General features: G+C 52.1%; 44 protein-coding genes and 1 pseudogene (1 of these 45 running past the window's edge). 33 read left to right on the forward strand and 12 right to left on the reverse strand.

What is annotated here, in order from left to right:
* From GC101_RS16440 to GC101_RS16475, 8 genes are all read left to right on the forward strand, one after another.
* The coding region (locus GC101_RS16440; RefSeq protein WP_484549362.1) for a CdiA C-terminal domain-containing protein at window positions 1-951 on the forward strand (951 nt) is incomplete at its 5' end.
* Window positions 952-956: 5 nt separating this feature from the next.
* Window positions 957-1,424, forward strand: a complete 468-nt coding sequence (locus tag GC101_RS16445; RefSeq protein WP_171718114.1) for a hypothetical protein — start codon at window positions 957-959, stop codon at window positions 1,422-1,424.
* A gap of 109 nt (window positions 1,425-1,533) precedes the next feature.
* Entirely contained in the window at window positions 1,534-2,163 is a 630-nt protein-coding gene (locus GC101_RS16450; protein WP_171718115.1) for a hypothetical protein, read from the forward strand.
* A gap of 115 nt (window positions 2,164-2,278) precedes the next feature.
* Entirely contained in the window at window positions 2,279-2,746 is a 468-nt protein-coding gene (locus tag GC101_RS16455) for a DUF6985 domain-containing protein (protein ID WP_171718116.1), read from the forward strand.
* A gap of 105 nt (window positions 2,747-2,851) precedes the next feature.
* Entirely contained in the window at window positions 2,852-3,280 is a 429-nt protein-coding gene (locus tag GC101_RS16460; RefSeq protein ID WP_042138877.1) for a MarR family winged helix-turn-helix transcriptional regulator, read from the forward strand.
* 124 nt (window positions 3,281-3,404) lie between these two features.
* Complete coding sequence (locus GC101_RS16465; protein ID WP_171718117.1) at window positions 3,405-4,883, forward strand: MDR family MFS transporter; 1,479 nt, start codon at window positions 3,405-3,407, stop codon at window positions 4,881-4,883.
* A 187-nt stretch (window positions 4,884-5,070) separates the two neighbouring features.
* Window positions 5,071-6,372 carry a GntP family permease gene (locus GC101_RS16470; protein ID WP_171718118.1) on the forward strand — a complete coding sequence of 434 codons (1,302 nt, stop codon included), beginning with the start codon at window positions 5,071-5,073 and terminating at the stop codon, window positions 6,370-6,372.
* Between the two features lie 27 nt (window positions 6,373-6,399).
* On the forward strand, window positions 6,400-7,542 hold the full coding sequence (locus GC101_RS16475; RefSeq protein ID WP_171718119.1) for a glycerate kinase family protein: 1,143 nt from the start codon (window positions 6,400-6,402) through the stop codon (window positions 7,540-7,542).
* 622 nt (window positions 7,543-8,164) lie between these two features.
* On the opposite strand, the gene GC101_RS16480 is transcribed toward GC101_RS16475, so the two are convergent.
* Window positions 8,165-9,193: a CdaR family transcriptional regulator gene (locus tag GC101_RS16480; protein ID WP_171718120.1), complete on the reverse strand. Its 1,029-nt coding sequence runs from the start codon at window positions 9,191-9,193 to the stop codon at window positions 8,165-8,167.
* Between the two features lie 194 nt (window positions 9,194-9,387).
* Entirely contained in the window at window positions 9,388-10,323 is a 936-nt protein-coding gene (locus GC101_RS16485) for a dihydrodipicolinate synthase family protein (RefSeq protein WP_246354369.1), read from the reverse strand.
* 95 nt (window positions 10,324-10,418) lie between these two features.
* On the opposite strand from GC101_RS16485, the gene GC101_RS16490 reads away from it, so the two are divergent.
* From GC101_RS16490 to GC101_RS16515, 6 genes are all read left to right on the forward strand, one after another.
* The gene (locus tag GC101_RS16490; protein WP_171718121.1) at window positions 10,419-11,177 is read left to right on the forward strand and encodes an IclR family transcriptional regulator; all 759 of its coding nucleotides are present in this window, start codon (window positions 10,419-10,421) and stop codon (window positions 11,175-11,177) included.
* A gap of 65 nt (window positions 11,178-11,242) precedes the next feature.
* A complete protein-coding gene (locus GC101_RS16495) occupies window positions 11,243-13,210 on the forward strand; it encodes a YjhG/YagF family D-xylonate dehydratase (protein WP_171718195.1) in 1,968 nt (655 codons plus the stop codon).
* Window positions 13,207-14,793, forward strand: coding sequence for a glycoside hydrolase family 43 protein (locus tag GC101_RS16500; RefSeq protein ID WP_171718122.1), 1,587 nt, complete (start codon window positions 13,207-13,209; stop codon window positions 14,791-14,793). Before GC101_RS16495 ends, GC101_RS16500 begins: the two co-directional genes overlap by 4 nt.
* Window positions 14,794-14,970: 177 nt before the next feature.
* Window positions 14,971-15,768: a MerR family transcriptional regulator gene (locus GC101_RS16505; protein ID WP_171718123.1), complete on the forward strand. Its 798-nt coding sequence runs from the start codon at window positions 14,971-14,973 to the stop codon at window positions 15,766-15,768.
* Window positions 15,769-15,962: 194 nt separating this feature from the next.
* The gene (locus GC101_RS16510) at window positions 15,963-16,448 is read left to right on the forward strand and encodes a GNAT family N-acetyltransferase (protein ID WP_171718124.1); all 486 of its coding nucleotides are present in this window, start codon (window positions 15,963-15,965) and stop codon (window positions 16,446-16,448) included.
* A complete protein-coding gene (locus tag GC101_RS16515) occupies window positions 16,426-17,433 on the forward strand; it encodes an alpha/beta hydrolase family protein (protein ID WP_171718125.1) in 1,008 nt (335 codons plus the stop codon). The genes GC101_RS16510 and GC101_RS16515 overlap by 23 nt, the downstream gene beginning before the upstream one ends.
* A gap of 108 nt (window positions 17,434-17,541) precedes the next feature.
* On the opposite strand, the gene GC101_RS16520 is transcribed toward GC101_RS16515, so the two are convergent.
* Window positions 17,542-19,158: a mannitol dehydrogenase family protein gene (locus GC101_RS16520; protein WP_171718126.1), complete on the reverse strand. Its 1,617-nt coding sequence runs from the start codon at window positions 19,156-19,158 to the stop codon at window positions 17,542-17,544.
* Window positions 19,159-20,235, reverse strand: a complete 1,077-nt coding sequence (gene uxuA / locus GC101_RS16525; RefSeq protein ID WP_039304050.1) for a mannonate dehydratase — start codon at window positions 20,233-20,235, stop codon at window positions 19,159-19,161.
* Between the two features lie 244 nt (window positions 20,236-20,479).
* Here uxuA and GC101_RS16530 point away from each other — a divergent pair, with 244 nt between their 5' ends.
* The gene (locus GC101_RS16530) at window positions 20,480-21,112 is read left to right on the forward strand and encodes a GntR family transcriptional regulator (RefSeq protein WP_246354370.1); all 633 of its coding nucleotides are present in this window, start codon (window positions 20,480-20,482) and stop codon (window positions 21,110-21,112) included.
* 82 nt (window positions 21,113-21,194) lie between these two features.
* On the opposite strand, the gene GC101_RS16535 is transcribed toward GC101_RS16530, so the two are convergent.
* The gene (locus GC101_RS16535; protein ID WP_171718128.1) at window positions 21,195-22,100 is read right to left on the reverse strand and encodes an AraC family transcriptional regulator; all 906 of its coding nucleotides are present in this window, start codon (window positions 22,098-22,100) and stop codon (window positions 21,195-21,197) included.
* Window positions 22,101-22,392: 292 nt separating this feature from the next.
* On the opposite strand from GC101_RS16535, the gene GC101_RS16540 reads away from it, so the two are divergent.
* The 4 genes from GC101_RS16540 (at window position 22,393) to GC101_RS16555 (ending at window position 30,867) form a co-directional block, all read left to right on the forward strand.
* A complete protein-coding gene (locus GC101_RS16540) occupies window positions 22,393-24,477 on the forward strand; it encodes an alpha-glucuronidase family glycosyl hydrolase (RefSeq protein WP_171718129.1) in 2,085 nt (694 codons plus the stop codon).
* A 36-nt stretch (window positions 24,478-24,513) separates the two neighbouring features.
* Window positions 24,514-25,308, forward strand: coding sequence for a Nif3-like dinuclear metal center hexameric protein (locus GC101_RS16545; protein ID WP_171718130.1), 795 nt, complete (start codon window positions 24,514-24,516; stop codon window positions 25,306-25,308).
* 403 nt (window positions 25,309-25,711) lie between these two features.
* A complete protein-coding gene (locus tag GC101_RS16550) occupies window positions 25,712-27,322 on the forward strand; it encodes an extracellular solute-binding protein (RefSeq protein WP_171718131.1) in 1,611 nt (536 codons plus the stop codon).
* Window positions 27,323-27,375: 53 nt separating this feature from the next.
* The gene (locus GC101_RS16555; RefSeq protein ID WP_171718132.1) at window positions 27,376-30,867 is read left to right on the forward strand and encodes a glycoside hydrolase family 2 TIM barrel-domain containing protein; all 3,492 of its coding nucleotides are present in this window, start codon (window positions 27,376-27,378) and stop codon (window positions 30,865-30,867) included.
* 56 nt (window positions 30,868-30,923) lie between these two features.
* Here GC101_RS16555 and GC101_RS16560 read toward each other — a convergent pair whose 3' ends face one another.
* Window positions 30,924-32,249, reverse strand: a complete 1,326-nt coding sequence (locus GC101_RS16560) for a sugar phosphate nucleotidyltransferase (protein WP_171718133.1) — start codon at window positions 32,247-32,249, stop codon at window positions 30,924-30,926.
* 14 nt (window positions 32,250-32,263) lie between these two features.
* Window positions 32,264-33,079 (reverse strand): DUF6492 family protein, encoded by an 816-nt coding sequence (locus GC101_RS16565; protein WP_171718134.1) that lies wholly within the window; start codon window positions 33,077-33,079, stop codon window positions 32,264-32,266.
* Window positions 33,080-33,291: 212 nt separating this feature from the next.
* On the opposite strand from GC101_RS16565, the gene GC101_RS16570 reads away from it, so the two are divergent.
* Entirely contained in the window at window positions 33,292-34,047 is a 756-nt protein-coding gene (locus tag GC101_RS16570; RefSeq protein WP_171718135.1) for a YheC/YheD family protein, read from the forward strand.
* A 54-nt stretch (window positions 34,048-34,101) separates the two neighbouring features.
* On the opposite strand, the gene GC101_RS16575 is transcribed toward GC101_RS16570, so the two are convergent.
* A complete protein-coding gene (locus GC101_RS16575) occupies window positions 34,102-34,680 on the reverse strand; it encodes a TetR/AcrR family transcriptional regulator (protein ID WP_171718136.1) in 579 nt (192 codons plus the stop codon).
* Between the two features lie 90 nt (window positions 34,681-34,770).
* Window positions 34,771-35,604 (reverse strand): SDR family oxidoreductase, encoded by an 834-nt coding sequence (locus GC101_RS16580; protein ID WP_171718137.1) that lies wholly within the window; start codon window positions 35,602-35,604, stop codon window positions 34,771-34,773.
* Between the two features lie 371 nt (window positions 35,605-35,975).
* On the opposite strand from GC101_RS16580, the gene GC101_RS16585 reads away from it, so the two are divergent.
* The 9 genes and pseudogenes from GC101_RS16585 (at window position 35,976) to GC101_RS16630 (ending at window position 47,224) form a co-directional block, all read left to right on the forward strand.
* Window positions 35,976-36,407, forward strand: a complete 432-nt coding sequence (locus GC101_RS16585; RefSeq protein ID WP_197074262.1) for a MarR family winged helix-turn-helix transcriptional regulator — start codon at window positions 35,976-35,978, stop codon at window positions 36,405-36,407.
* A 44-nt stretch (window positions 36,408-36,451) separates the two neighbouring features.
* Complete coding sequence (locus tag GC101_RS16590) at window positions 36,452-37,840, forward strand: MATE family efflux transporter (RefSeq protein ID WP_171718138.1); 1,389 nt, start codon at window positions 36,452-36,454, stop codon at window positions 37,838-37,840.
* Between the two features lie 1,416 nt (window positions 37,841-39,256).
* A pseudogene (gene fabZ / locus GC101_RS36170) lies at window positions 39,257-39,770 on the forward strand (3-hydroxyacyl-ACP dehydratase FabZ).
* 111 nt (window positions 39,771-39,881) lie between these two features.
* Entirely contained in the window at window positions 39,882-40,901 is a 1,020-nt protein-coding gene (locus GC101_RS16605) for a LacI family DNA-binding transcriptional regulator (protein ID WP_171718141.1), read from the forward strand.
* Window positions 40,902-41,084: 183 nt separating this feature from the next.
* Window positions 41,085-42,065 carry an ABC transporter permease gene (locus tag GC101_RS16610; RefSeq protein ID WP_343049728.1) on the forward strand — a complete coding sequence of 327 codons (981 nt, stop codon included), beginning with the start codon at window positions 41,085-41,087 and terminating at the stop codon, window positions 42,063-42,065.
* A gap of 15 nt (window positions 42,066-42,080) precedes the next feature.
* Window positions 42,081-42,968 (forward strand): ABC transporter permease subunit, encoded by an 888-nt coding sequence (locus GC101_RS16615; protein WP_171718142.1) that lies wholly within the window; start codon window positions 42,081-42,083, stop codon window positions 42,966-42,968.
* A gap of 66 nt (window positions 42,969-43,034) precedes the next feature.
* Window positions 43,035-44,675: a type 2 periplasmic-binding domain-containing protein gene (locus tag GC101_RS16620; protein ID WP_171718143.1), complete on the forward strand. Its 1,641-nt coding sequence runs from the start codon at window positions 43,035-43,037 to the stop codon at window positions 44,673-44,675.
* A gap of 61 nt (window positions 44,676-44,736) precedes the next feature.
* Window positions 44,737-46,086 carry a glycoside hydrolase family 30 protein gene (locus GC101_RS16625; protein WP_171718144.1) on the forward strand — a complete coding sequence of 450 codons (1,350 nt, stop codon included), beginning with the start codon at window positions 44,737-44,739 and terminating at the stop codon, window positions 46,084-46,086.
* 145 nt (window positions 46,087-46,231) lie between these two features.
* On the forward strand, window positions 46,232-47,224 hold the full coding sequence (locus GC101_RS16630; protein WP_171718145.1) for a Gfo/Idh/MocA family oxidoreductase: 993 nt from the start codon (window positions 46,232-46,234) through the stop codon (window positions 47,222-47,224).
* Between the two features lie 98 nt (window positions 47,225-47,322).
* Here GC101_RS16630 and GC101_RS16635 read toward each other — a convergent pair whose 3' ends face one another.
* The 3 genes from GC101_RS16635 to GC101_RS16645 all read right to left on the reverse strand — a co-directional run bounded on the left by GC101_RS16635 (window position 47,323) and on the right by GC101_RS16645 (window position 52,247).
* Window positions 47,323-48,339: an ABC transporter substrate-binding protein gene (locus tag GC101_RS16635; protein ID WP_171718146.1), complete on the reverse strand. Its 1,017-nt coding sequence runs from the start codon at window positions 48,337-48,339 to the stop codon at window positions 47,323-47,325.
* 561 nt (window positions 48,340-48,900) lie between these two features.
* The gene (locus GC101_RS16640) at window positions 48,901-50,511 is read right to left on the reverse strand and encodes a response regulator (protein ID WP_171718147.1); all 1,611 of its coding nucleotides are present in this window, start codon (window positions 50,509-50,511) and stop codon (window positions 48,901-48,903) included.
* A complete protein-coding gene (locus GC101_RS16645; RefSeq protein WP_171718148.1) occupies window positions 50,508-52,247 on the reverse strand; it encodes a sensor histidine kinase in 1,740 nt (579 codons plus the stop codon). Before GC101_RS16645 ends, GC101_RS16640 begins: the two co-directional genes overlap by 4 nt.
* A gap of 318 nt (window positions 52,248-52,565) precedes the next feature.
* Between GC101_RS16645 and GC101_RS16650 the strand changes: the two genes are divergently transcribed.
* From GC101_RS16650 to GC101_RS16665, 4 genes are all read left to right on the forward strand, one after another.
* Window positions 52,566-54,173, forward strand: coding sequence for an extracellular solute-binding protein (locus GC101_RS16650; RefSeq protein WP_171718149.1), 1,608 nt, complete (start codon window positions 52,566-52,568; stop codon window positions 54,171-54,173).
* Window positions 54,174-54,222: 49 nt separating this feature from the next.
* Window positions 54,223-54,849 carry a LacI family DNA-binding transcriptional regulator gene (locus GC101_RS16655; RefSeq protein WP_171718150.1) on the forward strand — a complete coding sequence of 209 codons (627 nt, stop codon included), beginning with the start codon at window positions 54,223-54,225 and terminating at the stop codon, window positions 54,847-54,849.
* Window positions 54,850-54,866: 17 nt separating this feature from the next.
* Window positions 54,867-56,150 carry an alpha-amylase family glycosyl hydrolase gene (locus tag GC101_RS16660; RefSeq protein ID WP_171718151.1) on the forward strand — a complete coding sequence of 428 codons (1,284 nt, stop codon included), beginning with the start codon at window positions 54,867-54,869 and terminating at the stop codon, window positions 56,148-56,150.
* An 874-nt stretch (window positions 56,151-57,024) separates the two neighbouring features.
* Window positions 57,025-57,671, forward strand: partial view of an ABC transporter permease gene (locus tag GC101_RS16665; RefSeq protein WP_042238062.1) — the 5' portion only. Its footprint extends 277 nt past the window's final position; only the first 647 of its 924 coding nucleotides appear in the window; the start codon lies at window positions 57,025-57,027; the stop codon falls past the right edge of the window.

Below are 57,671 nucleotides of genomic sequence, written 5' to 3' on the forward strand. Positions count from 1 at the left end.
GAGGTCGTCATGGGTGTGGCGGATACGGCTACGTTTGCCTTCAACCTTGTGGTTCACCCGGTCAAAACAACAACGGAAATGAAGAATCAAGCGTTGTATATCATGGAGCATCCGGAAGTACTGGTGGAAGCGGCCAAGATGGCGTATCATAATTTTGACGAAGGAACGCCGGAAGAGAAGGCAGCGATGCTGGGATCGGTAGCGTCCATCCTGGTTCCGGGACTGCAGGTCACCAAAATCGGAAAAGTAGGTAAAGTGATCGGCGGGGTGGAAGACGTCGTCAGTCAAGCAGCGAAAGATGCTCTGAAAGGGATCAAGCAGAAGCTCCCGGATCTGGGTCCGGTATTACAGACGCCGGAAGGGCTGGCCTTCAAGGCAGGTGAGATACCCGATACCCCAGCGTTGCCGAAGACATCCGTGCAGCAGCAATATATTGATGCGATGGATGAAATGGGTGGTGGCGGGAGTAGGATTGAGGGGCCGGGTGAAGTTTCAAAGCTTAAACTTACAGAACCTTCTTTATTCAAGGGTAGCAAACCTAAAGGGAAGTATGGTGAAGGCGACTCCCATGGAATCAAAAAACAAAATGAAACAGCCGATGTATTGGCTGATAATGCCTATGACATTGAAATGTTAGATGAAATTGATGGTGGAAATGGCCATGGCATTGCTGAGGGATCGAATCCGGACTTTCTAATCGAAGGAAATGTATTTGATTGTTATGCTCCAAAACCAGATGGAAAGATACAAAGTATAATTAAAGAAATAGCAGGAAAGACAAAGAAACAATCTGGAAGAATTGTTTTGAACTTAGACAACTTTCCAAATGAAAAAGTTACCGAAATTATCGAAACAATCTTAAGAAAAGCAAATCCGGATGGAGATTTAAAAAGACTAGAAGAATTAATTTTAGTGAAGAATGGACAAATTACAAGGGTATTTGGAGGTTAGAAGTGATGGATTGTACATTATACTTGGTCTCAAATTTGGATAAAGAAACACTTAAAAGAACAATCTATGACATAGTTTGCGATGCAGTTGAAGGTAAAGTGACAAACTACGAAAATTTTTCTCGTCTTAGCTGTAAATACTTCACACTTGATATTGAATTAGAAGATATTAATAGTATTGATTTTTTAAGAGAAGAATATGGAATGGAAATTAATGTGGAGATTGGGATTCAATTATTCGGGAAATTATTTTCTGAAGGATTAGAAGTGTTGTTTGAAATTTTTGGTAATATGGTGATTGCTTTTAATCCTAACATGGTGTTTGTAGAAAATGGTACAGATCAAATATTCAGAAAAGAAGATGCTACTGTAATCATAAATTCAAAGTTAGATCAATATCAGCAAAAGTATCTATCAGATAAGATGATCACTTTACTACGACTTCCATATTTTTTTCAGGAGTTACCGAATTAAAGACGGAGGCTGGGATATACCCGATACCCCAGCCTTGCCAAAGACATCCGTGCAGCAGCAATATATTGATGCGGTGGATGAAGACTTTAATATAAAGGGAGTAAGATAAATGAGGGTAAGTCTTAAAGAGAGCTCAGAGAAAAAAGAGAACCTATCAATGAATAATAAGTATATAGTATATTCTGTTGAAACTAGTAAAAACGGTGAGGAAATTTATAGAATAGAAAATGATGCTAATCAAGTTGTTCCTTACCCAAGCGCATTATTCGAGAGTGTTTCTGATAAAGTTAATTCTGATTGGATATTATGGAACAAGCCTAATAATAGTTCAGCATTATTACCCAGACAATTTGCTTATCTAAGTTTTTGGGAGGACTATTATAATGACGAGTTAAAAGCTATAACAATATTTAATTCGGTCAAGGAACAGCTAATAAGTGAAGAGCTAGAAGAGAATGAAGTGCGTGAGGTTTTTGAAAATGAGGATGAAGAAAAGATAATATTCATTCTTAATGGTCTTATTAAGACCGAGGACAACAGATTTGTTAATCAAGTAATACGGTATATAAAATCAAAATTGGAAGAAGGTCTAAGAGAAGATAATACTGCAATCCTTGCTTTTCGTTACCTGAGTCAATTCAATGATAGTGAAGTAGAAAACTATTTCCTTTATTATTTAATGAACATTGAGCTGGGAAATGACCAGTTAACTGAAATAGTAAGTAAGTATTTTGAATAAATAACAAATCGTTTCCTAGTATCATGCTTGCTAAAGTGTTATGCATAATAGGTCAATTATGGTCGGATTCTACCATAGTTGATCTATTTTTAGTTATCGGAGGAGATTTCTTAGATTGAAAATTAATGATACAGTTTTTAGTGAACTTGAATTTGATTATGTTTGGGGCAAGGATACTACAATTGAGATTTTCGGAGGGGAAGTCAATATTTCTTTGATAGTAGATGGTGATGAAGATGGCGAATTTAGTGAAAAACAGTATGCTTCATATAATACTTTGAAAGAAAATTGGGGGGCTTTTCAACAAAGCATTCTGAAACCAATTTTAGACTATTACAAACCGAAGCGATCTGAACTTGGGTATGACGTTTCATATAATGAAAAGTACCCTTTAATTGAATCAAATGATAAACTTCTCGAAAGTATCATGCTAGTTGGAATTTTTGTACCATCTGCAAGACGATTTGAAGGCAGATATATTGGACTGACATTTGACTGTACATGGGATCAGGAGAATGGCCTGGGACTTCGTTTATTGGATGAAGCTGTAATTGATGTTGGATATCAGGATGTTGTTATTTAGCAGCAAAGTAATCGGAATGGGGAGCATCTATATTTTTTGACGGCGCTACCTCTCCTGCTTATAATGAACAAATATAATGCAGCAACAACGACGGGAGACGCGGGAATGGAGCAATATACGGAAGACATAGGGTATATCATGTGGAGAGTCACGAACAATTGGCAAAAATTAATGAAAGCTGAGCTGCGGGAGGTGGATCTGACACATGTCCAGTTTGCGCTGCTGCGGTCCTGCCATGCACTGAATGAGCGGGAAAGCGCGTCCGGTGTGACGCAGATTCAGATTGCCCACAATTCTGATATCGATCCGATGATGGCTTCAGAAGTGCTGAGAACACTGGAGAAAAAAGGGTATATCAGCCGTGTGCCGCATCCGCAGGATACCAGAGCCAAGCTGATCTCACTGACCGAATCCGGTGTAGCTGTAATGGAACGTGCCAGCCGGATAGTTATGAGCGCGGACCAGATGTTTTTCTCCAAGCTGGGGCCGGATATGCATGATTTCATTGCCCGATTAAAGATGCTGTCGACATAGATCTGGAATGAATTTGCCAAAAGAAAGGTTAAAGAAAAACCTTGACTCCATTTAATAAGTGAACATATAATAATCGGACATATAAATAATATGGATAGGCAATTCGAGAGGAGAACGTTAGTACATGAATGAGGCATCACAAATCAAGGTGAAATACAAGGTAATCCCTGTGCTCGTAGCGCTATTACTGGGGGGATTCATCGGTCTGTTAAGTGAGACCATGATGAACGTGGCCCTGCCGGTGCTTATGGCGGAGTGGAATCTTTCCGCTTCAACCGCACAATGGATCACCACAGGTTACATTCTGGTCATCAGCATCATTATGCCGGTCTCAGCCTTACTGCTGCAGTGGTTCACAACTAGAAAATTATTCGTGACTGCCATCAGCTTATTTATGCTCGGAACCTTGGCCGCAGGACTTGCCCCGGGCTTTGGGATGCTGCTTATCGGGCGTTTGGTTCAGGCAGCGGGTACCGCAATCTTGATGCCGGTCATCTTCAATACGATCCTGACTATTATTCCACCCGCCAAACGCGGGGCGGCTATGGGTATGGTAGGTCTCGTGATGATGGTAGCTCCGGCGCTTGGACCTACCGTGTCCGGGCTGATCATCGACAAGCTGGATTGGCACTGGATGTTCTGGGTGCTGGTTCCTTTCCTGGTGATCGACTTTATTATCGGGCTGCTTAATATTGAGAATGTGGCAACGATCACCAAACCGAAGATTGATATTTTGTCGCTTGTCCTGTCCACCATCGCCTTTGGAGGTATCGTATACGGGCTTAGTGTTGTGGGCGAAGGAGACGGAGGCTGGGGCAGTCCGAAGGTTATTGCCTGCCTTGTTATCGGACTTGCAGCACTCTTACTGTTTATCTTGCGCCAGCTCTCGATGAAGCAGCCGATCATGAATCTGCGGGCGTTCAAATATCCGATGTTCACAGCAGGTACGTTGTTTATTGTTATCGGGTTCCTGACGATTTTCGCTACATCGTATTTGCTGCCGATCTTTATGCAGGGCTCACTGAGATTGTCAGCACTGTATGCCGGACTGCTCATGCTTCCCGCAGGGCTGGTCAATGCCATACTGTCCCCTATTATCGGACGGAGCTTTGATAAAGTCGGCCCCCGGGTACTGGTTATTCCGGGTATGATTATTCTGTCCGCTGCCATGTGGATGTTCACCAGCGTTGACGTAAATACTCCAGTCTACATGATCATTCTTATGCACTGCTGCATGACAGTAGGTCTGGCGCTTACCCTGATGCCGGCGCAGACGAACGGGCTCAATCAGCTGCCACGGGAACTGCATCCGCACGGTACAGCCATCATGAATACCCTGCAGCAGTTAGCCAGTGCAGTCGGAACAGCTCTGATTGTAAGTGTGATGACTGCCGGCCAAAGTACCTACATCAGTACTCATTTGGATACCGCAGCAGCGGATATGGGAGCACTAAGTCTGGCGGCAGGCGTGCATAATGCGTTCATTCTGGCGGCAGTCATCACGCTGATTGGTGTGATTGCCGGGTTCTTCGTGAGACGGAGTATCGTTCACAGCCATGCTGCACCACAGCCGGATATGCCAAGACGACAGACGGCTTCCTAATATTCGAGAGTTAATAAGGGGATTTCCGGCATTTGCCGGAGGTCCTCTTTTAACAATGGAGTACAAATATAGCGGGTTTCTATTGGTCACTTGCACAATGCATTTCGTCCGATCATCAATATTCTTTTGCTGCCCTAAGACCTTATAATGAGAGCGTGTTCAACAAGTACTTAGGGGGATATTCGAAATGGAAGGATTAATCATTGATTGGTACGGAGCACTGGCAGGACTGGCAATTGCCATTATTCTGATCCTTAGAAAATTGAATCCGGTATACGCACTGTTCCTGGGAGCCATTGTAGGTGCTCTTATTGGTGGAGCCAATCTGGAACAGACGGTAAGCGTTCTTGTAAGCGGTACACAAAGTGTAATGGGCACGGTTCTGCGGGTGCTGGCCGCCGGTGTTCTGGCTGGTGTCATGATGGAATCGGGTGCAGCTGAAGCAATAGCCCAGGCTATTGTGAGAAAGTTCGGCGGAAGCAAGGCGATACTCGCCCTCGCATTGGCAACGATGGTCATTACGGCCATGGGGGTTTTCATTCCGGTAGCGGTATTAATTGTGGCTCCAATTGCTCTATCGGTGGGTAACAAGATGGGGATTTCCAAGGTAGCGTTGCTGCTGGCACTGTCGGGCGGAGGGAAGGCCGGGAATATTATCTCCCCGAATCCGAATACCATCGCAGCCGCACGGGGCTTCGACCTGGATTTAAGCCATGTGATGCTGGCGGGTCTGATCCCGGCCGTCTGTGGATTGATTGTAACCGTTATCCTTGCCTCATTGCTGAAGAAAAAAGGTATAATGGTTACCACTGAAGAAGCTGCTAACGGTACCGACACTGCGAATACAGCTACTTATCCGCCGCTCAGCCGAGCGATTGTCGCTCCTCTGGTTGCGATTGTCCTGCTGATGATTAATCCAATCGGTTCGATCTCCGGGATCGAAGCACTGGCCAGACTCAAAGTGGATGCGCTTTATATTCTGCCGCTGGCCGGAATTATCGGTATGCTGGCGATGGGGCAGGGGAACAAGGTTCTGCAGTATACTTCCTCCGGTCTCAGTAAAATGACTGCCACCGTCCTGATCCTGATCGGGGCAGGCGGAATTGCCGGCTTGATATCTGCTTCGGATTTATCGAATCAGGTGGTTCATCTCATTGAGCTGTCCGGTATCTCCGGCACGTTCCTGGCGCCGATCTCCGGTATTCTGATGGCAGCGGCAACCGCGTCCACTTCGACTGGGGTTATTGTGGCGACCGGCTCCTTCGGACAGGCCATTCTGGATATGGGCACGGCTCCGCTGGCGGCAGCCGTTATGGTCCATACCGGAGCGACGGTCATCGACTCGCTGCCGCAGGGCACCTACTTCCACGTTACTGCTGACAGTATGAAGATGACGATCAAGCAGCGTATGGGGCTGATTCCTTACGAAGCGCTTGTCGGCGGAACGATGACGATTGTGGCTACGCTGGTTTACGGATTTTTATTCTAATATCAATATCATATACGGGGTGTGGAAATGAGAGAGAAAACCTTTGTACTGGCACCGGATTCTTTTAAGGAGAGTATGACTGCGAAGGAAGTCTGTCTTGCGATGGAGAGCGGACTGCGGAAGATTTATCCGGAAGCGGCTTATATCCATGTTCCCATGGCAGACGGCGGAGAGGGGACGGTACAGTCTCTTGTCGATGCTTCCGGCGGGGAGATTCATTATAAAAAAGTCGTGGGGCCTCTGGGACAGCCGGTTACAGCGAAATACGGAATTCTTGGCGACGGAGAGACTGCGGCGATCGAAATGGCTTCTGCCAGCGGCATTCAGCTGGTGGACAAGGCAGACCGGAATCCGCTGATCACAACGACTTACGGTACAGGCGAACTGATTCTGGAATGTCTGGAACAGGGAATCCACAAAATTATTATCGGCATCGGCGGGAGTGCGACCAATGACGGCGGCGCAGGCATGGCTGAGGCGCTGGGTGCAAGATTCATCGATGAGGCGGGGGAGTTGCTGCCGCGCGGCGGCGGCAGTCTGGGTCGGCTGAGCAGCGTCGACATCAGCTCGCTTGATGCAAGACTGCAGCAGGTTCAGCTGATTGTGGCCTGTGATGTGACGAATCCGCTCTGCGGCGATCATGGGGCATCAGCGGTATTCGGCCCGCAAAAAGGCGCTACACCTGAAATGGTGCAGCAGCTTGATGCCAATCTCGCTCATTATGCGGCGGTGGTGAAGCAGCAGCTTGGCAAGGATGTGCGGGATCTTCCCGGTGCCGGTGCGGCCGGCGGTCTGGGGGCAGGCCTTATGATCTTTACACAGGCCACACTCCAGAAGGGGATCGAGATCGTGATTGAATACACGGGTCTTGCGCGGAAGCTGGCGGATGCGGACTTCGTATTTACCGGTGAAGGCGGAATCGATTTCCAGACCAAATTCGGCAAAACACCGTATGGCGTAGCCCGTACCGCAAAGGCCAACGGCAAGAAGGTGATTGCCCTGGCCGGTTACATCGGCGAAGGAATTGAAACGCTGTATGCAGAAGGCATCGATGCCATCTTCGGCATAGTCCCGGGTGCTTCCAGCCTGGAGCAGCTGCTGGCTGAAGGCCCGGCCAATGTCGAGCGGACTTGTGAGAATATTGCGAGGTTGCTGAAGCTTAGCGAATAGTGGAGCTGGGGGATTAGTGTAGCTAGGTGAATAGTGAAGCTGGGTGAATAATGTAGCTAGGTGAACAGTTGAGTTGGGAGAATAGTGGAGCTGGGGGATTAGTGTAGCTGAGTGAATAGTTAAGCTGGGCGAATAGCTGAGTTGAATTGGATTGAGTTGAATTGAGTCTGATTGAATAGCCCCTGGGATAATTCCCAGGGGCTATTAGTTTTGTATAGGGGAGAGTAATCTTAGGCAGAGGTGAAATCCTGCACGAAATACAACATTCTCCCCATGATATCGGGTCTAATCACAGATTGTTGTATTTCATACAACAATCGTTACGAAACCGCCTGAAATTATGATTCCGAGTTGTATTATGTACAACATTTGGAAACGCGAGGCAGTAATTCAACGCACGGTACGCCCCCGCCCGCGCAATCCGCCCGCCTGCACCCGCATCCCCGCCCGAGCCCCCGCCGACACACCCGCCCGCCCTCTCGCACCCCGCCGACGCACCCGCACCCCGCCGACGGACCCGACCGCCTGCCCGCACTCGCACACCCTCCCGCGCACACCCTCACGCACCCGCACCCTCACCCGCACGCACCCTCGCCAGGACATAACAACACGAGAAGACGCTCTACTTATAGAGCGCCAGCAGTTCATACGTAAGCTCGAAGAGCTGCAGCAGATTCCTCGGGTCTTTGCCGGTAATACTCTCGATCCGCTTCAGGCGGTATTGCAGAGTATTGCGGTGAATGTTGAGATGATCGGCCGTTTGCGAGACGCTGCAGTTATGGTTGACGAAGCTTCTGAGCGTCTCCAGCAGATCGGCGGTATCCTCCAGCTTGATCGCCCTGCCGGGTTTGTCCGACAGCTTCGCATGGCTGAGCTTCACCAGAAATTCAGCTTCTTCGAAGGTAATGGCTTGTGAAGCAGGCTTCAGCGCAAGCAGTATACCCAAGGCCGATTTGGCCTGGCGGTACCCTTCGGCAATGCTCGCTTCCAGTCTGCCGGAGGCCAGCAGCAGGAGCGGCTGGTTATGCAGCAGCTCTGTAATCAGCGGGCTGCAGTCGGGACGGTTCTGGATCAGCAGCAGCCAGGTATCTTCATCCAGCTGGAAGGACGGGTAACGCAGCAGGAGCTTGGCAGCATCTTTTTCCGGATTGAAATGCTTGAGATAGAGTACCGTAGTCTTCAGCAGCAGATCAATATTGTAGGCAGCAGCTTCTTTTCTTAATTTCTGGGAGTACGCTCCCTGATGGGCGAGCAGCATTTCCAGCATAGCCTTCTTGCGGTTTGCCTCATTCGCGAGATTCTCCAGCGTGTTCCGCTGTTCGATGAGCAGGGATACCGTGGTTCTTACGATGTTGCAAAAAGGCCGGACCTCCTCAGGGCTTCCGGAAATCCCGATCACACCAACGCGGGTGTTGCCGATGACAATCGGTTCGTTGGTCCCTTTTTTCTCATACAGACCATCCTCCAGCACCTCGACCATTTGTCCGGTGGACAAGGCCTTGACTGCCCCCTGGTGAACGGTGCCGACCCGTTCTTTCTTTCCGCTGCCGACAATAATTCCCTGATGATTCATGATGTTGATGTTATAAGGAATATCCATCATCATTTTGTCTACAATTTCCTGCGCCTGCTTCTCGGATAGCTGAAACAACCGGAATTCCCCCCTTCGCCGTGCCCGGATGGCTGCCTAGGCAGCCTCAGTCTCTTCTATTGTGCATCTGAACAAAAGTATAGAGCATTCCGCACGGAGAATAAAGACTGAACCAGTGTGCCGGATCTAAGGGGGCGGCCAAGCGGTCCGGGCAGAGTAGCGCAGCCGCGTTTTTGGGTTATGCGGACTATGGACTAGATAGAGACTTGGGAGATTCCCGCCCGGCTAAAAATCTCTTTCAAAGTAACCTCCTTGTCTGCGTTCCAGGGATTTGCGGGTGCAAGACAGAAGGTGGACACCGGCACACCAGCCAGACGAATGGCTTCTTTTATTGAAGGAATGAAAGGATCATCGATACTATACAGCGGAGGGATCTCTATGATTCTCCGGTGAAACTCAAGCACCTCTGCCATATCATTCTTCAGGAAGCTGCTGAGTAACCCGAGCATCAGCTGCGGTGCGAAGTTGGCACTGGCGGCAATCGCCCCGTCTCCACCGGCAGCAAGCGTAGGCAGCAGATATTCATCGAAACCGCAAAATACCGAGAAGTCCGGTTTAACCGCCTTCACCTGCATAATCATCTGCCGGATATGGCTGAGCTGGTCTACAGTTTCCTTAATTCCAGTTACATTTGTATATTTGGCGGCAAGGCGGCTGACGAAGGCCGGACTCAGATCCTGGCCAGTCAGCGCCGGGAAGTTGTACAGCATCAGCGGCACATCAACGGCTTCCAGAATAGAGGCATAATGCGAGAATAAAGCCTCCTCGCTAAGCTTGTAATAATAAGGATTAATGACAACGACGCCTGTCGCCCCTTGCTCCACAGCATGCCTGCTAAGGCGGAGGGTCTCTGCTGTCGTATTGCTGCCGGTGCCAATCCATACGGGAAGACGGCCATTCGTGTATTTAACGCATACCTCAGCGATTTCCTCGCGCTGTTCGGTGCTGAACAGGCTGAATTCTCCGGCTGTCCCGAGGAAAAAGAGTCCCTGAACCCCTTGCCGGATCAGGCTGTCGATTAGCAGCTTCATTCCGCTAGGGTCGAATTTTCCGGATTGATCCAGAATCGTCGGAACCGGGGGAATGATGCCTGTATGATGCGGTCTCATGGTCATGTTAGAAATTTTCATTTTATTCCGCCTCCAGGTTTGTTATTATAAACATAAGATTATTATAGTGAACTAAGAGTGCTTAATCAATTGATTTATGAGAGGGGAATGAAGGTTTGGACCGGAAATATTGGGTTCCAGCTTTAGAACGGGCCGATCTGATTCTTACGGCAATCTCCAGGAAGCCCGGAGAACATAAGATGACCGACCTGTGCGATGAAACGGGCATTAACAAAAGCTCCATGTTCTCGCTGCTGCGTACAATGGAAACCCTGCAATGGGTGGTGAAGGATGACAGGGAGGCTTACGCGCTGGGGGCTGGGGTTTCCTACTATAATACGGTTTACAACGAATCGCTTAAGCAGAATACGAATCTGGTGGAGCGCTTCCTGGCAGGCTCTGCACAGAGCGTCAGGGTAATCGGGGAAACCTTTCAGTTATCGGTTCTTGACCGGGATGAGATTATCTATCTGGCCAAGCAGGAAGGTCCCTCCCTTGTGAGGCTGGAGTCCAGTCCCGGGATGCGGTTCCCGGCGCATGCGACCGCCATGGGCAAGATGATGCTTGCACTGCTGCCGGACGGCGAGCTCATAAGACGTTATTCCGGCAAAACCTTAACTGCGGTTACGTCTCACACGTTGACGGATTGGGCGGAATTCACGGCTGCATTGGCTGAGATTCGCGAGGCCGGTTACGCAGTGGACCGGGAAGAAATTATTCAGGGCATCAGCTGCGTGGCTGCGCCGATTCTGGATGCTGCGGGAAATGCCGTTGCCGCTGTAAGCACCACGATGCTGCAGCATGCTTTTGCCGATAAACAGGAGGCTGCGGTCAGGGAAGTGATAGAGCTGGCGAGGAAACTATCCTTGTGTTAATGGTCGGGGCAAGTTCATCCTGAAGGAGAGAAGGGTTAAGTGTGGAGCTGACTTTGCATGAGATTATGAAGGAAGCCATAGATGATACTGTTCCTGTACATACCGCTGCGGAAGGGCCTGCAGGCAAGCTTCCGATTACAAGTGAGGTGCTGCGAAATGCCCCAAGCGGGGAAATCTTCGGAATGACCCAGAATGCGGGAATGGGCTGGAATCCGCTGCAACTGAACAGGCCGCAATATCTGATTCTCGGCACGATGGGCGGAATCCTGCGGGAGGACGGCAGTCCGCTTGCGCTCGGATACCATACCGGACACTGGGAAATCGGTGTGATGATGGAAGAAATCGCTGAGGAGCTCACCGCCAATCATGGGATTCCGTTTGCCGGTTATGTCAGTGATCCCTGTGACGGGCGCTCCCAGGGGACCACGGGCATGTTCGATTCTCTTCCTTACCGGAATGATGCGGCCGTGGTTCTGCGGCGGCTGATTCGTTCCCTGCCTACCCGCAAAGGAGTTCTGGGCGTAGCCACCTGCGATAAAGGTCTGCCCGCCATGATGCTGGCACTGGCCGGAATGCGGCATCAGCTTCCGGGGATTATCGTGCCTGGCGGCGTTACACTGCCGCCGGTTAACGGCGAGGATGCCGGCAAGGTGCAGAGCATCGGAGCACGGTTCAGCAATGGTGAACTTTCGCTCGAGGATGCAGCCGATCTGGGCTGCCGGGCCTGCGCTACTCCAGGAGGCGGCTGTCAATTCCTCGGCACGGCCGCAACGGCCCAGGTGATTGCTGAAGCACTGGGCATGTCGCTGCCTCATTCGGCTCTGTCACCATCGGGGCAGCCGGTCTGGAAGAATATCGGCCGCCAGTCGGCCCGCGCGCTTCAGCATATGGAGCATAGCGGAATAGTGATGAGTGATATTCTTACAGATCGGGCCATTAAGAACGCGATGGTGCTGCATGCCGCGTTCGGAGGCTCCACGAATCTGCTGCTGCATCTGCCGGCCGTTGCCCATGCCGCCGGGCTGAAGATTCCTTCCGTTGATGACTGGAACGAGGTGAACCGCCAGGTTCCCCGGCTGGTCAGTGTGCTTCCGAACGGACCGGTGCCGCATCCGACGATCCGCGTGTTCCTGGCAGGAGGTGTTCCGGAAGTCATGCTGCATTTACGGCGGCTGGGGCTGATTGACGAATCCGTATTGACCGTGACAGGGCGGACGCTGGGCGAGAATCTGGACTGGTGGGAGACCTCGCAGAGACGGGCGGACATGCGGCGGAGACTGCAGGAAGCGGATGGCATTGACCCGGATTCTGTGATCATGAGCCCGGAAGAGGCCAAGCGGCAGGGGATGGCTTCCACGATGACGTTCCCCACAGGGAATCTCTGCCCCGAAGGTGCAGTCATCAAATCGGCAGCGATTGACCCTTCCGTCTTGGACAGCGAAGGAGTCTACAGGCATACGGGGAGAGTGAAGGTGTTCACTGCCGAGAAGGATGCGATCCGTAGCATCAAGAACGGTAAGGTGCAGGCCGGGGATATTCTGGCCATCATCGGCCGGGGGCCCAGCGGAACAGGGATGGAAGAGACCTACCAGCTGACATCCGCGCTCAAGCATCTGCCTTACGGCAAATATGTCACGCTGATCACGGATGCCCGGTTCTCGGGGGTATCCACGGGAGCCTGTATTGGTCATATGGGACCGGAAGCGCTGGCCGGCGGTCCTCTGGGCAAATTACGGGATAATGACTGGGTAGAAGTGCTGATCGATACCGTGAAGCTGGAAGGGAGCGTGAATCTGGTCGGGGAAAGCGGAGAAGGCGGACAGCCGCTGTCGAAGGAAGCGGGAACGGAGCTTCTGAACGCAAGGACTCCGCATCCGGGCCTTGCCGTTGATCCGGGCCTGCCGGATGATACCCGGCTATGGGCCGCACTGCAGGCGGCAAGCGGAGGGACCTGGCAGGGCTGTGTCTACGATACGGATAGAATTATTGCCTTACTGGAAGCAGGACGGCAAGCACTGGGGGAGACAAGATGAGCACAACACTGATTCACAATCCGATTCTACGCGGGTTTCATCCGGACCCGTCCATCTGCCGGGCGGGAGAAGACTATTATATTGCCACCTCCACCTTCGAGTGGTTTCCCGGCGTACGGATTCATCATTCCCGCGATCTCGTGAACTGGCGGCCGCTTACGTATGCACTAACCCGCAAGTCGCAGCTGAATATGGAAGGTGATCCGGATTCCGGAGGCGTGTGGGCACCTTGCCTGACTTATGATGATGGACTCTTTTATCTGATCTATACCGATGTCAAAAGCAGACAGGGTGCCTTCAAGGATACGCCTAACTATCTGGTGACTGCCGGGAATATCGAAGGTCCCTGGTCTGAACCTGTATACCTGAACAGCAGCGGCTTCGACCCTTCGCTGTTCCATGACGATGACGGGCGCAAATGGCTGGTTAATATGCTGTGGGATCACCGGACCGGCAATAACAGCTTCGCCGGGATTGTGCTGCAGGAATATTCCGCAACTGAGCAGCGGCTGACCGGTCCGGTCATTCCCATCTACAAGGGAACCGAGCTGAAGCTTACGGAAGGGCCGCATCTGTACCGGAAGGACGGCTGGTATTATCTCATCACAGCTGAGGGCGGTACACAGTATAATCATGCGGTGACGGTGGCCCGGTCGAAGCAGATTGAAGGTCCGTATGAGACAGCTCCGAATCATCCGCTGCTGACCTCTGCCGGAAACCGTGAACTGGAGCTGCAGAAGGCGGGACATGCCAGTCTTGTACACACGCATACAGACGAATGGTATATGGTGCATCTGTGCGGCCGTCCCGTGAAAGACCATTACTGCAATCTCGGCCGGGAGACAGCGATTCAGCGCTGCGTATTCACGGAGGACGGCTGGCTTGCCCTGGCCGGAGGCGGAAACGCCCCGGCGCTTACTGTGCCGGGTCCGGACATTCCGGAGCATCCATTCTCCGCTCCGGCTCCCCGTGATGATTTCGATGTCCCGCAGCTGGATGTCCGCTGGAGCACCCTGCGTGTGCCTGCTGAGGAAGCGTGGCTCTCGCTACAGGAGCGCCCCGGATATTTGCGCCTCCGGGGCAGAGAATCCATGAGCTCCATGCACCGCCAGAGTCTGGTTGCCCTGCGCCAGCAGGCCTTCAGCTGCAGCGCCGAAACCGCCATTGAATTCGAGCCGCAGCACTTCCAGCAGATGGCCGGATTAATTGTCTATTATGATACGAAGGATTACCTCTACTTGCGGATCACTCATGATGAGACCCTCGGGAAATGCGTGGGCATCATCCGCTCCCGGGACGGGGTCTATGAGGATAACCTGACTGCGGATGTCCCGCTGCCGCCGGGAGCAAGCGTAGCATTAAAGGTAGTGATCGACCGGGAATTCGCCCAATTCTACTACCGGGCCGGCGAGTCTGACTGGGAGAAGATCGGCGGGGCACTGGAAATCTATCATCTGTCCGATGATTTCCCGGCCTATATCCGGTTTACCGGCACATTTATCGGAATGTGTGTGCAGGATTTGAGCGGAACGCTGCGTGCGGCGGATTTTGATTATTTTGAGTACCGGGAGTTTGAGGTGTAAAGCGTTTTTTATGCGGGTTGAACAAGAGAATGTCAGGCGTCACAAGCAGAGGGGTGTACATCAAGTGCATCACTCTTTTTGTGCCGTCTTTTTACGTTTCAGATAAAGCCATTGACCTTAGGTCTGGCCTAAGGTATATCATTGAAGCCATAAGCAGGGAAGTGAGGAGGATGACTGGTGGGGGCGGAAATTACAATTGGCGAGTTGGCCGAGCTTATGCAGGTGTCGGTTCATCAGATCCGTTATTTCGAGGAAAAAGGGGTGCTTCTCCCTTCCTATACGGATACGAACCAGTATCGCAAGTATGGCATAGACCAGATCTATCAGCTCTCGCAAATTATACTGCTGCGCAAGCTGGGTATGCCTGTGCAGGCGGTCAAGGAATGTATGGCGGAATCCGGACAACAGGTAATGGAAGAGAAGCTGCACCGCTCGCTGGTAGAGATCGGTGGAGAGATTGCCCGGCTGCAGCTGCTGGAGCAGTTCATTCTGAAGGTTCTGCAGGAGCAGGGCGATTTCCAAATGGAGAAACAGAGCTGCCAGGTGAAGATGCGGGAAGCAATGCCGCTGCAGAAGTGGTTTGAAATGGATTCGGCAGCAACTCTTGATGCGAGAACACTGGCGGAGCAGTCTGTACGAGTGAACGCCTTGTCCGAAACGGATATTCATTATATTTACGACCGTACGAATACTGTGTCATTGTATACGGCTGTAGAGCCCGGCGGAGAAGTAGGGCGGGTCTTGCCGGCGGGAGAATATCTCTCTTGCCGGCTACAGGTAACAGATGAATCCGTGCTTAAGGAAGAGATCGGACAATTCAGCCGCTATGCTGAGCAAGAATATGGTGAACTTCCGGGTCCCCTTGTTCTCATCGAGAAATCCTACCTCTCCTTATTCAGCAGAGACAAGCTACATTACGAAATTTTGCTCTGCATTGAATCTGGGGACGCTACAGGAGGTGCTGATGCAAGGTGACGAACACTTCGATTGCTACAACGGTTACGATTGCAGACATGCAGCCTGGGTATAACCGCGAGGTCAGCCGGATCATTGTCCATGGATTCCAGGGCTAGTTTACTGCGCGAACCAAGATTGAGCCGGATGGGCTTGCTTGGTTTTTCGAGCAGCTGCTGGGCTATACGGCGGAAGGTCCGTACACGAAGCGGGTGGTGGCGCTGCAAGGGGAGACCGTGGTCGGTACCCTTAGCCTGAAGTGGCACAAGAACTCTGTAAGTATCACCGGAAAGGCGGCTGAATCCGCCAAGCTTTCTGTATGGAAGCAAATTTCAGGGATTGGCACAAGAAATACACTGCTGCTGCTGGCCACGCTCTATGGCTTGAACTATGACCCATTGCCGGGAGAATGTTATATCGCAGATCTTGCGGTTCATCCTGAACATCAGGGGACAGGTGTAGGCCGGCTGCTGGTTCGCTGGGCACATCAATTTATGGAGAAGCATCCGTTGTTATTAGGTTTGAGCCTGCATGTCTCCGAACACAACAGGGCTGCCAAGCGTTTGTATGAACGGCTCGGATTCAGCACCCAAGCGGAAGAGTATAGCCTGTTAAGCAAGTTTCTGTCCGGTGAAGTGAAGTGGGAGTATATGATCTGCAGGCAATATGGAGGTTCATATGAACAAGAAAATCGCAATTAGCTTAATCATCGTGTTAGGTATACTGCTTGGTGCGGGTTTTTATATTGTGCGTCAGAATACTTTTGAAATGTTAGAGCAGTCCATTGAGATTCCCACCCCGCAGGGCAAATTAACGGGGACACTGACGCTCCCCAAGAACGCCGCAGGCGGATTGGGTTTAATATTATTCATCCATGGCGACGGACCGGTAGATGCTTCCCATAATGACGGATACAAACCGCTCTGGGAACGGCTCGCCTCCCTGGGTTATGCCTCTCTGTCGCTTAACAAAAGAGGGATCAACGGCTCCGCCGGCAACTGGCTTGAGCAGAGTATCGGAGACCGGGTGGAGGAAGCAAGTCAGGCCCTGGCCTGGGCCAGAACACAGACGTTCGTGGATAGCGGGCGGATTGGTGTATGGGGAGCTAGCCAAGCGGGTTGGGTGATTCCGATACTTGCGGCACAAGAAACGCTCGCCTTCAGCATTCTGGTCTCTCCTGCCATCAATTGGCTGCAGCAGGGAGCGTATAACACCCGGCAGCAAATGAAGAAGGACGGTTATACCGACGAGGGAATTAAGCGCCAGATCACCTATGAGCAGCAAGTGAACGGGCTTCTGCTACGTGGGGCCGATTACGAAGAATATACTCAATTGACTCATCCGAAGGAGAAAATGTCCGCAGAACGCTGGTCTTTTGTCCGCCGGAACTTTCAAGCCGATGCTGCAAATGATCTGCAGAACTTCAAATCCCCGGTACTTCTGCTGCTTGGCGAAGAGGACTTGAATGTAGATGTGGAACAAACGGAGTCCGTGTACCGTGAGAACATCAGCCCTGCCTCACTGCTCACGGTTAAGCTGTTCCCGGACACCGAGCACTCTATGCTACGGGTCCAAACGGCTGATTCTGCACTGCGTGCATTGATGATCAGTCTCTTTACCCCGCGGAAGATTACGGTTGATGGTTATATGGAGCAGATTGAACTGTTTCTGAGTAAACAGGGTTGAAATGTTTGAGCGAGATTCGAGGCTGTGGACGAATAAACAGACCGGGAGCATGCTCCCGGTCTGTCTCTATGCTACCTCATATCTCATCTGCCAATGACTATGATCAGATCAGCCGACATACTTCTCCAGCGTAGCCCTTACGGCACCGGTTCCCGCCAGCATCTCAGTGAACATCCCCTGGATGACTTCGCCGAGTCCGATGGCGTACAGATCAACGCCGAAGATGGCTTGATCCTCGAGAACCGCCCGCACCTTGGCTGCTTGCTCTGCATTCGCGCCCAGCGTGATTCCTTCCAGCCGGGTCTGCAAAGCTTCCAGTAGAGGGTCAGGACTCAGTGCGAATACGCCGCCTTCATCGTTCACGCCAAGCAGATACCGGCACCAGGCCGCAATCGCCAGCGGAATGGCGGTCAGCTGCGCCGGATCGAGCTCCTCGCGGCGGATGTACGACTTGATCGTCTCACCGAAGCGGATGCCGACCTTCTGCGAAGTATCGGTAGCGATCCGCTGCGGGGTATCTGGAATGAACGGATTGGCGAACCGTTCCTGCAGCACTTCGTCGAGGAATTGCTTCGGACTGAGAATGCCCGGGTCTACCACAACCGGCAGACCTTCTTTGTAGCCAATGATCTCCACAAGCTTCCGCAATGTGGCGTCCTTCATCTCATCGGCAATCAGTGTATAACCCAGCAGACAGCCGGTTACAGCCAGCGCTGTATGCAGCGGGTTGAGGCAAGTGGTTACCTTCATAGTCTCCACATTGTTGACCGTATCACGGTCGGTGAAGATTACACCGGCTTCTTCCAGCGCCGGGCGGCCGTTGGTGAATTTGTCTTCAATCACCAGATACTCGCTGATCTCGGCATTGACGAACGGTGCAGTGTACGTATTCTTGGAGGTGACGATCACATCCATGCCGCCGATTCCCTGCTCCAGCAGCGCAGCCTGCACCGATTCGGACGGGCGCGGCGTGATTTTGTCTATCATGGACAGCGGGAAGGTAATCTTCTGCTCATCCTCAAGATAAGCTACGAAGCCTTCTTCCACATGGCCTTTGGCCGCCCATTCCTTGGCGATCGTAACCATGCCGTTCTTCAGCTTGTCGCCGTTATGCGAGCAGTTGTCCATGCTGACGAAGGTCATCGGGTACTGTCCCTTCAGATAACGCTTGTAAGCGAAGGAAGCGACGATGCTCATCGCATGGACCGGCTGATCCGGACCGCCGGCGATATCCTTCTCGACGATACCCAGATACTGGCCGTTCGGACCGGTGAGGGAATAGCCTTTTTCCGTAATCGTGAAGCTGGCCATCTGCAGGCTGGGATTCTCGAACACTGCGGTCAGGCGGTTGTAATCCGCTTCGCGGGTCTTATCCGCTGTGAGGCCTTCCACGATGCTGCTGACGATTCTCTTCTGGAAGTCGCCGCGCGCATTCATCAGTACCAATAGAGTCAGATTATCATAAGGCTTGTAGACCTTGTCGATCATCTCGAAGTCGAAGGTCTCGGCAGCGATGATGCCGGTATCTGCCTTGCCGCTGTCGAGCAGCTTCTGGTGGGCATTGGCCACGAAGCCTCTGAAGATATTTCCGGCGCCAAAGTGAATCCACTCGGGCTTATCCAGTGTATTCTGTGCTACCGCTGCGAAATCGAACTGCGGCAGCTCTACACCTGCGGCTTCCCAGGCTTCACGTTCCGCAATGCTGCTTCTGGTGAGGCTCAGCATTTATTTCGCCCCCTTGGCATTCTCCAGGCTGTCCCATACGCCCAGCAGATACATAATGCCCATCGCTCTGTCATACAGGCCATAACCCGGACGGCAGTTTTTCTCTTCGCCCCAGAGATGTCTGCCGTGGTCCGGACGCACATAGCCGGTGTATCCGTTCTCGTGGTAAGCTTTGACAACCTCAGCCACATCCACGCTGCCATCTTGCCCCCGGTGGGATACTTCAATGAAGTCTCCGTTCTCGAATACCTTCACATTGCGGATATGGGCGAAATAAATCCGGTCATGGAATTCGCGGATCATCGCCGGAAGGTCATTCTGCGGATTGGTTCCAAGCGAACCTGTGCAGAAGGTAAGGCCGTTATACGGGCTGTCGACCATGTCCAGGAAACGGCGGATGGAATCGCGGCTGCGGATGATGCGCGGCAGTCCGAAGATCGGCCAGGCCGGATCGTCAGGGTGAATGGCCATTTTGATATCCACTTCTTCACACACCGGAATAATGCGCTCCAGGAAATACTTGAGGTTGTCGAACAGGATATCCTCGGTAACATCGGCGTAAGCCGCGAACAGATCGTCCAGCTTCTCCAGCCGCTCCGGCTCCCAGCCCGGCATTGTGAATTCACCGGCACCCTTGAGAATCCGGTCCACCATTTCACGCGGATTATCCGTAATGGCAGCCTTTTCATAAAAGAGTGCATTCGATCCGTCCGGCAGCTCCTTGTACAGCTCAGTACGGGTCCAGTCGAACACTGGCATGAAGTTGTAGCAGATGACCTTAACGCCGACCTTGGCCAGCTTGCGGATGGTATCGATATAGATGTCAATGTATTTGTCGCGGGACGGCAGCCCGATCTTGATATCATCATGAACGTTAACGCTCTCGACAACCGCTGTGCTGAAGCCTTTGGCTGTAATCTGATCGGCAACCTTCTGGATTTCTTCCATTTCCCATACTTCACCCGCTACCTTGTGATGCAGCGACCAGACGATGCCCATTACCCCCGGAATTTGACGTACATGGTCAAGGGTAATATTGTCGTTGCCCTCGCCGTACCATCTCCAAGTCATATTCATTGTCATTTCCTCCTTGGTATTAAACATAAATACAAATAAAGTCATTCTGAAGCCTTGTGACAATTGACCTTACGGATAAAACGTTTTGTGATATGATCATCTTGTATACAAGTTAGGATTCGTATTGATCATAGAATAAGCTTTATGCTTTGTCAATGAAATTCCTATCTGTTTTCTATATAATGAGTGGAGAAGAATATCGTACAGAAAGTTGGTCCATTCCATGACTTCCAAGAAAGAAATAATGTCGTATCTGAAACAGGAAATCCTCTCGCTTGCGCTGAAGCCCGGGTCGATGATCAGTGAGACCGCGCTTTCCGAACGCTTCCAGCTGTCGCGGACGCCGATCCGGGATGTGCTGAAGCAATTGTCCCTGGAGCAGTACGTTGACATCTATCCCAAAAAAGGCAATCTGGTCTCGTACATAGATCTGGAGTCGGTGGAGCAGGTAATCTATCTCCGCAATGTGCTGGAGAAGGAAATTATGAAGTCGCTGGCCGGTAATATTCCGCTGAAGGGGCTGCATGAGCTGAGGGGTAACCTTGCGCAGCAGCAGCAATGCATTGAGCAGGCCGAGGGGGCCGGGCTTTTCCTGCAGCTGGATGATCAATTTCACCGCACCATGTTCGGCCTGGCCGGGCGCGAATTCCTGTGGGGAGTGCTGCAGCAGTTCAATGTGCATTACATCCGCTACCGGAAGCTGCATATGCTGAAGGACGAGAAGCTGGCTACAATTCAGCAGGAGCATCAGCAGCTGCTGGATTATATTGTGCAGGGGGACACTACGGGAATCGATGAGCTGCTGCATCATCATCTGCGGGCGGATATTGATTCGATGAACTTTCAGGAGCACTTCGCCACTTATATCAAGAAATAAATCCGTATTCTGGACCGCCTGGCAGATGCCAAATATCCCTGCACTCATGTGACATGAAGGCAGGGATATTTGGCATGGAGGCCTATTGTCCGGACTCGCGGTATTCGCGCGGTGAGGTGCCGTGCCAGCGCTTGAACTGCCGGCTGAAATGGGCAATATCGCGGTAGCCGAGAATGCCTGATATCCGGCTGACGGACAGGCTGGGATCATCCAGCAGGACCTTGGCTTCATGGAGCATCTGTTCGGACAGAAACTCCCGGGGCGAGATGCCGAACACCTGGCGGAACACCCGGTAGCAGTGTGAGGCGCTGATCCCGAGCTCCGAGGCAATATCATCAATACCGTAATGGCTGTCATAGGGCAGCTCCAGCTTGAATTGCTGGTAGACCAGCCCCTGAAGGCGGCTGCGGATCTGGTGGGCCAGCTCAATCTTCTCATAGGTGGCAGGGGAAGACAGATCAGCTTCAATAGAGAAGGCTTCCCACAGCTGGGCGAACAGATCGAAGACGGCGGACTGCAGCCTCATGCGCTGTGACATGGTGATGTCCCCCGAGATAGAGCCTGAAATATCCACCAATTTGGAGAGGATGGGCCCTAGCTTATGGGCAATATTGCTTGCGGAAGGGAAGAGTACGTGATTCAGGCGGCTGAGCAAGGAGATCAGAAGCTTGTCGTCGATATCAAAATGAATGCAGAAATACGTAAAAGCCTGGCCGTTTCCGCTGCGGCTGGCATGAGAATCTCCCGGCCGGAGCAACACTAAGTCTCCGGCACGCTGGATATAGCTGCGGTTATTAACGGTAAACAGCTGCTCCCCTTCCAGCACATAGTTGAATTCATATTGCGGATGGGCGTGCAGCGGATAATCCCATTCCCCGCTGACCTTGCGCAGATGCATGCCAAACAGGTTAAGCGTGGTTTTCACATCCGGGATGATCGTTTCACTAAGGCATTGTCCCAGAACAGGCGGTAAAAAAGCGGAAACCATTAGATTCTCCCCCTGACGCTTGCGTTAGAATTAATGAGTGTATTCATTTTATGCGGTCCATTATCCCGTTTTTAGTATAGCTGAAACCTGCTTGATTTGGGTAAATAATTGCTTGATTTGACAATGTTCCCGTCCGGCGGCTGCGTGGTAGGATGAACCTGAACAGGAACTAGTATACAAGATGGGCGCAGAAGCCCGGGCTTCACCGGCTGTGTTAATATCCGTGGCTCAGCGACACTTGCCCGGTCATACGCCCGCTAAGCATGAATAATACACTGGAGGAGATGTTGGCATGAGACAACAACAGGACAATCAGACTGCCGCAGTAGCCGGCAGCGGATACGACGCCTGGTTAAGCTACCCGAAGCTGCCGCAAGGCAATCTATATACGCAATATGTGAAATGGTGCGGAGCCGTATCCGTGACGGAAGAGCAGGAGACGGTGCAAGCCGCGCTGCGTGAATGGCAGAGAGGGATTGCCTCGATGCTGGACATTGAGGCAGGGGCTTCACCGGCTGCGGACGGATTCAGTGTGGCATTCGGCACCTTTAACGGCGGCAATCCGCGGGTCGAAGCCATATTTGACGAAGCAGCCGGACGGGCGGTGGGACCGGAAGGGTTCGCGATCCGCACCAGCCTGACCCATAAGTGTATTGCCGTAGGAGCTGCCTCACCGGCAGGTGTGCTGTATGGTGTCTTCCACCTCCTGCGCCTGATCGGAAGTCTGAAGGACATTGAGCATCTGGATGAAACCGTGAATCCGGTGAACGCGCTGCGCATGATTAACCATTGGGATAATTTCGACGGCAGTGTAGAGCGGGGATATTCGGGGAGATCCTTCCTCTATGGGAATAACCGCTTCACGGATGATCTTAACAGAATTACCGATTACGCACGGCTGATGTCCACCGCAGGCATCAATGCCATTGCGATCAATAACGTGAACGTTCATGCGCTGGAAACTTTGTTTATCTCCACCTACCTGCCTGATGTTGCCCGGATCGCTGATGTATTCAGAACGTACGGCATCCGCCTGTTCCTGAGCGTGAACTTCGCCGGTCCGATGCATGAAGGGGAAGTGGGAACCGCAGATCCGCTGGATGCCGGAGTCCGGGAGTGGTGGAAGACGAAAGCGGCTGAAATCTATACGGTGATTCCCGATTTCGGCGGATTCGTGGTCAAGGCCGATTCAGAGAACCGGCCAGGCCCGTTCACCTACGGGCGGGATCATGCCGATGGCGCCAATATGCTGGCGGAGGCGCTGGAGCCGTTCGGCGGCATCGTCATCTGGCGCTGCTTCGTGTACAACTGCAAGCAGGACTGGCGTGACCGCAAGACAGACCGGGCGAGAGCAGCCTATGATCATTTCAAGCCGCTTGACGGTAAGTTCCATGATAACGTAATTCTGCAGATCAAGAACGGCCCGATGGATTTCCAGGTCAGAGAGCCGGTATCTCCGCTGTTCGGGGCGCTTGAACAGACCAATCAGGTGATTGAATTTCAAATTGCCCAGGAGTATACCGGACAGCAGCGTCATGTCTGTTACCTGGTTCCGCAGTGGAAAGAGATTATGGAATTTGACACGCTGGCCCAAGGTGGAACCGCTCCGGTGAAGCATATCGTCGACGGCTCGCTATGGGGCAACCGTTACAGCGGTGTGGCTGCAGTATCCAATGTGGGCAATGACCGGAATTGGACCGGGCATCTGCTGGCCCAGGCGAATCTTTACGGATTCGGGCGGCTGGCCTGGAACCCGGAGCTTAGCGCGGAAGAAATTGCTGCGGAGTGGATCGCCCTGACGTTTGGTACAGACGCTGCGGTTGCCGGCGTAATCAGCCGGATTTTACTGGATTCCTGGGAGATTTACGAATCCTATACGGCACCGCTTGGCGTGGGCTGGATGATTAATCCCGAGCATCACTACGGCCCTAATGTGGACGGCTATGAATATTCACAATGGGGTACCTACCATTATGCCGATCATCAGGGAATCGGTGTAGACCGGACTGTGGCCACAGGCACCGGCTACAGCGCCCAGTATATGGGCAGCAATGCGCAGCGATATGATTCGCTGGAAGAATGTCCGGATGAGCTGCTGCTGTTCTTCCATCATGTGCCGTATACCCATGTGCTGCATTCCGGCAAAACTGTGATTCAGCATATCTATGACACCCATTTTGAAGGTGCGGAACGTGCTGCCGGGCTGCTGGCTGCCTGGAGCGGATTGAAGGGCAGGATCGCAGAGGGGCTGTATGTGCAGGTAGAGGAACGTCTGCGGGGACAGGCTGCGCATGCCAAGGAGTGGCGCGACCAGATCAATACTTACTTTTACCGCAAGAGCGGCATAGAAGATTCCGGAGCACGCAAGATTTATTGAGAGTTAATAGGGAACTATTAGGAGGGGCAGGTTCTCATGACGCTCACTTTCGGACAGGTTATCGGACATTTAACAGCAGGCATCCGCAAGCCGGATGGAACGGTAGACAGGCTGGAGCCGGGAGCTCCAGAGTCGGAAGTGCAGGGTATTGTGACCGCCTTCTCGGCTTCACAATATGTAATTGAGCAGGCGGCCTTGCTTGGCGCGAATCTGATCATTACGCATGAAGGTGTTTATTACAGCCATCAGGATAACCGGGAGGGGCTGGAGAATGATCCTGTCTACCGGCAGAAATCTGAACTGGTCGCCAGCACCGGTGTAGGTATCTACCGCTTCCATGATTATGTGCACCGCTATACACCGGACGGGATCATAGAAGGGCTGCTGCGGGAGCTGGAATGGGAGCCGTATGTCGAACGGCATCTGCCCCATGTCTCTGTTCTCTCGGTCCCTGCTGCGTCAGTTTCAGAGATTGCCGGATATTTGAAGCAGCAGCTGCATATCCCCTATGTCCGCGCAGCAGGCAATTTATCCGCTGTATGCAGCAGAGTGGGCGTGCTGGTTGGCTACAGAGGCGGTGGTGCAGCTACCATTCCCCTATTTGAGCAGGAGTCACTTGATCTGATTATCGCCGGTGAAGGCCCGGAGTGGGAGACCCCGGAATATATCCGGGATGCCGTCCGGCAGGGCCGAAGCCGGGCATTAATTATGCTGGGCCATGCGGAGAGTGAAGCGCCGGGGATGAAGCTGCTGGCGCAGCGGCTGGCCTTGCAGTTTCCGGATGTGCCGGTGCATTACATTCAGGAACAGCCCGTTTATCAGATTGTATAATTAACGGAACCTCTTTGAAGGTATGAAGACCAAGGGACAATGGCTGTCCCTTCAGGACTCCTGCCGGCAAGGGGGTTTTGAACGTTCAGCTGGAACATCCCGCCGGATTGCGCTGGACAGCGGCATTGTATGCAGACTGCCGGTCTGGTTCATATTGCGGATTGCCCCCCGGGCGCAACTATCATATAGTGGAATTCTATATGAGGTTAGGCAGTGCAGAAGATGAAGCGCCATCTGGATAGCCAATTTCACGACAGGAGGATAGAATCAGGCTTATTCTATTCTCCTTTTGCGTTTTTAACCATTGATTCCGCATTTTGAATATTGTTTGTATACAAGATTCAGCTTACATTGTAGAGGCATCAAGCCATCAACTACACCTATAACGGAGGTCGTACCAGTGATGAATTCATCCAGATCCAATAAGCTGCATAAACCGCTTATCGTTGTGTTAGGTCTCACATTGCTTGCTGCAGGCTGCAGCAGCTCCAAGAAGGATAATTATGAAAGCGCTTCTGTCACTCCTGCCGGAAATGCCCCGGCTTCCAATGAAGCCGCGGCAGCTTTCACTTATCCGATGACGGGCGGCATAGAGCTGACTTATATGAATGAACAGCTGGGAGGTACGCCGGAACGGCTGCCGGTCGATGACGAATATGAGAAGCGGACAGGAATCGCAATCAGACAGCTGGGCGGAACACCGATGACCGACCAGAAGTTCAGTCTGCTGCTGGCCTCGGGCGAGCTGCCGGATATCTTCCTCAATACCTGGCTGCAATACCCGGGCGGACCTGATAAAGCCGTGGAGCAGGGTTACATTCTGAAGCTCAATGATCTGATCGATCAATATGCGCCCAACTTGAAGAAGACCCTTCAGGAGAACCCGGATATCGACAAAATGATCAAAACCGATGACGGTACGTATTACGCCTTCCCGTTCATCCGCTCGGAGATCGGCCGGGTCTACGGGGGGCCGATTATCCGCAAGGATTGGCTCGATGAGCTGAATCTCGGCATCCCGGAAACGATTGAGGAGTGGCATACCGTACTGACTGCTTTTAAAAACAAGAAAAATGCAGCCTCACCCGTAACCTTCCGTACGATATTCCTGGGAGAGCGGACTGGAGGGTTCGCCGGAGCGTTCGGTGTGATGGGTAACTTCTACGTTAACGACGGCAAAGTAGTCTATGGCTATCTGGAGCCTGGCTACAAGGAATACCTCAATACCATGAGCCGGTGGTACAAAGAAGGGCTGATTGACAAGGATTTCGCTTCGATTGACGGCGCTACCGTTGACAAGAAAATGACCTCGAATGTAAGCGGAGCAACGATCGGCTGGCAGTACTATATTGAGAAATATAACTCAGCCGTGCAGGAATCGGACCCGGAAGCCGATTTTGTAGCCGCTCCATACCCGTCTGCGGTCAAAGGCGGCCTTCCTGAGTTCGGCCAGCTGGATAATGCCTATGCGGGGACAAGCTCGGCAGCCATCTCAGCCACAACCAAAAATGTCGAAGCCGCTATGCGCTGGCTGGATTATGCTTTTACCGAAGAAGGCAGCAAGCTGAATACCTATGGGATTGAAGGCATTACCTATACGCTGGAAAACGGCAAGCCCGTCTATACCGATCTTGTGGTTAAGAATCCCGAAGGCCTCGGCAGCGACCAGGTCATGTCCAAGTATTCGCACGGCACCAACTTCCCGATGATTCAGCAGGACAACAATCTGCCGGCGAAATATCCGGCAACCACAGAATCTATCGGCATCTGGAAACAGACCAATCATGAGAGCCACCTGCTGCCTCCGGTAACGCCAACCGCCGAAGAAGCGGATGAAATGAGCAGCATTATGAACGACATCAATGCTTTTGTGAAAGATATTGAGCTCAAGATCATTCTGGGCACCGATTCCGTAGACAATTACGATAACTATGTGCAGCAGATGAGGGACCTGGGCATCGGGCGCGCGCTGGAAATTCAACAAGCGGCCTATGAACGTTACCTGAACCGTTAGACGATGCTCATATTTCCAGGCTTATACTACCAAACCTTTAGGAGGAATTATCCATGAGTCAAAAAAGGAAACTCAGCAATGGCTGGCAGTTCAGCAAGCAGCCGCTTCATTCGGAGCTTGCCGAGGTGGCCGCAGGTGCAGACTGGATGACGGTTACGCTGCCGCATGACTGGCTGATCTATGATACCCGCAATCTCTACGAGAACGGGGAGGGCTGGTACCGCACCAGCCTTACGTTCGAAGAAGTACCTGCAGATGAGCATGTGTCCTTGCGTTTCGAGGGAGTGTATATGAACTCGACGCTGTACGTGAACGGACAGGTGGCGGGGGAGTGGAAATACGGATACTCCACCTTTGAATTCGATATCACCCCGTACGTGATAGCGGGAGACAATGAAGTCTATATGCGTGTGATCCACGAATCGCCCAATTCCCGCTGGTACTCCGGCGCCGGAATTTACCGGCCGGTCTGGCTGAAGACAATGTCGAAGACGCATATGGCTGCTGACGGAATTTATATTGCGGCCAGAGCAGCGGCGGAGGGTGGAGCCTGGACTGTAGATGTGGATGTGGAGCTGCATACTGCTGAAGCTGGGGCGTCAGGCAGGGAGCTGAAGCTGCGGCATAGCATTCTGGATGCGCTAGGAACAGTAATTGCCGCAGGAACCTCTGAGGTGCCTGTGCTGCAGGGCGGTTCAGCCGTACATAACCACAGCCGCCTGACGGTTGATCACCCGTTGCTATGGGATATTACCAGTCCCCATCTCTATTCTCTGCAATCTGAACTGCTGGCAGACGATGAGGTCATTGAAGTGGAGAAGGAGAGCTTCGGGTTCCGGACGATGGAGCTGGACAGTGACAAGGGCTTCTTCCTCAACGGCCGTCATGTCAAAATATACGGAGTCTGCCAGCATCACGACCTCGGTGCTCTGGGTGCTGCTGTGAACAAGGCGGCGCTGCGCCGCCAGTTCGTCCTGCTGCAGGAAATGGGCGTCAATGCCATCCGCACCGCGCATAATATGCCAGCTGTGGAGCTTATGGAGCTGGCCGATGAAATGGGGCTGCTGATCGTGTCGGAAGCCTTCGATATGTGGGAGCGCAGCAAGACGCCTTATGACTATGCACGGTTCTATCCGGAGTGGTGGAAGCGCGACATTGCCAGCTGGGTGCGGCGGGACCGCAACCGGCCAAGCCTGCTGATGTGGAGCATCGGCAACGAGATTTATGATACCCACGCTGACAGCCGCGGCCAGGAGCTCACCCGGGAGCTGCAGGAGGAAGTGCTGGTCCATGATCCGCGCGGCAATGCTTTTGTTACCATTGGCTCGAACTATATGCCCTGGGAGAATGCGCAGAAATGCGCCGATATCGTCAAGGTGGCAGGCTACAACTATGCGGAGAAATATTATGAGCAGCATCACCGGGAACATCCGGACTGGATAATCTACGGCAGTGAGACCTGCTCGACAGTACAGAGCCGGGGAGTCTATCATTTCCCGCTGGCTCAATCTGTTCTGGCCGATGATGATCAGCAGTGCTCTTCTCTGGGGAACAGCTCGACCAGCTGGGGTGCCAAAAGCACGGAGGCCTGCATCACCGCAGACCGGGATGCTTCCTTCTCGCTGGGACAGTTTCTCTGGACGGGCTTTGACTATATCGGGGAACCGACTCCTTATCACACCAAGAACTCATACTTCGGGCAGCTGGATACCGCCGGTTTCCCTAAGGATTCCTATTATATCTATCAGGCAGAATGGACGGATTACCGCACGCATCCGATGATTCATATCTTTCCTTACTGGGATTTCTCGCAGGGCCAGCTGATTGATGTACGGGTCTGCTCGAATGCTCCGCGCATTGAGCTGTTCATGAATGAAGTGTCGCAGGGCAGCGTGGACATCGATCATGTCCACGGACATAAGCTGCTTGGAGAATGGCAGCTGCCTTACGCGGACGGTGTCCTGCGTGCAGCTGCTTATGATGAGCAGGGGAATGTAATCGCCACGGAGCAGATTTCCTCCTTCGGGGATGCAGCTTCGCTGGTGTTAACTCCAGACAAGCAGGAGATTGCCGCAGACGGTACGGACCTTATCTTCGTAACGGTCAGCACGCTGGATCCGTCGGGGCGTCCGGTAGCGAATGCCAATAACCGGGTTCACCTCAGTGTTGAGGGCCCGGGACGGCTGATCGGTCTGGATAACGGGGACAGCACGGACTATGATTCCTACAAAGGCGTAAGCCGCCGCCTGTTCAGCGGTAAGCTGCTGGCAGTGATTGCCGGTACATTGGAGCCCGGAACGATTACGCTGCGTGCGGCTTCGGCGGATCTGGCTTCGGCTGAGCTTACGCTGCGGTCGGTGCTTCCCGCACCGGGAACGATTGCTGAAGATGAGCTGTATCTGTATGCGCATAACCCGCTGGAGGCAGAGGCGGCATCCGGTAATCCGGAGAGCGGCAAGGAAGAGGAGATCCCGGTCCGTAAGCTGGAGATGATCTGCCCTGAGGGTAATATTCTGACGCCGGCGCAGCCGTCACTTCCGGTCCGGGTGAAGCTGCATCCGCAGGGTGCCGCCTGGCAGGATGTCCTTTGGCGGATCACCAACGCCGCCGGAATTGATGCCAATATTGCCACCATTGAGACCAGCGGGCATGAAGCCGTAATCACGGCTTTGGGTGATGGCGATGTATACATCCGCTGCGGGACAGCCAATGGCGCAGACGGCATCCGGCTCTATTCACAGATGGAATTCAAGCTTACAGGGCTTGGCCAGGCTTATCTGAATCCGTATGAATTTGTCTCCTCGGGATTCAACAGCAGCCATAGCCGGAATCTGACCAACGGCAATGAACGCGGTGTAGCTACAGCCCGGGAAGGGGAGAGCTGGATCTGCTTCGAACGGATTGACTTTGGGGATGATGGGGCCGATGAGATCGTTCTGCCAATCTTCTCGCTGGATGATCAGGAATTCCCGATTGAGATATGGGAAGGCATTCCCGGAGAGAATGGTGCCGAATTACTCACCACAGTCACTTACCAGAAGCCGTCCCGCTGGAATGTGTACCAGGAAGCAAGCTATACGCTGCCCAAAAGGCTGACAGGCATCACTTCACTGTCCTTCATCCTGCGGAAGAAGATTCATCTGAAGGGCTTCTCGTTTGTCCGCAGGCACAAGGCGTATGAGCGTCTGGCTGCACAGGCCAACAGTGCCGTTTACGGGGATGCCTTCACCATAACGGAGGATGCCATTGAAGGGATCGGCAACAATGTCTCGCTTATATTTGCCGGGATGGACTTTGGCGGGACGGAATGCTCACGGGTTGTCATCTGCGGACGCTCAACGCTTGCGAACAATACGCTGCAGATCCTGTTCAGCGGTCCCGGCGGCGAATCCAAGCAGCTGATTGAATTTGCCGGGAGCGGCAGCTATACGGAGCGTGAATTCATTCTGGAGCCGCCGGTAAGCGGCAGCCAGACGGTCACCTTCCTGTTCCTGCCGGGCAGCCGGTTTGACTTCAAGTGGTTCCAGTTTCTGCTGTCCGTATAGCAATCAGGGATATCCCAAACAGCCACCATCTGGCGTTTGAGATATCCCTTTTTCTATCAGCTGCCATATATCCGCCCGTCATCGCCTGCTTCACTGATCCGTACCTCAATAAGCTTCATTGTGCTGACAGCCCTGACCGCATGCCGGTCTCCACGGGCTATAGTGAATATTCCGCCTGCCGATGCTGCGGCTGCGGCTCCGTTCACCGTGACCTCACCGTGACCCGATACAATCATCCATGTCTTGGCAGAATGCTTACAGTCCATTTCCGGGATGTCATGCTCCGGCAGCAGTCTTAATATCATCGTAAGTACAAGGCGGGTGCCATTTGCTGCCTGGTCCAGAAGGGTATAGCTGCCCCAGCCGGCCTCACCGTACCTCGGCTCCTGAACAGAATGCTCTTGCAGGATATCCTTGATCATGTTTGCTTCCTTCCTGGCTGCAACCAGGATGCCTTCGGGGCTCGCTATGGCGACTATGCCGGGTACACCGATTACATGCAGCGGCACCTTCAGCTCATTGACGATATGGGTATCCCGGCATTCCCCCCATAGGCCTCCTTCGCCAGTCAACGGAGAGTCCAGCCGGGCAGCCAGCGTATCCCAGCTTCCCAGATCAGACCATTCCCCCTTATGCCGTACAACGACTGCTTTGGTGCTGTGCTCCGCCACTTCCTTGTCGAAGCTGCGGACCGGAAGTCCGGCATATTGCACAGCAAATGCCGCATGATCAGCGGGCAGCCCCATCCTCTGCAGATGCGACAGCAGGAAGCTTAGCCGAAACGCGAATACCCCGCAGTTCCATAAAGCCTGCTCCTCTATCAGCTCCCGGGCTTTGGCGATATCCGGCTTCTCTGCAAAAGAGAGCACCTGAGCATACGCCTCCGTGCCTCCTTGTGCCGGGACAATATAGCCGTATTGATCCGAAGGATAGGCAGGCTGGGTCCCAAGCAGGAGGAGCTCTGCCTGTGAGGATGCCAGAATATCCGGAAATTGAGGAAACAGCCGGAAGAAGTCTTCGTCCGCATACATATCAGCCGGAGCCACGCAGATGATGTCCTCCGGTCTAGCCTTTCCTGCGGAGTACAAATGCAGGGCACCATAGGCGGCTGCCGTAAATGTGCCGCGCTTGTGAGGCTCCCCGATTACCGGAAATTTGTTTCCGGTATAGCGGCGGGTAATGGCCAGCTGCTCCTGATGCGCAACGAACAGCACGGATTCGTCAAGTCCCGCTTGAGCGAGCTGGCGGCATACGCGTCCGATCATGGACTCCGTGCCCCCGTCAGGTGCAGGAAGCAGCGGCAGGAACATCTTGGAACGGAGGCTGCCGGAGAGGGGCCATAGCCGCATACCGGAGCCCCCGCTTAGAAGAATAGTATGCAAGGCGGTCTGCCTCCTTAAGGTTTGGGCGGAGTGGAATATCCCTTGCGCTGATGGAAGGACAGCGAACGGTACGTACGGGCATACTTCTGAAGCTGCGCTTTGCCCAGGGAAGCCGCCGGAGTCTTCAGAGCTTTATTGTTGGCGTTCCTGAGCAGCACAGCGGCGCTGTTCCTGCTGTACACATAATTGGCATAGGTTTCGAATTCGGAGAAGCCGAACTGCTTCGTTTTGTCGATGGAGCGGAGAATGGCGGCATGCCAGGGCATCCCGTGCCGGGCTTCAATAGTTCTTTTGAGACTGGCCAGCTTCGCGGACTCGAACAGCATATAGTGTGTAACAAAAGACTTAGGGGAAGGAGCGGCGGCGCCGAGCAGCTTCCGGTAGGTGCGGAAATATTCCGGCTGGCTCCAGCTGCGGCAATAAAAGATACTTTTCCCGCCGGAACGGAAACGATGGGGGCGAATCAGCACCGTATCCGCATCAACCACCAGGAAGAATCTCTCGCGGCAAATATGATCCCCGTTCATCTTAAGCAGCTGCTGGTACAGCCAGCCGGATCGGTTCCAGCGGGAAGAGGAGTAGCGGATAGCTTTCTTAGTAAACGGCAGAACGGTAGTTTCATCGACAAAGACACAATTTTTGCGGGAGCACAGCCCTCTGATCTTGCTGCTGTTCGGCGAGACAATATAAATATGGCTGATAGGGTGGCGGACGGAGCGGCGGAGACTGTCGATCACATGGGGGAGGGTGGCAAGATCCTTTTCAATAGCCGGGATCAGAACATCGATTGGAGGGCCGTTTTTCGTTACATTTTCCGAAGCTGCTGACATGGATTCATCTCCGTACCTATATTGACACTTGAGCGTCTGCACTAGGGTATGCCTGCGGATTAACGGTTGACAGGGCAATGATCCTGCTGAAAGTTTATCTTCCCATAGGGGGCAGATGCTTTATTCAAATACGCCTTCTTCCGCATAGAATGCAGCGACTATGCAAATCAAGGGAGGATGGAAGCTCCCTTCCCGGACAGGAGAGTGCATGCGTGACAGCCAAGCAGGTTCAGTCAGGTCAGAGCAAATGGTACAAGACCCAATTGTTGCTTAAGAACCAAACCATTACCCCCTTCATCCCGGATACCCGGAGGTTTACCAGACGCAATCTGGAGCAGATGATTCACAGCTATGGAATGATTTATGTCAAGCCGGAACGGGGAACCTATGGCAATGGAGTGATCCGCGCTGAGCGGGGGGAACGGCAGGGGTATACGTACCAGTATGAGGAAACGCGGCGCCATTTCGATACGTTTGAAGCTTTTCATAAAAGTCTGGCGAAGAAGATCGGCAGAAGGAGCTATCTGGTTCAAAAAGGTATCCATCTGCTGAAGCAGGGCGGGCGCCGTTTCGACATCCGGGTGATGGTGCAGCTCAGCCCCAAGGGCGTCTGGGAGGCTACCGGGATCATTGGCAGGCTGGGGCATCCGCGCAAAATAGTAACCAATTACCACAGCGGCGGCAAACCGACCGCAGTGGAGCAGTTGCTCTCTACCCATCTGTCGGCCCACCAGCTCGCGCAACTGAAGGGAGAACTGAACCGTCTGGGCACACGCATCGCGGTTCAAATGCAGAAGACCTATCCGCGCCACCGGCAATTCGGTGTAGACATCGGCCTTGACCGGACGCTCAAGCCATGGATTATTGAAGTGAACATGAATCCTGACCCGTATATTTTTAATCAGCTTAAGGATAAATCCATGTACCGCAGAGTGATGAGGTACCGGCGTTTTAGCCTGAAGCCATAGAGCATACAAAAAAAGGCCTGCCAACGTGCAAGGCCTTTCTTTTGTAATCATTTTTTATAGGCTTACGCTTTGCCAGCAGGAGTCAATCAGACCTTCGATCTCCTCGTCCTTAAGGTCCAGATAATGGTTCAGTGCGCTTTTCACGACATAGACGATGGAGCCGTAATGCATCTGCACCATGAACTTGGGGTCCATAGCGGTAAACAGCTTCTGTTCGACGGCTTCGGCGTAGAGCTTCTCCAGCGGATGACACCAGCCGCCTTCATAGGCCGCTTGCTTGACTTCATCATAGATATAGGGCGAGAACGAATACTGTTCGATAAATTGAAAGCCCTGCGGATACTCCAGTGACAGGGTGATCAGATTCCTCCAGGCCCGCTCCAGACGGGTGCGCAGAGGTTCACCGGTATATATGCCGTCAAGCACCTTATGCCCGTTAAAAGTAACGATACCCCTATACAGCTCATTGATGATTGCTTCTTTACTCTCAAAATAATGATAGATGCTTCCGGTAGAAATCCCGGATTTCCTGGCAATCAGCGACATGGAAGTCGCCTGAAGCTCCTTCTCAATAATCAGACCCAGCGTCGTTTCCAGAACGGCCTGCTGAACCTTATTATAATTGTCGAACATAAACCCGCCTCCAATCGAACATTCATTCTAATGTAAGGCAAGAGGTTCCGGCTTGTCAAGGCACGTAGGGGGCGGCATTATGACTGCGTTTTAGCGGTTATTCTGCGCCATGGTCTCCAGGTACTCTTCAATCGGCACGGAATTACGCAACACCATTAAGCTGTTCCCTGTATCGCCGATCACCGTCCGGAATTTGCTGCTTACCCCGGTGGCCAGGTCTGCTATCGCATCTACAATTACTTGCGGGTCATCCAGCTGGCTGTTGTCGCGGTTTCCCATAAGCGCACTCAGTTTCTCCATCATCTCATCGTACACTGTAATCTTCTCATCTTTGTTCCAGATGATATTATTCGTGAAGTTATTGCCGGAAGAACCGCCTTGCTCGATCAGCCTCAGCTCAATATTCAGCGGCTTCAGCTCGTAGTACAACCCTTCAGTTAATCCTTCCAGCGCGAACTTGGACATGTTGTAGAGAGAGCCGAGCGGCACCGCAGTGGTCACACCCATGAAGGAGCTGATGTTGATGAACATCCCGCCGCCATTGGCCCGGAAGTGAGGCAGGAAGCGGCGGATCACATTGATCGGTCCCCGGGTATTGACAGCGAATTGCCAATCGATATCCTTCTCAGCCGCCAGCTCCAGCGGTCCATAGGTGCCCATTCCTGCGTTGTTAACAACAACATCTATCTTGCCAAAAGCGTCTATAGCCGCATCCACAGCCGAACTCACCTGGTCCGGATTTGTAACATCCAGCTTGAACAGCCTGATATTGTCGTACTGGCGCAGCTCCTGCCCGTTCTCCGGTGTACGCATAGTGGCCGCCACATTCCAGCCCATTTTGGCGAAATGAATCGCCGTTAGCTTTCCGAGTCCCGAACTGGTACCTGTGATGAAAATCGTTTGAGCTGCTGTGTTAGTAGACATGAATATTCCCTCCTAATTTTAGATCGAACGATCATTCTAGTGTGTGATAAAAAAATACCATCCATTAGAATGATCATTCTAGGGACATTATTATCCTTTCGGCGGGGATTGTCAAGGGCAAGTATATATGCTGTTTGTTTGGATTCCGTTTAAACTCAGTTTACATTTCCTAAGTACATTAGGTCTGCAGCAGGGATCAAGGCTATGCCGAAAGGAGGAGAGGCTTAGGTCTGCTTCGGTATCCAGTTAGCTAGAAGATATCCAGATAATTAGAAGATGTCCAGATAGTTAGAACATTGACAGTTAGAATTCTATCTACTATGCTTGCTATATTACTTAGAATTCTATCTAATTGACAAGGGGACATGAAGATGACCGAACCTATTTTGCATACACCATATTCAGATTTGATCCGTGAGATTGGCTTGAAGCTTAAGAGCTCTGCCGATGCCCGGCTGAACGAGCTGGGACTGAATTCCGCGCAAGGCCGGATGATCGGATATATCTATGAGAATCAGGACAAAGGCGTAATCCAGAAGGATCTGGCGGAGCAGTTCAAGCGGCGCGGGGCCAGCATCACCAGCATGCTCCAGGGCCTGGAGAAGAAAGGCTATATCGCCCGCGTCACCCATGAGAAGGATGAGCGTCAGAAGAAGCTGACCGTATTGGAGAAGGGAGTTATCCTGGTCGAGGAGTTCAACCTGATGTTCTCGGATGTTGAAGCCGGTATTACCCGGCAGCTCAGCAAAGAGGAGGCATCAACCCTATTGTCGCTGCTGTCCAAAGTTAATCAAAGCTTGTAATGGAATGAATTGGATTATGAAAGTACACGTTTGGAGGAATGAATATGAACAAGGAAGTATCCAACCAATATTACCTGGAATCCGCTCCAATGAAAAAGGCGATATTCCATTTGTCGGTTCCCATGATGATCGGCATGTCAGTCGGAACGGTCTACAATGTGATCAACGCGTATTTCATCGGCCTGCTGCATAATACGGGGATGCTGACGGCGATCACGCTGGGCTTGCCGATTTTTACCGTCCTGATGGCCTTCGGCAATGTGTTCGGAGTGGGGGGCGGAACCTTCGTCACCCGGCTGGCCGGGGAGAAGAATACGGAGAAGGGAAAGCGGATCGCCGGATATACCTTCTATGCAAGCATCATCGCCGGGATCGTTATCGCCCTGCTGGCACTGCTGGCGATTAATCCGCTCACCCGCCTGCTCGGTGCGGATGCGGCAACCTTCGATTACACGAAGACCTATGCCCTGACGATGTTCGCCGGCGGTTTCGCGATTGTGCTTAACTTTGCGCTCGAACAGTTGGTCCGCGCGGAGGGGGCGTCGAAGGAGTCGATGTATGGTATTTTTATCAGCACGGCGCTCAGCCTGATCTTTGACCCGCTGTTTATCTTGATTCTGGGCTGGCATGTAGCCGGAGCGGCGCTGGCCATGTGCCTCGCTAACCTCGGTTCGGCACTCTATTATCTCTATTATCTGGAGAAACGGAGTGAGAATCTCAGGGGGTTCCTGAAGCATTTCAGAATATCCCTGCAGGATAAGCTGGAGATCTATAAAGTCGGCATCACGGAGCTGCTGCAATGCGCTTTTCTGATTGTGACGACACTGCTGCTTAATAACTATTCCATTCAGTATGGTGATAATGTGGTAGCCGGGTTCGGGGTGGCGCTGAGAATTGTGCAGATTCCCGAGTTCCTGTCGATGGGACTGTTCCTGGGCCTGATCCCGCTCTTCGCCTTTAACTATGCCAGCAGGAACAGAGCCAGACTTACCTCAAGTATTAAGTATGCTTTTGGCTATATCGCCAGCATTGCGGTGGTATTTGTCAGTCTGGTCTATGTGTTCCGGGGACCTATCCTGCATTTGTTCTCCAATGATAACTCGGTGATCAGCATGGGGATTTACATCCTGGCAGCCATGCTCATCTCCGCGCTGTTCAATGGTTTCACCGGTCTGTTCATGAGCATTTTCCAGGCTACAGGCCAAGGCGCACAGGCGGGAATTATGGCAGTTACGCAAGGCGTGCTCTATATCCCGGTGATTATCGTGCTGCATCATTTCTTCGGCCTGCATGGCGTGATCTGGTCCATGACCGTTACCGAGGTGACCACCAGTCTCCTGGGTGTTATCCTGTTCCTAGGCTTCAACCGGAAGCTGAGAAACATGGCTAGTGTAGATGATCCGGAGGGGGCTGCGCCGGTGGCGTCGGTGTGACGCCCTGAAGCACTGGGGACTTTAAGCTCAGAAGCCCTGAAGCCCTGAGTAAATTACTTAGATTTCTTTAAAAACCTTGAATCTATATAGGGTAAACTTAGAATCTGAATTGCTGCATGGACGAACTTCTTGCTCTGCAGGAGGGTCGTCCATCGGCTGATCAACATTCTTAAGTTTAACTTATATCCAAGGTTTTTTGGTGTTTAGGAAATTATGCAGTGTATTCACGGGACCCCCGAAGGAGGCTTGGAGAGGTAAATGAGGGGCAAAAGTGCCCCTGATTCCGGTGGAGGTGGGCCTGGAGTAGGGAATGAGGGGCAAAAGTGCCCCTGATTCTGGTAGAAGTGGGCCTGGAGGGGGAAATGAGGGGCAAAAGTGCCCCTGGTTCCGGTGGAGGTAGGCCTGTAGAGGTAAATTAGGGGCAAAAGTGCCCCTGATTCCGGTAGAAGTGGACGTGGAGAGGTAAATTAGGGGCAAAAGTGCCCCTGATTCCGGTAGAAGGGGGCCTGGAGGGGGAAATTAGGGGCAAAAGTGCCCCTGGTTCCGGAGGAAGTAGGCTTGTAGAGGTAAATGAGGGGTAAAAGTGCCCCTGATTCCGGCAGAAGTGGGCTTGGAGAGGTAAATGAGGGGCAAAAGTGCCCCTGATTCTGGTGGAAGTGGGCGTGGAGAGGTAAATGAGGGGCAAAAGTGCCCTTGGTTCCGGTGGAGGTGGGGCGCAGATGAAAAATATTGGGATAAATCCCACTAATTACGCCGAAAGTAGGCAGAATGAGGGAAATAGAGGGATAAATCCCATTAAATACGCCAAAAGTAGGCGGGATGAATGAAATTAGAGGGATAAATCCCATTAAATACGCCAAAAGTAGGCGGGATGAGTGAAATTAGAGGGATAAATCCCTTTAATTCTGCTGCAAGTGGGCTAGTGAGTGGAACGAAGGGGGACCGCGTCTCTCAATACGCCTCATCATCGCCTGCAACTATAACACGCCGTCTACACTCACCTCCCAACTCGTGCTTGCCCGCACCCCGCCAGTCACCGGCACCCAGCGCCCCCGCCCGCACCCCGCCAGTTACCGGCACCCACCGCCCCCGCCCGCATCCCGCCAGTTACCGGCACCCACTGCCCCCGCCCGCACCCCGCCAGTCACCGGCACCCAGCGCCCCCGTCCGCACCACCGCCAGTTACCGGCAACATCGCCCCCGCCCGCACCACCGCCGGTCACCGGCACCCACGCCCACGCTCGCACCCCGCCAGCCACTGGCACCCACCGCCCACGCCCGAACTACCGCCAGTCCTCCGCAACATACTTCACCCCGGTTACTTGCCGCCCGCATCCGCCCGCCCAACTCCTGCATAGCTAAATCCAGCTGCTTTATAGTAAAATGAGATAAATTTAATCACAGAGGAGTTACTGTATGCTGGACGTCAATGAAATTCAGGCGCGGATTCCCCACCGTTATCCGTTTCTGCTGGTAGACCGGATCACCGAGCTTGAAGAAGGCAAGCGGGCGGTCGGGATTAAAAATGTGAGTATAAACGAACCTATTTTTAATTAGGGATTTATATGTTTTGGGGTCCCCGCAAAGTACCTGAGTAATCATCAAAGCCTAAGCACCACTTTGGGGGGGGATCTGCCAGGGGCATTTCCCCGGATATCCGGTGATGCCGGGTGTATTGATCGTAGAGGCATTGGCCCAGGTAGGCGGTCTAGCCATGTCCAAGCAGGAAGAGGGCGGAAGCACCATCGGACTGCTCACGGGAATCGACAACTGCCGGTTTAAGCGTCAAGTGAAGCCGGGAGATCAGCTGCGCCTTGAATTTGAGGTCACACGCGTCAAAGGGATGATTGTAAAAGGAACCGGGACCGCCACTGTAGACGGTGAGCGGGTGTGCGAGGCAGAGATTATGTTTGCGTTCAGCGGGCAATAACTAGCGGAAAAGGTGGCTGGAGAAAGATCATGAGAAAAAGTGTTGTATTTAAAACGGTTTCATGCTATTTTATAAACAATAAAAACGTTTTTATTGCAGAGGAACAATGATATGGGAAAGATAACGATTAAAGACGTTGCCAGAGAAGCAGGCGTCTCCATCTCCACGGTCTCCAACGCCTTGAATGACGTGGATGTGCTCAACCCGGAGACCAAATCCCATGTGCTGAAGGTAGCGCAGCGCCTGAATTATGTTCCGAACCTGAACGGTAAGCTGCTGAAATCCGGTACGACCAAGATGCTGGGGTTCTTCACCACAAGTGTGTCAGGTCCATACTTCTACAAGCTGGTAGAATCCATGGCCCGTCAATGCGACCGCCTGGGTTATGGCCTGAATGTATTTGTCACCAAGGATAAACAGGTGGTCATGAGCAATATTCTCGGACGGCGCGTGGATGGTGTCATTATCTACGAGGAGCTGGGCATCGACGAGAAGGATATTGCCGCGATGAAGAAAGACAAGATTAAGGCGGTATTTCTGGATCGGGTGCTGGAGGACGAGGGGATGGGGAGCATCATTTTTGATTCTTTTGAATCCGGGTATGAGGCTACCAAATATTTAATCGGCCTGGGGCATAAGAAAATTGCCTATATCTCCGGCGTAGATACGATGTTCGACAGTGTGCAGCGTAAGGAAGGTTACCTGACTGCACTCCGCCAATATCAGCTTCCGGTGGATGAGGATTATATTCTTCAGGGTTATTTTGAGGAAGACAGCACTTATAATGCCGTCAAGGCCTTTATGCGCGTGCATCCCGAGAAATTGCCTGACGCCTTCCTGGCCGGTAATGATATCAGTGCGATCGGCTGTATCCAGGCGCTTAAGAGCTACGGGTATGAGGTGCCGGAGGATGTCAGCGTAATGGGCTTCGATGATATTGATATCGCTCCATACTACTCGCCGCCGCTCACGACAGTGCGGAATCAGATCGCAAGGCAGGGCATGCTGGCAATTGACCACCTGGTGCGTATGATTCAAGAGAAAGAGCAAGGCGCCGTACAGAAATTGCAGGGTGAACTGGTAGTAAGAGGCTCAAGCCATGTAAAGATAGACCGGAATGACCGCCCGTAAAGGGCAGAATTGGTCGTTTCCAGATATAAATATCCATATGTTTTCGCACGATTAGGTTTCCTTCTGTTTCTACTTCATTGTTATATAAAAATATGCACAGCAGGGGGGCTTTTTTTTGCGCGGAAATAAAAACGTTTTTATTGATTTAAACATCTGATTTCTTGATTTGGAGGGGAGAAGAACGTGAATAAAACAGCAGTAGTACCGTCAACTTCAATGCCGCCGAACGCCAAGAAGCCTATGAGGCAGCGGATCAAAGAGTTTGTAATCGATTACAAAAGGCAGTGGGAGATTCAATCGATGATTCTGCCGGGCATTATTTTTATGATTATTTTTTGCTACATACCGATTTACGGTCTGACAATTGCCTTCAAGAACTACACGGTCATAGACACACTATCTTCCGCACCCTGGGTGGGGCTGGATAACTTCAAGATTATTCTGTCTGACGAATACTTCTGGGATGCGGTCGTGAACACGCTGGGCATCAGCTTCCTGAAGCTTGGGATCGGGTTTATCATTCCGATTATTCTCGCCATTATGATTTACGAGCTGAACATGGGCCGCTTCAAAAAATTCGTCCAGACCATCTCCTACCTGCCGCATTTCCTGTCATGGATCGTTCTCGGCGGGATGCTGATCACCTGGTTCTCTACTTCCGGCTTGTTCAATGAGCTGCTGCTGAATCTGGGACTGATCTCGAAGCCGTCCAACATTCTGCTGGATTCCGGCAAGTACTGGTGGATTGCCACGTTGTCCGATATCTGGAAAGAAGCCGGATGGGGCACGATCCTGTATCTGGCCATTATGTCAAAAATCGATCCGACCTACTACGAGGCGGCCAAAATAGATGGAGCCAGCCGGCTCCGGCAAATCTGGAATATCACTCTTCCGAACATGAAGTCGATTATCAGCCTGAATCTGATTCTGACTGTAAGCGGTTTACTCGGTTCTAATCTGGATCAGACGCTGGTCCTCATGAACTCCCAGAACCGGGCCAGAGCGGAGGTCATCAATTCGTATGTATACCGTATGGGGATGACGCAAGGTGACTTCTCGTATGCGACCGCCGTTGGTTTGGGTGTCTCCATCGTATCGGTGATCCTGCTGGTTACGGCCAACAAAATCACCAGTAAGTTAAATGATAATCAATCCGTGTTATAGAAGGAGGCATGTGCTGTGAACCGAAAGGTGGTTAAAGAAGATATCGACAGCCGGATCTTTGACGCGGTCAATATGGTTCTGCTGGTAATCTTCATGGTTATTATTCTCGTTCCCTTATGGAACGTCATTATTTCATCCTTGAGCTCAGGCAAGGCTCTTGCCGAGGGCGGATTTATTTTCTGGTCCAAGGAATTCTCGCTGGAGAATTACCGCGCGGTATTCAATGACAGCAGCATCGGGCAGTCCTTCCTGGTCTCCATCTCCAAAACCTTCGTCGGGGTCTTCACCCATGTGTTCTTCTGCGCCATGATCGGCTACGGTCTCAGCAAAAGATACATCCGCGGCCGCAAGCTGTATGTGGCGATGGGCGTCATTACGATGTTTTTCTCCGGCGGGATGATTCCGACTTACCTGCTCATTAAATCGCTCGGACTCCTGAACAGCTTCTGGGTGTACATCATACCCGCATTATTCAGCTATTACGACGTTGTCATTCTGATGAACTTTTTCCGGAATGTCCCGGATTCGCTTGAAGAATCGGCCAAGATTGACGGCGCAGGCGACTGGCATATTTTCCTGAAAATCTTCATTCCGCTCTCCATGCCCGCTATGGCGACAATCGCTCTGTTCAACGGGGTGGGGCAATGGAACGACTTCATGACAACGAAGCTATATATCACCAATCAGGCGCTCTACCCGCTGCAGATGAAGCTGTATGAGATTATCGTGCAGTCACAGACCCAGTCGATGCAGAACATCGGGGGCTCCGCCGTGATTGAAACCACCACCAAAGGGGTTCAACTAGCAACAATTGTTATTACTACCCTGCCGATTGTTGCGATGTATCCAGTTCTTCAAAGGTACTTTATCTCCGGCATGATGATGGGGGCGGTCAAAGAGTAGAGAAGAAGAGGGGGCGTATTTATCAAAAGAAATCGGTTTCTACATCATATTATAGGAGGTTTATCAATGATTAAGATGAATAAAGTCCTGGGGAATAAGGGTGTTAAGCTCGCGCTGCTGCTGATGGCAGCAATGCTGGTGGTGGCAGGCTGCAGCTCAAACGGCGGTTCGAAGAAGGGCAGCGATGTCTCAATAGAAGACCGCTACACGGTGGACCCGGAAACTCCGGCCTGGCAGCTGGATAAAAAGTCAGAGACTACGGAATTGACCTGGTATGTCAACGCGGACTGGTGGAATACGGACTTCGGCAAGGATGTGGTGACCAAGAAGATCAAAGAGGATCTGAACATCGACATCAAGTTCATTACGGGAGACGACACCAAGCTGAATACGTTCTTCGCGGGTGGCGATATGCCGGATCTGCTGACGATTTTCGACTCGAACTCTCCGGTCGTGCAGAAGGCCGCTACCTGGGCGTTCCCGCTGAATGATCTGGCCGAGAAATATGATCCTTACTTCAACAAGGTTGCTGCGGCCGACACGCTGAACTGGTTCCAACTGAAAGACGGCAAAACTTACGGCTATCCTAACTATTCCAATACACAGGCTGATTATGACAGCGGTAACATCCCGGCCAAAACGGCTTTTGTTATCCGCAAGGATGTCTATGAAGCACTGGGCAGCCCCTCCTTCGGGACCCCGGAAGAATTCAAGAATGTCATGAATCAGATCAAAACACAGTTCCCTGACATGATTCCCTTCGGTTTCAACTCCATTGGGGAAGGCACAGGCTCGCTCGGGGATGTGCTGCAGGATTTCATCGGCGTGCCGCTGGAAACGGAAGACGGCAAGTTCTACAACCGCAATCTGGATGAAGATTATCTGACCTGGCTTAAGACGCTGAATGCCGTATACAGAGACGGGGCGATCAGTGACGACAGCTTTGCCGATGACGGTACAGGCTTTGAGGAGAAAGTAAAATCCGGTAAGTATGCCACGATGCTGCTCGACGGTACTCCACAGCAGGGCGGGAATCTGCAGATCTTCATGAGTGCTAATCCGGGAAAAGAGTACATTGCCATCGATGGTCCACAGAGCACAGTGGGACATCAGCCGACCCTCAATCAATCCGGGATTACCGGCTGGATGATCAGCTATATCACCAAAGACTGCAAGGACCCGGCTAAAGCGATTCAAATCTTCACGTACCTGCTGAGCGAAGAAGGCCAGAAGCTGATGAACTATGGTATTGAAGGCGAGACCTACAAGGCAAATAGCGACGGAACGGTTGAACTGCTGCCGGAAGTGAAGGATCTGCAGCTGAATAATGCGGATAAATTTAAGAAGGATTACCGCATGGGAGAATTTATGTTCTTCGGACATGACCGCCACAAAGCGCTGAGCAAGGATGCCTTCCCTGAATCGATCAAGCAAATGCAGGAATGGGGCCAAGGCAAGCTGAAACCGCATTTCATTCTGGAGAACATCAATCCGGATCAGGGTACGGCCGAAGCACGCGGCCTGACGGCGATTAACACCACCTGGAACACAACAATGGTAAGTATGATCCGTGCCAAGGATGATGCAACCTTTGACAGTACCTTGGCTGATTATAAAGCCTTCCTGGACAAAAACAGCTGGGATAAAATCGTAGAAATCCGCAGCGGGAAGATGCAAGCCAACAAGGAAAAGCTGGGCATTAAATAAGCAAGGCACAAGAAAGGGCCCGCTTTGGGCCCTTTTGTATAAAAAGATGGAGGGATAACACATGCGGGAAATTATCATGTATCAGTCTAACGGAGAAGACGAGCTGTTTGTGGAGCAGTCAGTTGCGCAGCTGCCGCAAATTTCTGCTGATACGGTTACTGCCACAGTTGAGATAGATGCCAGTCATACTTACCAGGAGATGGATGGGTTCGGGGCCTCCTTCACGGATTCGGCCGCCTATCTGATTCATCAGGTGCTTGACGAGGAACAAAGAATGGAAGTAATGAGCAAGCTGTTCCACCCGCAGGAGGGGATAGGGTTGTCCTTCCTGCGGAATCCGATGGGGGCATCGGATTATGCCAGAACGGTCTACAGCTATAACGATCTGCCTGAGAACGAGACCGATCCCGATTTGTCCGGGTTCTCCATAGCCCATGATGAAGCGGATATTATTCCTTTATTGCAGCAGGCGTTGAAGCTGAATCCGGAAATCAAGCTGATGGCTTCACCCTGGAGCGCACCGGGCTGGATGAAGACCAGCGGGTCGATGATTACCGGCCGGTTGAAGCCGGAGCACTATCAGGTGTATGCGGACTATTTCGTCCGCTATATTCAGGACTTCGCGGCTCATGGTCTGCCTACCTATGCCGTCACTGCGCAGAATGAGCCGCTCTATGAACCGCAGCATTATCCGGGCATGCTTATGCTGCCGGAGGAGCAGCTGGAGTTCATCCGCAGGTTTCTGAAGCCAGGCTTCCAGAAGCACGGACTGAATACCAAAATCCTCAGCTACGATCACAACTGGGACCGGCCGGATTATCCGCTGACCGTTCTTGAGCAGGCCGAAGCGGAAGTGGATGGTGTAGCCTGGCACTGGTATGGCGGTGCACCCGCTGCGCAGTCAGAAGTGCTGGCGGCTTATCCCGGCAAAGAGGTACACTTCACCGAAGGCTCGGGCGGGGAATGGATTCCGCCGTTTGAGCAGGCCTTCTCCAATGTAATGCGCACAGGCATTGAGATTCTGCGCAATCACAGCAAGTCGTTCGTGCTGTGGAATATGGCGCTGGATGAACAGAATGGTCCTACCGTTCCCGGCTTCGGCAAGAGTACCTGCCGTGGAGTAGTGACGGTCAACCAGCAGACCAGGGAGCTTACATATACCCTGGATTATTACGCGCTGGCGCATTTCAGCAAAGTCATCCGGCCCAAGGCGCTGCGCATTGCTTCTGCCGCTAGCAATGAGCAAGTACGCTCCGTTGCCTTCCGCAACAGTGACGGATCGTTTGCGGCGGTTTTGTTCAACGATGGGGATACGCAAGAGAATGTAGCTGTGAAGCTGCAAGGGGATGAGGTACTGACCTTCCCCATGGCGCCGAAAAGCGCTGTTTCATTGAAGGTGGACAGCAAATAGGGAATAGACTCGCGCTGGCTTCGGCAACATGCGTATATTGAAAGCAGAGAAAGGACAGGGACGCCTGTCCTTTTTTTATTGGCACAGCCTGCGTTAAGATATAGGCAATAAAGAAGCCTCATATGAAGAAGGAGCGACTCATCCAGTGAATATAACCAAGCTTTGTTTCATCGGGGCAGGCTTCCATGCCGCCACGAATATATATCCGGCGGCAGTGGAAGCGAAAGCGGACATTAAGGCTGTTGCGACCCGCAGTCTGGAGCGTTCGGCGGCCGCTCTTCAGCGTTTTGGGAGCAGCGGTACACCGTACGGGGATTATAGAGCTATGCTCCAGAATGAAGATTGTGACGGGGTAGTTGTGATTGCCCAGCCCGGGGATCAGCCTTCGCTTGTGCTGGACTGCATCCGGGCCGGCAAAAATGTCTATGTAGACAAACCGCTGGGCTGGAATGCAGCGGAGGCGCTTGAGATGGCAGAGGCTGCGGAGGAAGCAGGGGTTGTTCTGATGGTGGGCTTTATGAAACGCTACGCTCCGGTTTATCAGAAACTTAAAGCACTTATTGAGGATGCAAGTATGGGTGCCGCCAGATCTTTTCAGGCGAAGTTTGCCGTGGACAGTACACCCTTCTGCAAGGATGAGGAACAGTTCATCAAACTGGCGGCCATTCATATGGTCGACCTGATCCGTTATTTGTTCGGAGAGGCTGTTCAGGTGTCTGGCATGTCGGGCAGCAGCGGGGAGTATATCTCGCAGAGTCTCTCCATAAAGTTTGCCAGCGGAGTGGTGGGCAGCCTGTATTTCACCGGTATGAGCGCCTGGTCCAGGGAGAGCGAGAGTGTGCTGGTTACCTTCGACCAGGGGTTTGCCCTTGCCGATGAGCTTAACACGCTCACGATCCACAGATCGTACTCCGGCAGTTCGCTGCCGTGGCAATCGCTGGAGGAGCAGGATACCGTACTGACACCTTCGGCTTCGGCGATGTCCGGCGGTCTTAGAGATCTGTACCTCCGCGGGTTTGTAGGAGAAATGGAGCATTTCATGGACTGCTGCCGGGAGGGACAAGCTCCGCTCTCCAACGGACGGGATAATGTACAGACGATGGAATTATGCGATCTGATCTTATCGGCACTGGCTTAAGCTGAACGGGTTAGATGAATAAACAAAGGGATGTCCCGGCCATTTAGTTGGCGGAGGACATCCCTTTTTGATAGGCTTCACCTGGATAAGCAGCTGTGTTACTTGGCTCCCGAACTGCTGAAGATATCAGTGATCTCATCCAGCAGCCTGTCCAGTGTAATCGGGTCGTCGAAGTTGTACTTGCTGTCGAAGGTGTAGACACGGCCTTCTTTGACGGCAGGAATAGCTTTCCATAAGCCGCTATCTGTAAGTGCCGTCTGTCTCGCTACGGTTTCGCTGCTGTTGTCGGTCAGAATGAACATGTGTGTGCCGATATACTGCGTCAGCACCTCGTCGGAGATGTTCGCGAACCGTTCGTCGGCATCAATCAGCTTCTGGACACCTTCTGTAGGTTTGAATCCGAGTTGTCCGTACAGCGTTTCGTTCAGGCCTTTGTTGCCCATGATATACAGGTCAGAGCCCAGGACAAGCAGGGAGGTAGCGGTTTCGCCTTCTGTTAAGTTCAGCTGTTCCTTCACAGCAGCAACCTTCGCCTTGTAAGCATCGAACCAGGTATCCGCCTCTGCAGTACGTCCGAACAATTCAGCTAACTGGCGCACGCGTTCTTCCGTGGGGAAGGTGCCGTCAAGACCAACCACTACGGTCGGTGCGATTTGGCTTAACGCCTCAATCCCGGTCTCATCCCAGTCGTCAAAGATGATCAGGTCCGGTGATAAGGCCAGAATCTTCTCTGGAGAGAACGGATACCCGATATCTTCAATGCCTTCGAGCAGATCAGGGTAGGCAACCTGCGTCCCGATGACACTAAGCGAGGCTCCTATAGGCTTCACTCCAAGCGCCAGCAGGTCGCCGGGATTGCTGCCGACATATACAATGTGCTGCGGATCGGCCGGAATTTCAACCTCTCTCTTTTTATAATCCGTGTATAGCCGTGTTGTAGCTGCAGCGGGCTCTGTTGCCGCCGGAGTGGCAGCCGGTGCTTCGGTAGCAGCTGCCGTTGCAGCCGTAGAAGCCGGAGCTGCGTTATTTCTGTTGTTCGATTGTCCGCAGGAGGACAGAATCAACGTGAGGAGCAGAAGGGTTAAAGGGAAAAATATCTTTTTTGTGCTTAGCATGGATGACGCTCCTTTATGATAGTTTGTTATGTAACTAGCCCCTCCCGCTATTTACAACGGAGTTGAATGGTCCGCAGAGGCAGGGGGAAAGGTTGGAGGTAAGAGCAGCCGGTCCTCAACTGTGAAATTGTCCTTACACCTAAATGAATATGATAATCATTATCACTAGATTATATTTTATTATAATAGAGAGGAACAGCAAGGTTGTCAATCCTCAAAGAAACTCTTATAAGCAACAGCTCGATCAAAATCAATATAAATAAAATCCCCTACATCATTTTGAAGATGCAGGGGATGATTTTTGATTGAGATCATTTAGCTTTAACTATATAGATTGAACTTGAAAATATACTAAAAAGGGAAAAGTGGCGGAGGAGAATTTTGGAACTGTAGGAGCGTCAGCGTCCGCCTTTGTCTGCGGATTTCCACCGCGAACAGCGGGTTAAATTCAAGAAATCTGCAGACGGGCAGCGGCCGGAGGGCCAAATATTCTCTGGAGTCACGGTAATCCCTATAGAAAAAATACAAGTTCAATCTATATAGATGAATAATATCATATAGCTACTGCACCGGTTGAGAATGCTGATCCTTCTTATATTCATTCGGCGGCAGGCCGACCTCCTGCTTGAACAGCTTGGAGAAGTAGGAGTAGTTAGTGTAGCCTACCTTGTTCGCAATGGTATAGACGGAATGGTGGGTCGTTTCGAGCAGATGCTTGGCGGCGGCGATACGGACCTGAATGACATAGCTGCCTAAGGAGATGCCGGTCTCCTTCTTGTACAGCCGGGCCAGATAATCCGGATTCAGGTAGACGATCTCCGCCAGATCGCCCCGGGTCAGATCATCGCCGTAATGGGTATGGATGTATTGCTTGATCTCTTCGGCTATCGACTGGGGCTGCGAGGTGAAGTCGCGGTATTTCATCGCCGTGCTGACCAGATAGTTCAGGTATTCCTCCATATCCTCAATGGATGCCAGTGAGTGCAGCAGCAGCTGGTCATGGGTTTTGCCGGTGTATAATTTGTGAACCTGAATGCCCTTCATTTTGAGGAAGGAGTAGACGAGCTGTACGATATCAAGCCGGAACAGGCTGAGGACAGAGGTGTCCAGCGCCCGGCCCCGGAGCATCCCCCGCAGGTATCCGGTCACCTCGGCCAGAAAAGCGGAAAGGTTGTTCTGGCTGAGCAGCTCCTCCAGCTGCGTCAGATCCGGCGGAAGATAGGCGTTTTTGCTATGCTGCAGATAGGTCTCCACCAGGAAGGTATGATTCCGGCTGCGGGTGATCTCCTCGTCCATCGTCAGCGCAGCTTTAAAGATATTGCCGACCTCGCCAAGTTCACCGGCTAAGCCGATGGTGCAGCAGGCGTCACATTTCAAATACGGATTGGCTTTTTGGATAAACGAACTGCACAGCTCTTCCAGCAGGTGAAGCTCAGGTGCCCTGTTCCATTTCAGAATGGCGATCCAGTTCGATTCCTTATATTCAAGAATGCTCTCGATCGAGAAAAGCGGGCTCCCCAACAGCTCATACAGCACATTCAGGAGCGCGAAATCAAACAGGTACTTCTCTTCCTTGCCCATGCTGCCGTTATGGGGGAAGAGATTGAAGAGCACAGGCTGGATGATCTCATTCATCTGATAGCTCAGATTCTGCTCCTCCATGGCATGGAAGATAGCAGAGGTCCGGATGGGGAAGGCCGTGCTGTCATTGACCAGCTTGCGCCAGAAGTGCTCAAGAATTTTCGCCTGATTCTTTTGCCAGAAATGCCCCTCCTGAATGGCTTTCTCGTTATGCTGCTGCTCTCTGGCACGGGCAATCGCTTTCTGGATAATCAGCATCAGCTTGTCGAATTCGATCGGCTTCAGGAAATACTCGAAGCTCTGCAGCTCAATCGCCTTCTGGGCATAGTTGAAATCGGCATAGTTGGTCAGCAGGATCGTCTGGATCCTGTATTGCCGTTCTCTGATCCAGGCCAGCAGCTCCAGCCCGCTCCCCTGCGGCATCTCGATATCGGAGATGAGAATCTGCACAGAATGGTTCTCCAGGATGTCCTGGGCCTGCGAGACATTATTCGCGGTGAATACAGTTTCGATCTGAAGCAGCGCCCAGTCAATTCTCTTCTGCAGCGCGGCAATTACATAGTAGTCATCATCAACCAGCAAAATATTCATAAGAGTTGCTCCGTTCCTGTTGAGAGTTCCGGCAGATCCGGGAGGCAAAGGGTGATGCATGCGCCGCCTTCTGCGGGATTGGAAAAGCTGACGGTTGCTCTGCTTAAATATAAGTATTCCAGCCGTTTAAGCGTATTCATAATGCCGATCTGGTTGCCTTTGGACTGGTCCAGCGGCTTACCCTGCACAAGCTTATCCAGCACCTCTGCGGGGAATCCGGGACCGGTGTCGGAAATCTGGATCACGGTCATTTCTTCATCCTCTACTCTGCGGCGTTTCACAGTAAGCCGGATCTGCATCTCGTTAGCTCTGGAGATCGCGTATTTGACAGAATTCTCGATAAAGGTCTGCAGCACCAGCGGAGGGATCTTCATGTCCGTGGTCTGCGCTTCCTGTTCAATCTGATAGATGAAGGCGTCGCGGTAGCGGCTTTTCTGGATATCGAGGTAGATCCGCACATGCTCAATCTCATCCGCAAGCAGGACAAAGTCCTCGCTGCCTTGAAAAATATATCTGAAATATTTCGAGGTGGACATCGCCATCTGCTCAATCTCCTCGTACATTTGAATCTGCGCCATGCTGTAGATGCTGGTCAGGCAGTTCAGGAAGAAATGCGGCTTGATCTGCTGCTTCATGAAGTCCAGCTGGATATTTTGCTTCTCCAGTTCCTGCTCGTACATGGCGATTTTGTAATTGCGGATCTGTTCGACCAAATCCTTGAACTGCGCGCTGGCCTCTTCCAGCTCGATGATTTTGCTGCTTTTGAACCCGGCAGGCTGGCCGTCTTCATTAAGGTGCGTCAGACTCTCCGAGAAGCTCTGGATCGGTCCGAGCACCCTGCGGTTGAAGAACAGCATTACGGCGCAGAGCGTAGAGGTGACCATGAAGAAGAGCAGCATGATGAGCAGCTGGGCGATCATTATTTTCTCAAAAGCCCCGAATTTGATCACCATCTTGGCGCTGAAGGCCGTACCTGAGAATTCGCTCTTAATGATGGTACGGGACTGGAACAGGTTCCGGATGCCCGTCTCTTCCTGCAGAGGCTTGCCGCTGTTCGTAACCAGGGTGGATAGGTCTGTCCCGTTCTCATCAACAAGTGAAGCGTAGCCGTTCGCGCCCAGATTAATCTGGCGGAGCGGGGTAATGAGATTATCGGCCGAGATCATCCCGATGAAATAACGGTTGTGGTACGGAACAATGTTGATAATGTAATATTTACCGTTCACGAGTATAGGGGTCCAGCGGGAATAGAACTTCTCATACACCTCTTTATCATCGATAAAAGAAATAATCTGCTTCTTCAGCTCCCGGTAGACGGTATAATCGATGCTGATGGGGGCGCAATTCAGGAAGAAGGACTGGTTTTTTAGATAGTAGAAGAAGTTATATTCCTGACCGTAATTCTTCTGCAGCTCCGTGAACCTTTTATGCAGATCCTCGTTTGAATTAATGAACTCCTTGCTGGTCTTGTCGTGGGCATTCATCATATTCAGGCTCTCATCGTTCGCGAGCGTCCAGCCCATATAATGATTAATGTAGGCAAAATCATGATTAATCCGGTTGATATACAAATCGGCGGTATCCTGCAAATACCGGGTGGACTGCTGCTTGACGATGGAAATGGAAGCAATGCTGATGACAAGATCCAGAATAAGCACAATGAATGAAATCAGAATCGTGACTTTTACATAATGGCGTATCGGGTAGGGTTTGTTTCTTGCCGGTTTTTTGGCCATAGTTGTCTGGTGAAGTCCTTTCCTGTATGTCCGTTTCCGGACGTACTACTTGCGAGTAGGTAACACAGTCATTATAAAACCCCGGGATCAAAAAAACATGGGGAAATCCCGGCTTTTCACCCCAAAGTCCGGATACAGCAAGTAAAAGTCTGAATAGCGTCATGAAAACTGCCTGAAACCGGGGGCTGGCTTCCCTAAATAATGTAAGCGGATGCATAGGTCCGAATAACAGGGCGTTATTGTCCGGAATGCGGAGAAGCAAGAAGGTATCATTAGGGATGTCAAAAGGATCTAATACACCGAAACGGGGGATTATGAATGGTTAAACAGAATAGGAAACCGGTGGCCAAGAAGTGGGCTATCTCACTAATGGCGGCAGCGATGCTTGTCGGACTGGCCGGATGCGGCGGCGGCAACAAGGAGAATAACACGGCGGCTGTAGACACGGACAGCTTCAATAAAGAAGGCCTGCCGATCGTCAAGGAGCCGGTAACGCTTAAGGTACTGACGGTACGCTGGGGCAGCATGGGGGATACCTTCACCAAGAACCAATGGCTGATTGATCTCGAGAAGAATACCAATGTCAAAATCGACTGGCAGGTCATGTCCTCCAATGACTGGGCAGAGCAGAAATCCATTCTGCTGGCCAGCGGCACCTTGCCGGATGTCGTGCTGGGCGATCAGACCTTCACCGACTCCGATATCGTGAACAATCTCAGCTATTTCCGTCCGCTGGATGATTATATTGATCAGTACATGCCTAATCTCAAGGCCGCGATGGAAGAAACGCCGGATATGAAGAAGATCAGCACCTTCCCGGACGGTAAAATCTACTCCATGCCGACCCGCCTGCCTTCGCGTCCGAAGAGCTCACGCCAGCCGGTCATCAACAAAACCTGGCTCGACAAGCTGGGCCTGAAGGTTCCGGAAACGATTGACGAGCTCTACACTGTGCTCAAAGCCTTCAAGGAGCAGGACCCGAACGGAAACGGCAAAGCGGATGAAATTCCGTATATCGAAGTAAGCAATGATATGATCAGTCCGTTTGGAATTGCCGATCTGAATACCAACAACATGTTGGTTAAAGACGGCAAGGCTGTGTATTACCCGATAACGGAGGAGTACAAGGAAGGCATGAAATGGGAGAATAAGCTGTATTCCGAAGGTCTGCTCGACAAAGAGCTGTTCACCCAGGACGCAACGATGATCTCGGCCAAGTTCCAGAACCCGGATGCGCCGATCGTCGGCTTCACCTACCAGTGGACACCGGATGCCGTATTCGGCAAATGGAGTGACCAGTATGTAACGATTCCGCCGGTTGCCGGACCGGATGGTAACCGCTACACCATCGGCAATCCGATCGGGATGAGCCTGAACCGCAACGAGCTGCTGATCACTTCTTCCTGCAAAACACCGGAGATTGCCGCACGCTGGGCGGACCAGTTCTACACGAATGAAGCGAGCATCCAGAACTTCTGGGGTGCGATTGGAACGGTTATCCAGAAGAATGATAACGACACCTATACGCTGATGGACCCTCCAAGCGGAACCAGCGCAGATGCCTGGTACTGGGATCAGTCCCTGCGGGACTTCGGACCGAAATATGTAAGCCCGTCCTTCGAACAGAAGATCGTGCTTAACCCGGAAGCGGGTGACGGTCTTAAGCTGGAGCTCGACAAGCTGGGCAGTGAATATGTAACTACACCGTTCCCTAACGTAATGTACACCTCCGAGGAGTTCGAAGAGCTTCCAACGTTGACCACGGATATTGATACTTATGTGAACACCATGCGTGCACAGTTTATCAGCAAAGGGGATATCGACGGGAACTGGGATGCTTATGTGAAGAAGCTGAACGATATGGGTCTGGATAAGCTGGTGAAGATCCGCACGGATGCATACGGACGTTACAACAGCGTGAAATAAAGACCATTGCTCTAAAGATTCCACTGATCCGCGGAAGGAGGCTTCTACAATGACGGTTACGATGAAAAAAGTCGCCCGGAGAGCGGGAGTCTCCATCTCCACGGTCTCCCGGGTGCTGTCCGGCCGGCCCGTGGTCAGGGAGGAAGTCTCCCGCAAGGTGAAGCAGGTGATGGAGGAGCTGGGGTATACGCCGAATATCATCGCGAAGAGCCTGGTGTCGAAGTCAGCCCGCTGCTTCTGCATTCTGCTGCCGGGACCTTCAGAGCAGGCCATCTTAGGCCTGATGTTCATGGAGACTATACGCGGAATTATAGCGGAGGCGGGCCGCTTAGGATATGACACGATCATCTGTTCAGGTGCGGATGAGCAGGAGGAACTGAAGGCCGTCTCCGGTCTCTTGAAGGGGCACCGCGCAGACGGAGTCATTCTGCTGCCATCCAGCGGGGAAGAGGCTGTGATGGGGTATTTGCAGAGCAGCGGCTACCCTTTTGTCCTGGCAGGCCGCTGCGGCGGTGATGAAGGGATCATAAGTGCGGGTATACAGCAGAATATGGCTGATTTTGAGGCTGCACAGCAGCTGGTCAGGGCCGGATATGAGCTGGGCACTCTTGCTGTCCGGACATTAACCGGGAAGATCAGGCTTCCGGAGCATCTCAAGGTAAGCAGAATCGTGTAACCAATAGGAGTGTAAGTATGGCTAAATTAACGGAAGTAACCCTGCGGAACCAAGTGGTCTATTCCATCTATGTGCGCAATCACAGCGAAGAAGGAACCTTCAAGGCAGTAGAGAAGGACCTGGAGCGCATCAAGGAGCTTGGTGTGGATATCATCTGGCTGCTGCCGGTGCATCCGATTGGCCTTGCGGCCCGCAAGGGCGGGCTCGGCAGTCCTTATGCCAATCAGGATTACCGGGAGATTAATCCGGAGCTTGGCACTCTGGCGGATTTCCGGAGTCTGACGGAGGCCATTCACAGGCTCGGGATGAAATGCATCATTGATGTGGTCTATAACCATACCTCGCCCGATTCCTGGCTGGCAGCGCACCATCCTGAATTCTTCTACAGAACTCCGGAAGGCAAGCTCGGTAACCGTGTAGGCGACTGGGGAGACATTGTGGATCTGGACTATAACAATCAGGAGCTGTGGGATTATCAGATCGAATCGCTGATAATGTGGGCGGGCATGGTAGACGGCTTCCGCTGTGATGTGGCTCCGTTGCTGCCGCTGGACTTCTGGCTGCGCGCCAGGGAAGAAGTGGCTGCGGTCAATCCCGGCTGTCTGTGGCTCGCCGAATCGATCGAACCGGACTTCACGATGCATCTCCGTTCAAGAGGAATGGTCAGTCTATCCGACAGCGAGGTGCTTCAGGCGTTTGATGCCTGCTATGACTATGATGTGTACCCGTATTTCACGGGGTATCTGAACGGCAGCGTTACGCTGGGCAGCTATGTCGAGAAGATCAACGCGCAGGAATATATCTATCCGGGCAACTATGTGAAGCTGCGGTTTCTGGAGAACCATGACCGGCCGCGGGCCAAGGCACTGTTCCCGGAGGAGAATGAGCTGATCAACTGGACAGCGTTCATGTATTTCCAGAAGGGAATGCCGCTGATCTACGGCGGGCAGGAGACGGAGAATGAGGTCTGTCCCGATCTGTTCGACAAGAATACCGTTAACTGGAATACGGGCAAGGATCTGTCTTGGCTGTTCAAGGCACTGTATCCCATTAAGCACACAGCAATTATGGCCCATGGTGTCTGCCAGTTTACGGCACATGAAGAAGACGGAATTGTCTGCGGCATGCATACCTGGGGAGAGCAGAAGCTGGCAGGTGTGTTCAGCCTGAGAGGCAGGCAGGGAGATGTGGAGCTGGAGCTTCCGGATGGAGCGTATGTCAATTTGATTGACGGCAGCGCGGTAACCGTGGCCGAGGGCAGATTGCACTGCAGCAGCCGGCCGGTGATCATCGAAGCATGAAATAAGCAGTAGGAGCAAGCTTCAGGCTGCCTTTTGATAAAATGCCGTCCCGCACCGATGTCTGTTGCAGGGCGGTATTTTTGTTGACGAAGGGAAAGTCCCTTTGATCCCGCCAGAGGTGGGCGGAAAGAAGAAAATAAAGGGATAAATCCCTTTAATCCCGCCAGAAGTGGGCGGGAAGAAGGAAATAAAGGGATAAATCCCTTTAATCTCGCCGGAAGTAGGCGGAACGAGGGGAATAAAGGGATAAATCCCTTTAATCCCGCCGGAAGTGGGCGGGAAGAGGAAAATAAAGGGATAAGTCCCGTTAATCCCGCTGGAAGTAGGCGGGAAGAGGGGAATAAAGGGATAAATCCCTTTAATCCCACCGGAAGTGGGCGGGAAGAAGGAAATAAAGGGATAAATCCCTTTAATCCCGCCAGAAGTAGGCGGAAAGAGGGAAATAAAGGGATAAATCCCTTTAAATCCGCCAGAAGTGGGCGGGAAGAGGGAAATAAAGGGATAAGTCCCTTTAAATGCGCCGGGAACGCTGGATGGGTTAAGCCTAATTCGTGGTAGCTGCCGGATTTGCCTTCCGGGTGATTTCGTACTCCGGCAATTATCCGAAATATGGGTTTATGCCCCAAAAGTCCGGATAACGTTAGCGGAGGTCTGCATACCGTCCGGTTTAGTGTCTCCCGGGTAACGGACCGCGCGAAGCTCTCTCCTGCGGACAACGAAAGTCCGGTTTACGCTGGTAGGAGGTCCGGCTGGCGCGGCGGGGGGCAGGTATACTGAATGAAAATATAGATAAGCGTATGCTACCGGAGCGGGTTTTGCCGAAGTCGATCATGAAGCTTATGCTAACAAACTCAAACTTTTAGGAGGGGTCACAATGAAATCCGGTCAGTCCAGTCCGGCAGCAGCCATCGGACAGATCAAACGAAATTGGGGACTGTATTTATTGCTGCTTCCCGCAGTTGTGCTTACGTTATTGTTCGCATACAAACCGATGTACGGGGTGCTCATCGCCTTCAAGAATTACAGTCCGGCGCTGGGGATTGACGGCAGTCCGTGGGCGGGATTCAAGTATTTTGACAAGTTCTTCAATTCCTATCAATTCTCGAACACGATTAAGAATACGCTGATTATCAGTGTGTACAGCCTGATCACCTTCCCGATCCCGATTATCCTTGCGCTAATGGTCAATCAGATGCGGCCGAACCGGTTCAGACGTTTTTTCCAGACCGTGTCGTATATGCCGCATTTCATCTCCACAGTCGTAATGGTGGGCCTGATGATGATCCTGCTCTCGCCAAGCACCGGGCTGGTCGGTAATCTGTACAGCCTGTTCGGCGGGGAGGCTCCCGATCTGATGGGCTCGACCTCGCTATTCAGCAGTGTGTATGTCTGGTCGGATGTGTGGCAGCATGTCGGCTGGGACAGCATTATTTTCATTGCCGCGCTCTCGTCGGTCGATCCGAGCCTGTACGAAGCTGCTACGGTGGATGGGGCCAGCCGCTGGAATAAAGTCCGTTATAT

Origin of the sequence: Paenibacillus phytohabitans (assembly GCF_013141775.1) — a bacterium.
GTDB lineage: Bacteria > Bacillota > Bacilli > Paenibacillales > Paenibacillaceae > Paenibacillus_AQ > Paenibacillus_AQ phytohabitans.

Excerpts from the sequence above, each read along its gene's own strand:
- GC101_RS16445 (WP_171718114.1), top strand. The coding sequence starts at position 957 with ATGGATTGTACATTATACTTGGTCTCAAATTTGGATAAAGAAACACTT.
- GC101_RS16450 (WP_171718115.1), top strand. The coding sequence starts at position 1,534 with ATGAGGGTAAGTCTTAAAGAGAGCTCAGAGAAAAAAGAGAACCTATCA.
- GC101_RS16460 (WP_042138877.1), top strand. The coding sequence starts at position 2,852 with ATGGAGCAATATACGGAAGACATAGGGTATATCATGTGGAGAGTCACG.
- GC101_RS16465 (WP_171718117.1), top strand. The coding sequence starts at position 3,405 with ATGAATGAGGCATCACAAATCAAGGTGAAATACAAGGTAATCCCTGTG.
- GC101_RS16470 (WP_171718118.1), top strand. The coding sequence starts at position 5,071 with ATGGAAGGATTAATCATTGATTGGTACGGAGCACTGGCAGGACTGGCA.
- GC101_RS16475 (WP_171718119.1), top strand. The coding sequence starts at position 6,400 with ATGAGAGAGAAAACCTTTGTACTGGCACCGGATTCTTTTAAGGAGAGT.
- GC101_RS16485 (WP_246354369.1), bottom strand. The coding sequence starts at position 10,323 with ATGAAAATTTCTAACATGACCATGAGACCGCATCATACAGGCATCATT.
- GC101_RS16495 (WP_171718195.1), top strand. The coding sequence starts at position 11,243 with ATGAAGGAAGCCATAGATGATACTGTTCCTGTACATACCGCTGCGGAA.
- GC101_RS16500 (WP_171718122.1), top strand. The coding sequence starts at position 13,207 with ATGAGCACAACACTGATTCACAATCCGATTCTACGCGGGTTTCATCCG.
- GC101_RS16515 (WP_171718125.1), top strand. The coding sequence starts at position 16,426 with ATGAACAAGAAAATCGCAATTAGCTTAATCATCGTGTTAGGTATACTG.
- GC101_RS16520 (WP_171718126.1), bottom strand. The coding sequence starts at position 19,158 with ATGCTGAGCCTCACCAGAAGCAGCATTGCGGAACGTGAAGCCTGGGAA.
- uxuA (WP_039304050.1), bottom strand. The coding sequence starts at position 20,235 with ATGAATATGACTTGGAGATGGTACGGCGAGGGCAACGACAATATTACC.
- GC101_RS16530 (WP_246354370.1), top strand. The coding sequence starts at position 20,480 with ATGTCGTATCTGAAACAGGAAATCCTCTCGCTTGCGCTGAAGCCCGGG.
- GC101_RS16535 (WP_171718128.1), bottom strand. The coding sequence starts at position 22,100 with ATGGTTTCCGCTTTTTTACCGCCTGTTCTGGGACAATGCCTTAGTGAA.
- GC101_RS16540 (WP_171718129.1), top strand. The coding sequence starts at position 22,393 with ATGAGACAACAACAGGACAATCAGACTGCCGCAGTAGCCGGCAGCGGA.
- GC101_RS16545 (WP_171718130.1), top strand. The coding sequence starts at position 24,514 with ATGACGCTCACTTTCGGACAGGTTATCGGACATTTAACAGCAGGCATC.
- GC101_RS16550 (WP_171718131.1), top strand. The coding sequence starts at position 25,712 with ATGAATTCATCCAGATCCAATAAGCTGCATAAACCGCTTATCGTTGTG.
- GC101_RS16555 (WP_171718132.1), top strand. The coding sequence starts at position 27,376 with ATGAGTCAAAAAAGGAAACTCAGCAATGGCTGGCAGTTCAGCAAGCAG.
- GC101_RS16565 (WP_171718134.1), bottom strand. The coding sequence starts at position 33,079 with ATGTCAGCAGCTTCGGAAAATGTAACGAAAAACGGCCCTCCAATCGAT.
- GC101_RS16575 (WP_171718136.1), bottom strand. The coding sequence starts at position 34,680 with ATGTTCGACAATTATAATAAGGTTCAGCAGGCCGTTCTGGAAACGACG.
- GC101_RS16580 (WP_171718137.1), bottom strand. The coding sequence starts at position 35,604 with ATGTCTACTAACACAGCAGCTCAAACGATTTTCATCACAGGTACCAGT.
- GC101_RS16585 (WP_197074262.1), top strand. The coding sequence starts at position 35,976 with ATGACCGAACCTATTTTGCATACACCATATTCAGATTTGATCCGTGAG.
- GC101_RS16590 (WP_171718138.1), top strand. The coding sequence starts at position 36,452 with ATGAACAAGGAAGTATCCAACCAATATTACCTGGAATCCGCTCCAATG.
- GC101_RS16605 (WP_171718141.1), top strand. The coding sequence starts at position 39,882 with ATGGGAAAGATAACGATTAAAGACGTTGCCAGAGAAGCAGGCGTCTCC.
- GC101_RS16620 (WP_171718143.1), top strand. The coding sequence starts at position 43,035 with ATGATTAAGATGAATAAAGTCCTGGGGAATAAGGGTGTTAAGCTCGCG.
- GC101_RS16625 (WP_171718144.1), top strand. The coding sequence starts at position 44,737 with ATGCGGGAAATTATCATGTATCAGTCTAACGGAGAAGACGAGCTGTTT.
- GC101_RS16635 (WP_171718146.1), bottom strand. The coding sequence starts at position 48,339 with ATGCTAAGCACAAAAAAGATATTTTTCCCTTTAACCCTTCTGCTCCTC.
- GC101_RS16640 (WP_171718147.1), bottom strand. The coding sequence starts at position 50,511 with ATGAATATTTTGCTGGTTGATGATGACTACTATGTAATTGCCGCGCTG.
- GC101_RS16645 (WP_171718148.1), bottom strand. The coding sequence starts at position 52,247 with ATGGCCAAAAAACCGGCAAGAAACAAACCCTACCCGATACGCCATTAT.
- GC101_RS16650 (WP_171718149.1), top strand. The coding sequence starts at position 52,566 with ATGGTTAAACAGAATAGGAAACCGGTGGCCAAGAAGTGGGCTATCTCA.
- GC101_RS16655 (WP_171718150.1), top strand. The coding sequence starts at position 54,223 with ATGACGGTTACGATGAAAAAAGTCGCCCGGAGAGCGGGAGTCTCCATC.
- GC101_RS16660 (WP_171718151.1), top strand. The coding sequence starts at position 54,867 with ATGGCTAAATTAACGGAAGTAACCCTGCGGAACCAAGTGGTCTATTCC.